General features: G+C 68.2%; 51 protein-coding genes and 3 pseudogenes. 29 read left to right on the top strand and 25 right to left on the bottom strand.

The annotated features are described in order from the left end of the window. The 5 genes and pseudogenes from FPV16_RS19530 to FPV16_RS19510 form a co-directional block, all read left to right on the top strand. A partial coding sequence (locus tag FPV16_RS19530) for a hypothetical protein (RefSeq protein ID WP_413629322.1) occupies nucleotides 1-210 on the top strand: 210 nt, incomplete at its 5' end. Between the two features lie 143 nt (nucleotides 211-353). Then, the gene (locus FPV16_RS19525; protein ID WP_227440029.1) at nucleotides 354-728 is read left to right on the top strand and encodes a PepSY domain-containing protein; all 375 of its coding nucleotides are present in this window, start codon (nucleotides 354-356) and stop codon (nucleotides 726-728) included. Nucleotides 729-796: 68 nt separating this feature from the next. Further along, on the top strand, nucleotides 797-1,474 hold the full coding sequence (locus FPV16_RS19520; RefSeq protein ID WP_027171532.1) for a response regulator transcription factor: 678 nt from the start codon (nucleotides 797-799) through the stop codon (nucleotides 1,472-1,474). 76 nt (nucleotides 1,475-1,550) lie between these two features. Next, nucleotides 1,551-2,003: an antitoxin Xre/MbcA/ParS toxin-binding domain-containing protein gene (locus FPV16_RS19515; RefSeq protein WP_227440028.1), complete on the top strand. Its 453-nt coding sequence runs from the start codon at nucleotides 1,551-1,553 to the stop codon at nucleotides 2,001-2,003. Next, nucleotides 2,000-2,473, top strand: a pseudogene (locus FPV16_RS19510) (RES family NAD+ phosphorylase); the annotation flags it as partial. The gene FPV16_RS19515 and the pseudogene FPV16_RS19510, both read left to right, overlap by 4 nt. A 36-nt stretch (nucleotides 2,474-2,509) precedes the next feature. Here FPV16_RS19510 and FPV16_RS26455 read toward each other — a convergent pair. After that, nucleotides 2,510-2,737: a type II toxin-antitoxin system VapB family antitoxin gene (locus FPV16_RS26455; protein WP_227440027.1), complete on the bottom strand. Its 228-nt coding sequence runs from the start codon at nucleotides 2,735-2,737 to the stop codon at nucleotides 2,510-2,512. 93 nt (nucleotides 2,738-2,830) lie between these two features. On the opposite strand from FPV16_RS26455, the gene FPV16_RS19500 reads away from it, so the two are divergent. The 10 genes from FPV16_RS19500 to FPV16_RS19455 all read left to right on the top strand — a co-directional run bounded on the left by FPV16_RS19500 (nucleotide 2,831) and on the right by FPV16_RS19455 (nucleotide 14,324). Beyond that, nucleotides 2,831-4,246 carry a sensor histidine kinase gene (locus FPV16_RS19500; protein WP_227440026.1) on the top strand — a complete coding sequence of 472 codons (1,416 nt, stop codon included), beginning with the start codon at nucleotides 2,831-2,833 and terminating at the stop codon, nucleotides 4,244-4,246. Between the two features lie 164 nt (nucleotides 4,247-4,410). Next, nucleotides 4,411-5,931, top strand: a complete 1,521-nt coding sequence (gene ccmI, locus FPV16_RS19495) for a c-type cytochrome biogenesis protein CcmI (protein ID WP_227440025.1) — start codon at nucleotides 4,411-4,413, stop codon at nucleotides 5,929-5,931. Nucleotides 5,932-6,116: 185 nt separating this feature from the next. Further along, the gene (gene ccmE, locus FPV16_RS19490; protein ID WP_227440024.1) at nucleotides 6,117-6,641 is read left to right on the top strand and encodes a cytochrome c maturation protein CcmE; all 525 of its coding nucleotides are present in this window, start codon (nucleotides 6,117-6,119) and stop codon (nucleotides 6,639-6,641) included. A 31-nt stretch (nucleotides 6,642-6,672) separates the two neighbouring features. Beyond that, nucleotides 6,673-8,682 carry a heme lyase CcmF/NrfE family subunit gene (locus tag FPV16_RS19485; protein ID WP_227440023.1) on the top strand — a complete coding sequence of 670 codons (2,010 nt, stop codon included), beginning with the start codon at nucleotides 6,673-6,675 and terminating at the stop codon, nucleotides 8,680-8,682. A 35-nt stretch (nucleotides 8,683-8,717) separates the two neighbouring features. Then, nucleotides 8,718-9,149, top strand: coding sequence for a cytochrome c-type biogenesis protein (locus tag FPV16_RS19480; protein ID WP_413629323.1), 432 nt, complete (start codon nucleotides 8,718-8,720; stop codon nucleotides 9,147-9,149). 302 nt (nucleotides 9,150-9,451) lie between these two features. Continuing rightward, nucleotides 9,452-9,811, top strand: a complete 360-nt coding sequence (locus FPV16_RS19475) for a hypothetical protein (RefSeq protein ID WP_227440021.1) — start codon at nucleotides 9,452-9,454, stop codon at nucleotides 9,809-9,811. Between the two features lie 172 nt (nucleotides 9,812-9,983). Further along, nucleotides 9,984-11,663: a methyl-accepting chemotaxis protein gene (locus tag FPV16_RS19470; protein ID WP_227440020.1), complete on the top strand. Its 1,680-nt coding sequence runs from the start codon at nucleotides 9,984-9,986 to the stop codon at nucleotides 11,661-11,663. Between the two features lie 123 nt (nucleotides 11,664-11,786). Next, nucleotides 11,787-12,506, top strand: a complete 720-nt coding sequence (locus FPV16_RS19465) for a DUF1007 family protein (RefSeq protein ID WP_227440019.1) — start codon at nucleotides 11,787-11,789, stop codon at nucleotides 12,504-12,506. Beyond that, nucleotides 12,497-13,513: a nickel/cobalt transporter gene (locus tag FPV16_RS19460; RefSeq protein ID WP_227440018.1), complete on the top strand. Its 1,017-nt coding sequence runs from the start codon at nucleotides 12,497-12,499 to the stop codon at nucleotides 13,511-13,513. Before FPV16_RS19465 ends, FPV16_RS19460 begins: the two co-directional genes overlap by 10 nt. Nucleotides 13,514-13,610: 97 nt before the next feature. Further along, on the top strand, nucleotides 13,611-14,324 hold the full coding sequence (locus FPV16_RS19455; RefSeq protein WP_227440017.1) for a hypothetical protein: 714 nt from the start codon (nucleotides 13,611-13,613) through the stop codon (nucleotides 14,322-14,324). A gap of 26 nt (nucleotides 14,325-14,350) precedes the next feature. Here FPV16_RS19455 and FPV16_RS19450 read toward each other — a convergent pair whose 3' ends face one another. Further along, nucleotides 14,351-14,935, bottom strand: coding sequence for a histidine phosphatase family protein (locus FPV16_RS19450; protein ID WP_227440016.1), 585 nt, complete (start codon nucleotides 14,933-14,935; stop codon nucleotides 14,351-14,353). Between the two features lie 171 nt (nucleotides 14,936-15,106). On the opposite strand from FPV16_RS19450, the gene FPV16_RS19445 reads away from it, so the two are divergent. Continuing rightward, nucleotides 15,107-16,132, top strand: coding sequence for a tyrosine recombinase XerC (locus FPV16_RS19445; protein WP_413629321.1), 1,026 nt, complete (start codon nucleotides 15,107-15,109; stop codon nucleotides 16,130-16,132). Here the strand turns inward: FPV16_RS19445 and FPV16_RS19440 are convergent. From FPV16_RS19440 to gloB, 11 genes and pseudogenes are all read right to left on the bottom strand, one after another. Next, nucleotides 16,086-16,809, bottom strand: a pseudogene (locus FPV16_RS19440) (glutathione S-transferase). The gene FPV16_RS19445 and the pseudogene FPV16_RS19440 sit on opposite strands and share 47 nt — an antisense overlap. Before the next feature lie 188 nt (nucleotides 16,810-16,997). Beyond that, nucleotides 16,998-18,398 (bottom strand): dihydrolipoyl dehydrogenase, encoded by a 1,401-nt coding sequence (gene lpdA, locus FPV16_RS19435; RefSeq protein WP_227440015.1) that lies wholly within the window; start codon nucleotides 18,396-18,398, stop codon nucleotides 16,998-17,000. Between the two features lie 17 nt (nucleotides 18,399-18,415). Beyond that, nucleotides 18,416-18,715 (bottom strand): DUF2442 domain-containing protein, encoded by a 300-nt coding sequence (locus FPV16_RS19430; RefSeq protein ID WP_227440014.1) that lies wholly within the window; start codon nucleotides 18,713-18,715, stop codon nucleotides 18,416-18,418. Further along, nucleotides 18,712-18,963: a DUF4160 domain-containing protein gene (locus FPV16_RS19425; RefSeq protein WP_227440013.1), complete on the bottom strand. Its 252-nt coding sequence runs from the start codon at nucleotides 18,961-18,963 to the stop codon at nucleotides 18,712-18,714. Before FPV16_RS19425 ends, FPV16_RS19430 begins: the two co-directional genes overlap by 4 nt. 67 nt (nucleotides 18,964-19,030) lie before the next feature. Next, entirely contained in the window at nucleotides 19,031-20,353 is a 1,323-nt protein-coding gene (gene odhB, locus FPV16_RS19420; RefSeq protein WP_227440012.1) for a 2-oxoglutarate dehydrogenase complex dihydrolipoyllysine-residue succinyltransferase, read from the bottom strand. Nucleotides 20,354-20,411: 58 nt separating this feature from the next. Further along, nucleotides 20,412-23,399: a 2-oxoglutarate dehydrogenase E1 component gene (locus FPV16_RS19415; RefSeq protein ID WP_227440011.1), complete on the bottom strand. Its 2,988-nt coding sequence runs from the start codon at nucleotides 23,397-23,399 to the stop codon at nucleotides 20,412-20,414. Between the two features lie 187 nt (nucleotides 23,400-23,586). After that, nucleotides 23,587-24,471, bottom strand: a complete 885-nt coding sequence (sucD, locus tag FPV16_RS19410; protein ID WP_227440010.1) for a succinate--CoA ligase subunit alpha — start codon at nucleotides 24,469-24,471, stop codon at nucleotides 23,587-23,589. Between the two features lie 8 nt (nucleotides 24,472-24,479). After that, nucleotides 24,480-25,676, bottom strand: coding sequence for an ADP-forming succinate--CoA ligase subunit beta (gene sucC, locus FPV16_RS19405; protein ID WP_227440009.1), 1,197 nt, complete (start codon nucleotides 25,674-25,676; stop codon nucleotides 24,480-24,482). Nucleotides 25,677-25,788: 112 nt separating this feature from the next. Beyond that, nucleotides 25,789-26,751 carry a malate dehydrogenase gene (gene mdh, locus FPV16_RS19400; protein ID WP_227440008.1) on the bottom strand — a complete coding sequence of 321 codons (963 nt, stop codon included), beginning with the start codon at nucleotides 26,749-26,751 and terminating at the stop codon, nucleotides 25,789-25,791. 290 nt (nucleotides 26,752-27,041) lie between these two features. Further along, a complete protein-coding gene (locus tag FPV16_RS19395) occupies nucleotides 27,042-27,692 on the bottom strand; it encodes a TetR family transcriptional regulator (RefSeq protein ID WP_227440007.1) in 651 nt (216 codons plus the stop codon). Nucleotides 27,693-27,861: 169 nt separating this feature from the next. Further along, complete coding sequence (gene gloB / locus FPV16_RS19390; protein ID WP_227440006.1) at nucleotides 27,862-28,641, bottom strand: hydroxyacylglutathione hydrolase; 780 nt, start codon at nucleotides 28,639-28,641, stop codon at nucleotides 27,862-27,864. A gap of 186 nt (nucleotides 28,642-28,827) precedes the next feature. On the opposite strand from gloB, the gene FPV16_RS19385 reads away from it, so the two are divergent. From FPV16_RS19385 to FPV16_RS19365, 5 genes are all read left to right on the top strand, one after another. Beyond that, nucleotides 28,828-29,562 carry a class I SAM-dependent methyltransferase gene (locus FPV16_RS19385; RefSeq protein WP_027171510.1) on the top strand — a complete coding sequence of 245 codons (735 nt, stop codon included), beginning with the start codon at nucleotides 28,828-28,830 and terminating at the stop codon, nucleotides 29,560-29,562. Between the two features lie 32 nt (nucleotides 29,563-29,594). Beyond that, nucleotides 29,595-30,281, top strand: coding sequence for a MarC family protein (locus FPV16_RS19380; RefSeq protein ID WP_227440005.1), 687 nt, complete (start codon nucleotides 29,595-29,597; stop codon nucleotides 30,279-30,281). 84 nt (nucleotides 30,282-30,365) lie between these two features. Beyond that, nucleotides 30,366-31,163: a 4-hydroxy-tetrahydrodipicolinate reductase gene (gene dapB, locus FPV16_RS19375; protein ID WP_227440004.1), complete on the top strand. Its 798-nt coding sequence runs from the start codon at nucleotides 30,366-30,368 to the stop codon at nucleotides 31,161-31,163. A 105-nt stretch (nucleotides 31,164-31,268) separates the two neighbouring features. Continuing rightward, nucleotides 31,269-31,907 carry a 2,3-bisphosphoglycerate-dependent phosphoglycerate mutase gene (locus tag FPV16_RS19370; protein ID WP_018045802.1) on the top strand — a complete coding sequence of 213 codons (639 nt, stop codon included), beginning with the start codon at nucleotides 31,269-31,271 and terminating at the stop codon, nucleotides 31,905-31,907. A gap of 306 nt (nucleotides 31,908-32,213) precedes the next feature. Continuing rightward, nucleotides 32,214-33,185: a hypothetical protein gene (locus tag FPV16_RS19365; protein ID WP_227440003.1), complete on the top strand. Its 972-nt coding sequence runs from the start codon at nucleotides 32,214-32,216 to the stop codon at nucleotides 33,183-33,185. A gap of 63 nt (nucleotides 33,186-33,248) precedes the next feature. Here FPV16_RS19365 and grpE read toward each other — a convergent pair whose 3' ends face one another. Together grpE and FPV16_RS19355 are read right to left on the bottom strand one after the other, a co-directional pair. After that, on the bottom strand, nucleotides 33,249-33,845 hold the full coding sequence (grpE, locus tag FPV16_RS19360; RefSeq protein WP_227440002.1) for a nucleotide exchange factor GrpE: 597 nt from the start codon (nucleotides 33,843-33,845) through the stop codon (nucleotides 33,249-33,251). Nucleotides 33,846-34,092: 247 nt separating this feature from the next. Then, entirely contained in the window at nucleotides 34,093-36,882 is a 2,790-nt protein-coding gene (locus FPV16_RS19355; RefSeq protein WP_227440001.1) for a [protein-PII] uridylyltransferase, read from the bottom strand. A gap of 182 nt (nucleotides 36,883-37,064) precedes the next feature. Between FPV16_RS19355 and FPV16_RS19350 the strand changes: the two genes are divergently transcribed. From FPV16_RS19350 to FPV16_RS19335, 4 genes are all read left to right on the top strand, one after another. Continuing rightward, a complete protein-coding gene (locus tag FPV16_RS19350; RefSeq protein ID WP_227440000.1) occupies nucleotides 37,065-38,039 on the top strand; it encodes an aliphatic sulfonate ABC transporter substrate-binding protein in 975 nt (324 codons plus the stop codon). A gap of 93 nt (nucleotides 38,040-38,132) precedes the next feature. After that, the gene (locus FPV16_RS19345) at nucleotides 38,133-38,873 is read left to right on the top strand and encodes an ABC transporter permease (RefSeq protein WP_227440031.1); all 741 of its coding nucleotides are present in this window, start codon (nucleotides 38,133-38,135) and stop codon (nucleotides 38,871-38,873) included. A 36-nt stretch (nucleotides 38,874-38,909) separates the two neighbouring features. Next, nucleotides 38,910-39,683 (top strand): ABC transporter ATP-binding protein, encoded by a 774-nt coding sequence (locus FPV16_RS19340; RefSeq protein ID WP_227439999.1) that lies wholly within the window; start codon nucleotides 38,910-38,912, stop codon nucleotides 39,681-39,683. 101 nt (nucleotides 39,684-39,784) lie between these two features. Continuing rightward, nucleotides 39,785-40,294, top strand: coding sequence for an OsmC family protein (locus tag FPV16_RS19335; protein ID WP_227439998.1), 510 nt, complete (start codon nucleotides 39,785-39,787; stop codon nucleotides 40,292-40,294). Between the two features lie 101 nt (nucleotides 40,295-40,395). Here FPV16_RS19335 and FPV16_RS19330 read toward each other — a convergent pair whose 3' ends face one another. The 4 genes from FPV16_RS19330 to FPV16_RS19315 form a co-directional block, all read right to left on the bottom strand. Then, nucleotides 40,396-41,856: a hypothetical protein gene (locus FPV16_RS19330; RefSeq protein ID WP_227439997.1), complete on the bottom strand. Its 1,461-nt coding sequence runs from the start codon at nucleotides 41,854-41,856 to the stop codon at nucleotides 40,396-40,398. 29 nt (nucleotides 41,857-41,885) lie between these two features. Further along, the gene (locus tag FPV16_RS19325; RefSeq protein WP_227439996.1) at nucleotides 41,886-42,311 is read right to left on the bottom strand and encodes a GtrA family protein; all 426 of its coding nucleotides are present in this window, start codon (nucleotides 42,309-42,311) and stop codon (nucleotides 41,886-41,888) included. Nucleotides 42,312-42,434: 123 nt separating this feature from the next. Then, a complete protein-coding gene (gene gshB / locus FPV16_RS19320) occupies nucleotides 42,435-43,385 on the bottom strand; it encodes a glutathione synthase (protein ID WP_227439995.1) in 951 nt (316 codons plus the stop codon). Between the two features lie 147 nt (nucleotides 43,386-43,532). Next, nucleotides 43,533-43,823, bottom strand: a complete 291-nt coding sequence (locus tag FPV16_RS19315) for a hypothetical protein (RefSeq protein WP_018045813.1) — start codon at nucleotides 43,821-43,823, stop codon at nucleotides 43,533-43,535. Nucleotides 43,824-44,328: 505 nt separating this feature from the next. Here FPV16_RS19315 and FPV16_RS19310 point away from each other — a divergent pair. Further along, complete coding sequence (locus FPV16_RS19310; protein WP_227439994.1) at nucleotides 44,329-44,580, top strand: hypothetical protein; 252 nt, start codon at nucleotides 44,329-44,331, stop codon at nucleotides 44,578-44,580. A 124-nt stretch (nucleotides 44,581-44,704) separates the two neighbouring features. After that, nucleotides 44,705-45,448: a hypothetical protein gene (locus FPV16_RS19305; protein ID WP_227440030.1), complete on the top strand. Its 744-nt coding sequence runs from the start codon at nucleotides 44,705-44,707 to the stop codon at nucleotides 45,446-45,448. Nucleotides 45,449-45,485: 37 nt separating this feature from the next. On the opposite strand, the gene FPV16_RS19300 is transcribed toward FPV16_RS19305, so the two are convergent. From FPV16_RS19300 to FPV16_RS19290, 3 genes are read right to left on the bottom strand one after another with little or no spacing between them, the layout of a single operon-like run. Further along, the gene (locus FPV16_RS19300; protein ID WP_026176270.1) at nucleotides 45,486-46,088 is read right to left on the bottom strand and encodes a hypothetical protein; all 603 of its coding nucleotides are present in this window, start codon (nucleotides 46,086-46,088) and stop codon (nucleotides 45,486-45,488) included. Further along, on the bottom strand, nucleotides 46,085-46,768 hold the full coding sequence (locus tag FPV16_RS19295; protein ID WP_227439993.1) for a DUF1214 domain-containing protein: 684 nt from the start codon (nucleotides 46,766-46,768) through the stop codon (nucleotides 46,085-46,087). The genes FPV16_RS19300 and FPV16_RS19295 overlap by 4 nt, the downstream gene beginning before the upstream one ends. Before the next feature lie 38 nt (nucleotides 46,769-46,806). Continuing rightward, nucleotides 46,807-49,035 carry a transglycosylase domain-containing protein gene (locus FPV16_RS19290; RefSeq protein WP_227439992.1) on the bottom strand — a complete coding sequence of 743 codons (2,229 nt, stop codon included), beginning with the start codon at nucleotides 49,033-49,035 and terminating at the stop codon, nucleotides 46,807-46,809. Nucleotides 49,036-49,348: 313 nt separating this feature from the next. On the opposite strand from FPV16_RS19290, the gene FPV16_RS19285 reads away from it, so the two are divergent. Further along, nucleotides 49,349-49,870, top strand: coding sequence for a YcgN family cysteine cluster protein (locus FPV16_RS19285; protein WP_227439991.1), 522 nt, complete (start codon nucleotides 49,349-49,351; stop codon nucleotides 49,868-49,870). A gap of 16 nt (nucleotides 49,871-49,886) precedes the next feature. Here FPV16_RS19285 and FPV16_RS19280 read toward each other — a convergent pair whose 3' ends face one another. From FPV16_RS19280 to FPV16_RS19270, 3 genes are all read right to left on the bottom strand, one after another. After that, a complete protein-coding gene (locus FPV16_RS19280; RefSeq protein WP_227439990.1) occupies nucleotides 49,887-50,663 on the bottom strand; it encodes a creatininase family protein in 777 nt (258 codons plus the stop codon). A gap of 87 nt (nucleotides 50,664-50,750) precedes the next feature. Next, nucleotides 50,751-51,191 carry a CsbD family protein gene (locus tag FPV16_RS19275; protein WP_227439989.1) on the bottom strand — a complete coding sequence of 147 codons (441 nt, stop codon included), beginning with the start codon at nucleotides 51,189-51,191 and terminating at the stop codon, nucleotides 50,751-50,753. A gap of 216 nt (nucleotides 51,192-51,407) precedes the next feature. After that, on the bottom strand, nucleotides 51,408-51,620 hold the full coding sequence (locus tag FPV16_RS19270) for a CsbD family protein (protein ID WP_018045822.1): 213 nt from the start codon (nucleotides 51,618-51,620) through the stop codon (nucleotides 51,408-51,410). Between the two features lie 329 nt (nucleotides 51,621-51,949). Here FPV16_RS19270 and FPV16_RS19265 point away from each other — a divergent pair. After that, nucleotides 51,950-52,157, top strand: a pseudogene (locus tag FPV16_RS19265) (oxalate/formate MFS antiporter); the annotation flags it as partial.

Genomic DNA, 52,157 nt, shown 5'->3' with positions numbered 1-52,157 from the left:
CCCCCTCTCTCGGAGACCGCCCCGATGCCCCGCCTCTTCCCGCTCTCCTCGCGTCTGCGCGCCGCGTCAGGCCGGCTCCGGGCCGCCGAGACCCGCTTCGAACGCTCGATGACCGACCTGTGCCGGGCGGCCCTCGACCATGTCGACCGCCAGCACCGCCTCGGCCTCGCCCTGCAGCGCCTCGTGGCGCAGCGCGCCGGCCCCTCGTGACGCCGCAATCCGGGAACCGGAAGGCGCGCCACCGGCTTGCCCGCTCACCGCCTGGCGCGCCACGATCCGATCGTTCGGACGCGAGGCCCGACAGGCCCCGCATTCAGGGCGCATTCAGTGCCCGAAGACCATTGACTCTCCTCATGCGCATCCTCCTCGCCCTGCTGTTCATCGGCCTGACCGTCGCGGCCTTCGCGACGGGGCCGATTCGCACGCTGGCGGAGGGGACGATGACGCCCGGAACGGCCGAGGTCTCGGCGCCGATGCACCCGGTCCCGCCGAGCGAGAGCTGTCTCAGCCCGGCGGACCTGCGCGAGGCGGTGGCGGACAAGCGGGTGATCGAGCCGGTGGCCGCGATCCGCGCCGCGCGGACGGTGATCTCCCGGGCCGAGATCCAGCGCGCCCGGCTCTGCCGGTACGAGGACGGCCTCGCCTATCTTCTCACGGCCTTGCGCCGGGACGGACAGTTCGTCCACGTGTTGGTGGATGCCACCACCGGGCGGGTTATCGGCAAATAAAGGTGGGGGCGCCTATCGTTCTCCGCGACGGGGGCCTCAGCGCCACCTCATCTTGGGAGTGAATCGCAGTGCGTCTGCTCGTCGTCGAGGATGACCGGGACATCAACCGGCAAGTGGTGAACGCGCTCGAGGAGGCCGGTTACGTCGCCGACAAGGCCTTCGACGGTGAAGAGGGCGCCTATCTCGGCGAGAGCGAACCCTACGACGCGATCATCCTCGACATGGGCCTGCCGAAGGCGGACGGCGTCACCGTGCTGCAGAAATGGCGCCGGGCCGGCATCAAGACGCCGGTCATCATCCTCACCGCCCGCGACCGCTGGTCGGACAAGGTCGACGGGTTCGATGCCGGAGCCGACGATTACGTGACCAAGCCCTTCCACATGGAGGAGCTGATGGCCCGCGTGCGCGCGCTTCTGCGCCGCGCCACCGGCCACGCCACCAGCCAGATCTCCTGCGGGCCCGTCGTGCTCGATACCCGCTCGGGCCGCGTCTACGTGGACGGCAACCCGATCAAGCTGACGAGCCACGAATACCGCCTGCTCGCCTACCTGATGCACCATACCGGCCGCGTGGTCTCACGCGCCGAGCTGACGGAGCATCTCTACGACCAGGATTTCGACAGGGATTCCAACACGATCGAAGTCTTCGTCGGGCGTCTGCGCAAGAAACTCGCGGTGGACCTGATCCAGACCGTGCGCGGTCTGGGCTACCTCGTCGACCCGAACCAGCCCGCGCCGCGGGTGTAGGGACCAGGGTTGCAACACCCCTTGCTCCCGTCTCATCTGAGCCTCATAATTGGCTCAGATGAGACGAGAGCACGACATGGCGAGCTACGACATGGCTAACGGCTTAGCCTTAGCCGACGTTCTCGGTTTCGAAGGGCCGAGGTCCGGCGAAAGCACGGACGCGAATGTCATCGCGCAGGTCACGGCGGGATTGCCGGTGACCTCCGTCGACCGGCTCGCTTCCGCCGTCGCTCCCGACGATCGGACATTCGCCTTCAACTTCGTGGCGCGGGCCACGCTCAACCGGCGCCGCACCGAGGCGAAGGCGAGGCTGACCCCGCACGAAAGCGCGAAGGTGGTGCGCCTTGCAAAGGTCTGGGCCATGGCCCGCGATGTCTGGAAATCGGATGACGCCGCCCGGGACTTCCTTCACCGCCCTCATCCCCTCCTCGAGAACCGGCCGCCCCTCGAGGTCGCACTGGAATCCGAGTTCGGCGGACCGCGCGTGGAGGCCGTCCTCGGCCAACTCAAGTATGGCTCCGCCGCGTGAGCGGTCAGACGCTCGCGCAGGCGCAGAAGGCCTATCGAATCGGAGACCCCGACGGCGAGTACGCAATCTTCGATCCGACGGGATCACGTCTCTTCCCCGGCCGCTGGAACACGCCGGCAAGCCCGATGATCTACGCGTCGGCCGACTACTCCACATCCATGCTCGAAAAGCTCGTCCATGGCAGTGGACGACTTCCGCCCAACCAGCACTACGTCGAGATCCTTCTGTCGGCCGGTCTTTCCTACGAGGTGCTGTCTTACCCTGCGGTGCCGGGATGGGATCATCCCGATTGCATCGCGTCCCGGACGTTCGGCGAGGCATGGCATCGCTCTCGCCGGTCGCTGCTTCTGTTCGTTCCGAGCGTCGTGGCGCGCGTCAGCACCAATATCCTCATCAACCCGGACCATCCGGATTTCGGCAGGATCACGGTGGGGCTTCATCAGCCGTGCTGGTGGGACGACCGCCTGTTTCAGGGGGCGGGCAACCCCGCACCGGCACCGACGGACTCATCCCCGCCGGTCCAGGCCGCCCGACCGCTCGACGCCCTCGCCCCTGTCGGCGAGGGGCCGAACCGGGATCCGTGACGTCTCTTGCGGTGACGTCTCTTGCCGTGACGTCTCTTGCAACTCGTTGGCGAGCGCACGCCTGATCGCCTCCTCCGGCGAAACGCGCCAGCGCTCCGCCAGGGATCTCACCAGCAGTTCGGTCTCGGGATCATCGATGTCGAAGGCCATCGCCGCATCTCCATTCGGATGATGGTACAGACGAAACGACACGTCTTTCAACCAGAGCGAGACCGCCTTCACCATCATGACGACGAGACGCGTGTGACCGCCTTCCCCTCCTGGCTGCCGTTCCGGCGGCGCTCCATCGCCGTGCGCCTGGCGGGCTCCGCCCTGATCGCGAGTTCGGCGATCCTGTTGATCGCGGCCTGGATCCTCACCACGCTCTACCGCGAGAACACCGAGCGCTCCTTCGACAGCCGGCTCCTCGTCTACGCCAACAACCTCGCCACCGATCTCGTCTCGCCCAACGATCCCGAGAGCCGCTCCTTCAACCTGAGCGACCCGCGCTTCGACCTGCCGCTCTCGGGCTGGTACTGGCAGGTAGGGCGGCCGGATGCGCGCCCGCGCGACCTGCGCACCTCGCGCTCCCTCGTGGGCGTGCCCCTGAAGCCGGCGGGCACCCCGGACAACAATGCCGGGATCGGCCAGATCCGCCAGGGCTACGGCAAGGCCCAGGACGACCGGCCCCTGCGCATCATCGAGCGCGACGTCGATCTCGGCGAGGAGGGACGCTACACCGTGCGCGTCGCCGGCCCGGCCGACGAGATCGAGAACGATGTCGGCCGCTTCCGTTTCTCGCTGATGGTGACGTTCGGCCTGCTCGGCCTGTTCCTGGCGCTGACGACCCTGCTGCAGATCCGCTTCGGTCTGGCGCCCCTGGCCAAGCTCCGCACGGCGCTCGGCGCGATCCGCCGGGGCGAGGCCGACCGCATCGGCGGCGAGTATCCGCGCGACATCGCGCCACTCGCCGGCGAGGTGAACCTGCTGATCGAGACCAACCGCGAGATCCTGGAGCGGGCACGCACGCAGGTGGGCAACCTCGCCCACGCCCTGAAGACGCCGCTGTCGATCATCGTCAACGAAGTCGGCGCCAGCGACGCCCAGGAAGACCTCGCCTTCAAGATCCGCGAGCAGGCGGCGGTGATGCGCGACCAGGTGAACTATCACCTCGACCGGGCGCGGGCGGCGGCTTTGGCCGGCACCCTCGGCACCTCCACCGAGGTGGAGCCGGCCCTCGCGGGCCTGGTGCGCACCTTCGGCAAGATCTACCGCGACAAGGACATCGCCTACGAGGTCCATGTCCCGCCGGGCCTGCGCTTTCGCGGCGAGCGCCAGGATTTCGAGGAGATGATCGGCAACCTCGTCGACAACGCCTCGAAATGGGCGCGCAGCCGCGTCTCGATCCGGGCCGAGACGGTGAGCGAGCACCATTATCCCCACCTTCTCGTGTCCATTGAGGATGACGGGCCGGGCCTGCAGCCGGAAGACCGTGCGGCGGTGCTCGGCCGCGGCCGGAGGCTCGACGAGACCAAGCCGGGCTCAGGCCTCGGCCTCTCCATCGTCGCCGATCTGGCCACCCTCTATCGCGGCCGCTTCCGCTTGGAGGAAGCGGCTCTCGGCGGCGTCCGGGCCATCATCGAGGTGCCCGGAGACGCGCCGAATGCCAGCGCGGGATGAGCGCCGGGCTATGCGAAACGTCCCGAATGGTGTTTCAGGCGGGGATGCCGCCGAGGCCCGCCCGTCTGAAACGGCACAGGTTCGCGTGACACCGTGTCGCCGGACCGGTCCCTGCGCTCGGGCGCGTCCGGCGCTTACATGGTGTGGCATGAGTTCGGGGTGAGATGACGGCGATCTGGTTCATACTGGCGGTGATGACGGGGGGCACCGTGCTCGCCCTGCTCTGGCCGATGTCATTGTGGTCCAGGGCACGGCGGGCGGATGCCGTTCCCCAGCCGCCGGCCGGGGCGCTCGCCACCGAGACCGGTTTCTACGAGGATCAGCTCCGCGAGATCGAGCGCGACCTGACGCGGGGGCTGATCGCCCCCGGAGAGGCCGAGGCCGCCCGCACCGAGGCGGCCCGCCGCCTGCTTCGCGCCAGCCGCGAGAACCCCGAAGCCGTCTCCGACGGGATCGCCGAGCCGGCCCTGCGCCAGCGTCGGGCGGCCTCGGCCTTCGCGCTCTCGACGATCCCCCTCGTGGCGCTCATCGCCTACGGGCTCTACGGTTCACCGCACATGCCGTCCCAGACGGCCTCCGACCGGCAGGCGGTGCAGTCCGGCGGACAGGACATGCTCAAGGCCATCGGCCAGATCGAGGCGCGGCTCGCCAGCGACCCGAGCGACGGTCGCGGCTGGTCGGTCCTCGCGCCGGTCTATGTCCGGCTCGGGCGCTTCGACGACGCGGCCCATGCCTACGAGGCCGCGACCCGCGTACTCGGCGAGTCGCCGCAGCGCCTCTCCGATTGGGGCGAGGCCCTGGTCGCCGGTGCCAACGGAACCGTGACGCCCCGCGCCAAGGAGATCTTCGAGCGCGCGGCGAGCCTCGATGCCGGCGCCGCCAAGCCGCGCTTCTACCTCGCGCGCGCCGCCGAACTCGAAGGCGACATCCCCGGCGCGATCCGGCGGCTGACCGCTCTGACGGAGAATGCTCCGGCCGATGCGCCCTGGCTGCCCCTGGTGCGCGAGACCCTGACCCGCCTGCAAGGCGAGGCGCCGGCCGCGACGGCCAAGCCCGGTGTGGAAGCCTCCCAGGCCAAGCCGCCCGAGGCCGGCGCCGCGGCCGCGCTGCAGGCGATGCCGGCTGCCAATCGCGACGCCGCAATCCGCGGCATGGTGGAGGGTCTCGACCGTCGCCTGTCCGAGAAGGGCGGCACCGCCGACGAATGGGTGCGGCTCGTCCGGTCCTACGGCGTACTCGGCGATCGCGAGACAATGAAGACGACCCTCGACCGGGCCCGGAATGCGATCGGAACCGATGCGGAGGCCGGGGCCAAGCTCGACGAACTCGCCCGCGAGTTCGGCCTTGCCTCGGCGCCCGCACCGGCTGTGACCGCCGCGGATGCGGCCGAGCGCGCCGGGACGGATGCCGCCGTCGCCGCCGTGAAGGCGATGCCGGCGCCCGAGCGGGACGCGGCCATCCGCGGCATGGTCGCCGGCCTCGACCGGCGCCTCGCCTCGAAGGGCGGCACGGTGGATGATTGGCTGCGCCTCGTGCGTTCGTACAGCGTATTGGGCGAGCGCCAGCAGGCGAGCCATGCCCTCGACCGCGGCCGCATGGCCCTCAGCCCGGACGCCCGCGCCATGGAGAAGCTCGACATCCTCGCCCAGGAACTCGGCCTGCGCGGCGGCAACGACAAGCCGTGAGGCGGGCCGCGTCGCAGGACGGCCCCTGACAATCCGCCCCGGCCACGGCCCTTGACCCGGGCTGCCATGGGGCCGAAACCCAAGATACGCCAGAACCTAAGAGACGACAGGACAGCCGGATCCGCCATTCCGGGCCCCCAAAGCGCCCATTCCAGCGGCGCAGGAACAGAAACGGGACGAAACTCGTGACTCGCAAGAGCCGCCGCCTGATCCTGATCGCCGCCTGCGGTGCCGTGCTCGCCCTGGCGCTCGGCCTGATCCTATCCGCCATGAGCGGGTCGATCGTGTTCTTCCGGTCCCCGACCGAAGTGACGGCGCAGGGCGTGGCACCGGGCACCCGCTTCCGCCTCGGCGGGCTGGTCAAGGAAGGCTCGCTGCAGCGCGGCCCGGACCAGAACATCGATTTTGCCGTGACCGATACCAACGCCACGGTCCAGGTTCAGTATCGCGGCCTGCTGCCGGACCTGTTCCGCGAAGGCCAGGGCATCGTCGCCGAGGGGCGGCTCGAACCGGGCGGCATCTTCCGCGCCGACACCGTGCTGGCCAAGCACGACGAATCCTACATGCCCCGCGAGGTCGCCGATGCGCTCAAGGCGCAGGGACGGTGGCAGGAGGGCGGCTCCAAGGGAGCCTCCGCCGGGAAAGGCGCCGCCGAGGGCGTGAAGACCGCCGACGGCGAGCCGAATCTCGGACGGCGCAGCGAACGATGACCGGTGTGACCGTGAGGAAGGACAATCCGACGTGCTGATCGAGGTCGGACATTTCGCGCTGGCGCTGGCGCTGGCACTTTCCCTCGTCCAGGCGGTGATGCCGGTCTGGGCCGCCCGCTCGGGCGACGCGGCCCTGCGCGCCGTGGCGACGCCGGCCGCGCTCGGCACCTTCGCCTGCATTCTGTTCTCGTTCGGTGCCCTCACCTACGCCCACGCCACCTCGGACTTCTCGGTCCAGAACGTGATCGAGAACTCGCATACGGCCAAACCCTTCCTCTACAAGCTCTCGGGCGTGTGGGGGAACCATGAGGGCTCGATGCTGCTCTGGGTCCTCATCCTGGCCCTGTTCGGCGCCCTGGTCGCCGTGGCGCGCAACTCGGTCCCGCCGGTCCTGCGGGCCAACACCCTGGCGGTCCAGGGCCTCATCACCTTCGTCTTCGTGCTGTTCATCATCACGACCTCGAACCCGTTCATGCGGGTGAGCCCGGCCCCGGTGGAGGGCAACGACCTCAATCCGCTGCTGCAGGATTTCGGCCTCGCGATCCATCCGCCCCTCCTCTACGTCGGCTATGTCGGCTTCTCGATCACCTTCGCCTTCGCCATCGCGGCGCTCATCGACGGCCGCATCGATGCGGTCTGGGCGCGCGCCGTGCGCCCCTGGACGCTGATCGCCTGGAGCTTCCTGACGCTGGGCATCGCGATGGGCTCGTACTGGGCCTATTACGAGCTCGGCTGGGGCGGTTGGTGGTTCTGGGATCCCGTCGAGAACGCCTCGCTGATGCCGTGGCTCGCGGGCACGGCGCTGCTCCATTCCACCGTGGTCATGGAGAAGCGCGACGCGCTCAAGGTTTGGACGGTGCTGCTGGCCATCCTCACCTTCTCGCTGTCGCTGCTCGGCACCTTCATCGTCCGCTCGGGCGTCCTCACCTCGGTGCATTCCTTCGCCACCGACCCGACGCGCGGCGTCTTCATCCTCGCCATCCTGATCCTGTTCATCGGCGGCTCGCTCAGCCTCTTCGCCTGGCGCGCGCCGATGCTGCGGCAGGGCGGCCTGTTCGCGCCGATCTCGCGGGAGGGCGCCCTGGTGATGAACAACCTGTTCCTCGCCGCCGCCTGCGCCACGGTCTTCGTCGGCACGCTCTACCCGCTGCTCCTCGAATCCCTGACCTCCGAGAAGATCTCGGTGGGACCGCCCTTCTTCAACTACACCTTCATTCCCTTGGCGATCCCGCTCCTTCTCATCGTCCCCTTCGGCCAGACCCTGGCCTGGAAGCGCGGCGACGTGCACGCGGCCTCCCAGCGCCTGTTCGCCGCCATGGGCGTCGCCCTCGCCGTGGGCCTCGCGGTTCTCGCCTGGACCTGGGGCGGCCCGATGATGGCGCCCATCGGCATCGGCCTCGGCGCCTATCTCGTCGTCGGCTCGGCCATGGAGATCGTGTCGCGGGCCCGCGGCTACGGCAACAGCCGGGCGCGGACAGTCGGTGCCGTGATGCGCCGGGCCCTCGGCCTGCCGCGTTCGGCCTGGGGCACGGCGCTGGCCCATGCGGGCGTCGGAATCGTGGTCCTCGGCATCGCCGCCCAGGGCTGGGCCACGGAAGCCCTGGGCACGGTGAAGCCGGGCGAATCCCTCACCTCCGGCCCCTACGTGGCGACCCTCGACCGAGTCGGCCCGCGCACGGGGGAGAATTACGAGGAGACGACGGCCTTCCTCACCATCCGCAACACGGCCGGCGATTTCATCGGCACCGTGGAGACGGGCAAGCGGTTCTATCCGAGCCGCAAGATGAACGTCACGGAATCCGGTCTGCTCACCATCGGCGTCAGTCAGGTCTATGCCAGCCTCGGCGAGATGGTCCCCGGCGGGGCGATCGGCCTGCGGCTCTACTACAAGCCCCTGGTGCTGCTGATCTGGCTCGGCTCCGTCGTCATGGCGCTGGGCGGGGCGGTGTCCCTCACCGACCGCAGGATGCGGGTGGGCGCGCCCGCGCGGGCGAAGGAGAAGGCCAAGGCGCTCCCCGGCACCATGGCGCCCGCCGAATGAGTGCGGCTCGCCTCCCTCGTGTGGTCGTCGCCCTGATGCTCCTCGCCGGCTCGTCGGGGACCGTCCTGGCCGTCCAGCCGGACGAGGTCCTGCCGGACGCCAAGCTCGAAGCGCGGGCGCGCGACATCTCCTCCGGCCTGCGCTGCCTCGTCTGCCAGAACCAGTCCATCGACGATTCCGATGCGCCCCTCGCGCGCGATCTCCGGCTGATCGTGCGCGAGCGCCTGAAGGCGGGGGACGACGACCGGCAGGTTCAGGATTACGTGGTCGGCCGCTACGGGGAATACGTCCTGCTGCGCCCGGTCCTCGCCCTCCACACGCTGCTGCTCTGGCTGACGCCCCTCATGGCCCTCGGCCTCGGAATCTTCGGGCTCTGGCGGCTGTCGCGCCGGCGTGCGGATCACGAGACCAAGCTGAGCCCGGCGGAAGAAGCCGAGATCGCCGCACTGACCCGGCGCGACCGATAGGGCACGCATGCTGCACCGCAGCATGCGTGCCCTATCGACCCCTGTCCCGGATGTTATCCGAACCCGACTGAGGGACCCGTTCGGTCTCGGGAGAGGGAGCTTTGGTCCTGCGAGCCGTTAAGCCGTGCGCCGCAAGCATGCCATAAGCTACTATTTGCCGAGTTATGCATTTTGAGCATTGACGCGTTGCAACATTACACTCTTCGCAACGCAGCATGAATTGCGCATATGTCGGTCTCCCGGTGCAACCGGCTCTCCGAACGGGCACTCCCGGCGGACAGTAACCGCACAGGTTCCTCATCATGCGCAACTCATCCAAAGCCCTCCTCGCCGTAGCACTGACCGTCGCCTCCGCCACGGCCTCCATGGCGACCGAGCTTTCTCCCGCGAGCGCCCAGAGCGTCGATCTCGGCGCCTATCGCGGCTCGGCCTATTACACCATCGAGAACGGCCGCTACCGCGTCGTCGCCACCCTCGCCAGCGTCAATTCCGGCCACGACCAGCCGCAGGTGATCCGTCTCGTGACGATCCTCAACTCCGAGCAGACGGTGCATCTCTCGGTGCCCGGCACCCTCGGCTCCGACGGACGCGAGACCACCATCGCCTTCTCGCGCAGCGGCGACCGGGTCGATGTCGCCTCGGCCGATTCCACGGCCTACTGAGCCACGCTGTTCAGCATCCTCGCCAGGCATCGACACCGGAGGCCGCCCCGACACGGGCGGCCTCACCCATTTTTGTGAGGTATTCCAACTCGTTAGCCGCCTCGATTTAAACTCCCGGCAAGGTTCGTGACGTCATCAGCTTCGGGGAAGCCCTCGATGACGGAACGAGTCCATGCGCCTCTCCCTCGGCAACAAACTCGCGGCTGTGATGGGGCTTCTGGCGCTCGGTGCCTGCGCCCTGTCCCTGTTCAACGATCGGATGGTGCTGCTTCAGCAGGCGCGGGCGGCCGAGATGGATTCGGTCTGGGAACGCGCCCTGTCGGCCCAGGGCCTCGCCCTCGCGATCGAACGGACCGTGGTCGCGGCGACGACGGTCTACACGGCGGACGATACCGAGGACGCCAAGGCCAAGTTCGGCGCCCTGAAGGCCGCCCTCGCCGAGGTCGCCCAACTGAAAGACGTGTTGCTGGGCCGGATCACCGGGCATGTCTCCGATACGGACCGCCTCAAGCTCGATCTGATGCTGAAGGAGTTCCTGGCCTATCAGACCGATACGGCCGATCTCGGCCTCACCATCTCCCCGAAGGCCGCGCTCATCCAGGGCACCGACGAGGCGACCGTGGCGAGCCGCGCCAGGATGGTCTCCGCGATTACGCGCATCGGCAAGGACACCCTGGCGCATCTCGCCGACGAGCGCGCGGACGCCACGGCGGATATCGAGCGCAGCCGCATGATCAGTCTCGCGGCCTCCGTGGTGGTGATCCTCTCCAGTCTCGGCCTCGCCCTCTGGCTGGTGCGCAAGGAGATCCGCCAGCCGCTGGCCCGGCTGGGATCGGCCATCGACGCCCTCGCGGCCATGGATCTGGCGCGGACCATCCCCCTGACGGAACGCCGCGACGAGATCGGCGCCATGGCCCGCTCCATTGCCGTGCTGCGGACGGTCATCGTCGAGAAGGTCGAGGGGGATGCAAGAGCCCTCGCCCGTTCCGCCGTGGAAGCCGAACGGGCGGCCCGCCTGGAGACGGCCGCCCAGGCTTTCGAGCAGGAGGCTCAACTGGTGGCGCAGGACCTGTCGAGCGCCGCGCGAGCCATGGCGGGTGCGGCGGAGGCGGTGCCGGACGCCGTGCGGCTGACGCGGGACCAGACCACCATCGTTTCGCAGGGCGCAGCCGGTGCGGGGCAGCAGGTGCGCAGGGCGGCGGCGGCCAGTGCGGACGTGGCCGGCAGCAGCGAGGCGATCGACCGGCAGTCGCGCATCCGCGACGGTTTGGGCGCCCTGGCGCACCGGGAGGTCACCGCGACGCGCCGCGCCGCCGCGTTGCTCACCGAGGCGGGACGCGAGATCGGCACGGTGGTCGAGACCATCGCCACCGTCGCCGCGCAGACGAATCTCCTCGCCCTCAATGCCACGATCGAGGCGGCGCGGGCGGGCGAAGCCGGGCGCGGCTTCGCGGTGGTGGCCGGTGAGGTGAAGGCGCTCGCCGCCCAGACGGCCGGCGCCACCGAGGCGATCAAGGGACAGATCGAGGCCATGAGGGGCGCCGCACAGGACACCCTGCGGGCGGTGGAGGCCATCGGCGGAACGATGGATCAGATGGCGGGCGCGGATGCGGCCGTGGCCCTCGCCCTCGAGGCTCAGCGGCTCGCGGGCACGCGCGTCACCGACAGTGTCGCCGATGCCGAAGCCAGCGCGGACGCCGTGTCCGGCGGCATCGCCACCGTCGAGGAGGCGGCCGCCTCCAGCGCCCAGGCCGCCGAATCGGTGAGGATCGTCGCGGGGCGCGTGGCGGCGGCGAGTCTTGCTCTCGACGAGCGGATCGCCGGCTTCCTCGCCAGCGTCAGGGCCGCCTGACCGAGAGCCACGCCTCGCTTTCGCCCCACTGAGATCGGAGGAGTTCGGCCCGGCAGGGCCCTCACCTGTCGGCTCCGCACCGCGCGTTTAGATTTTCTTTACCTTGAATCGCGAGCGTCCAGCATGGCTTCGCCGATCGCTCACCCCCGTTCCCGTTCTTTCAGCCGCCCCTGGGCGGCGGCGCTCGCCCTCGGCCTCGGCTTTGCCGCGCCGGCCTCGGCCCATCCCCATGTCTGGGTGACGTCGAAGGCGGAGATCGATTACGGCGAGGGCGGCAAGGTCACCGGCATCCGCCATGCCTGGACCTTCGATGCCAGCTACTCGGCCTCGGCGATACAAGGCCTCGACGCGAACGGCGACGGGACGGTCTCCCCCGACGAACTCGCCGGACTCGCCACCGACAACACCGCCGGCCTCGCGGAATTCGCCTATTTCACCAAGCTCAAGATCGGCGGCAAGGAGCAGGTCTTCGCCGACCCGGTCGAGCCGCGCATGCGGCTCGACGGCGACAAGCTGATCCTCAGTTTCCTCCTTCCGTTGAAGGCTCCGGTGGCGCAGGGACGCGCGGTCGCGGCCTTGGAGGTTGCCGATCCGACCTACTTCGTCTCGTTCAGCCTCTCCGAGGATGCGGACACGGCTCGCCTCGTCGGATCTCCCGCCGGTTGCGCGGCCACGATCACCCGGCCCAAACCGGCGGAGGCCAAGACTGCCGACATCAAGGCCGCCGGCGCCAAGACCGCCGACGCAAAGCCGGGCCTGTCGGAAGCGTTCTTCGAAGCCCTCACCAGCGCGTCGAATTACGGCGCCCAGTTCGCCAACCGGATCATCGTCGCATGTCCGTAGGCGCAGCCGTCGCCGCGACCGGCCACAGCCGTGGCCGGCTCGTGTGGCAGATCGCGCTGGCGCTGACGGCCATCGCCGTCATCGCCCTGGTCCTCGCGGCCCTGTCGCTGCTCTTCGGCTCCACCGTGGCTGCCCTGCCGCCGCGCTCGCCCTTCGGCATCGGCTTTCGCGAGGCAGCTCCGTCGGCCACCGGGATCGGCGGCTGGCTGCTCGCCATGCAATCGAGCTTCTCGCGCAGCCTGCAGGCCACCGTCGCCGCGATCAAGCAGGGCGGGAGCTGGGGACCGATGGTCCTCATCGGTTTCAGCTACGGCGTGTTCCACGCGGCCGGACCGGGCCATGGCAAGGCGGTGATCGCCGGTTACATCGTGGCCGGAGAGCGGGCGCTGGCGCGCGGCTTCTCGCTCAGCGCCGCCGCCGCTTTGCTGCAGGCCCTCGTCGCCATCACCATCGTCGTCATCGGCAACCTCGTCCTCAACGCCACCGCCGCCGGCATGGCGCGGGCCGGCACGGTGATCGAGACGGCGAGCTTCGCCCTCGTCGCCATCCTCGGTCTCACGGTGACGTGGCGGAAGGCCGGCCGGTTGGCCACCCTCGTTCATGGCGGTTCCTCGGCCGCCTGCGCTCCCGGTTGCGGCCATGTCCACCTCACCGACGCCACCGCCATCGGCCGTCTCGATTCCTGGCGCGAGCGAGCGGGCGTGGTGCTCGCAGCCGGCTCGCGCCCCTGTGCCGGCGCGATCCTCATCCTCGTCTTCTCCGCCTCGCAGGGCATCCTCGCCGCGGGCATCGCGGCGACCTTCGCCATGGCTCTGGGCACGGCCCTCACGACGGGAGTGCTCGCCAGTCTCGCGGTCTTCGCCAAGGCCCTGGCCCTGCGCCTCGCGGGCGGCCGGGGCTCGGCCGGTGCCATCGCGGTGGGCGGGCTCGAACTTCTGGCCGGGGCCTTCGTCCTGGTGCTGGGCATCGCCATGCTGACGGGGCTCGCCGTGGGCGTGGGCGGCTGAGATTTTCCTCGTCACGGCCCGCGATCCCGTGGCAGGCTTCACGAGCCCCGTCGGTTCGAGCGGGGTTTTCCCGTGAAACCAGAGGGAGCCGGCACGCATGGCAACGGGTTTCGAGCATATCCTCCATTGGCGCCTGCTGGCCGGCTCGCACCCGTTCCCCGGACCCGACGGCGGCACCTGCATCAACGAGGCGGCGATCGTCGCCGCAGGCCTGCCCTACCGGACGATCCGCTCCTCCTCGGACTGCCCGCCCTGTTTCTCGAAGCCCCTCGCCGCCTACGCTCTCGGCCTGAACGACGCGATGCCGGACGACCAGCGCCCCCGATTGATGGCCTTCGTCCTGCGACTGTCCGGCTCCGCCGATGCCGGGCACGTCGAGGAGCGGCGCATGCGCTTTCTCGCCCTGGAGAACATCCGCCGCATCCTGCCGCCCCTCCTCGACCGGGCGGGTTTCGCGGATCTCGCCGCCCGTTGCGACGACGCACGAGATCTCGCTGCGGGGGTCTCGGCGGCCCAGGACGCCGCGTGGCGGGGAAGCGCGGTTGCGCAGGCCGCGTCCCGGCAGAGGGATTGGCGACGCGGCGCCCTTGCCTCGGCCATCGCTCGCAGCGCGGCGGCCGCGGTGAAATCGGCCGACGATGCCCGCTGCGCGGCCGAAATCGCGGAGGGTGCGGCCCCCTTCGCCGAGGGCGTCTGGGACAGCGCCGCGACGATCCTCGGCGAGGCCCTCGCCATCGGGCGACAGGCCCCCGACATCGATCTCGTTCAGGCGCGGGAACGACTGGATGCCGCGCGGGCGGGCGCGGTGTAAGCGCTTGTCGACCCCAACAGCGCGGTTCAGCCCGCCACCGGCCCCGATGCCAGATCGAGTTCGGTGGTCTCGCAGTTGTCGAGCCAAATGCCGGTGAGGTGGAAGAAGAACGTGCCATGGCCGACGACGGCGATGGTGCGCTCGCGCCGCTCCGTCAGCCAGTCGCGGAACGTGTCCACCCGCCGATCGAAGAGGTGGCGCGGCTCCACATGCACGCCTTCCGCGATCGGCTCGCCCTCGGCATGCCACCAGATCTCCGGCAGGTGATCGACGTCGAGATGCGGGAATTCCGCCTTCAGCACGGAGGCGGCGCGGCCGACGTCGCAGCTGCTCTCCTGACATTCGCGATGGAGCACTTCCACCAGGATCTCGGGCTTGGCCGGGTGATCGCCGAAGATGCCGGCGGTGGTCTGGATGGCGCGGGTGAGCGGGGAGGTCACCACCAGATCGAACGGGATGTCCCGCAGCCTCTCGCGCGCCGCCGCGACCTGGGTGAGGCCCCGGTCCGTCAGCCGGGCGTCGATATGGCCGGGATCGCGCCCGGTGAGGCGATGGGCAGCATTGAAGGTGGATTCGCCATGGCGGATGCAGACGATGCGTGTCTCGGGCATGCGGGCTCGGATCGGGAGGAGCGACGGGGGTCGGGTGCGTTGGACAAGCGCCTAGCCTGCCTGCCGTTCCGCGAAAAGGCCGGTCATCGCCGCGACGGACTCGCCCCGTCGGCAACGCTCCGTCAACCTCAGTGGCGTTGAGTGGGCTTTTCGCCCCCGGATCACCGCGCGATGCTCCATGTTCCTCCCCCCATTCCGGAAGCCTGCGCCGTCGCCTTCCCCGGCGACGATGCGGTCCGGTCCGTCGCCATGGCGTGGCAGGACTCTCTGCTGCGCGAGCGCCGGATGGCCGCCAACACGGTGGAGGCCTATGCCCGCGACCTGAGGCAGTTCCTCTGCCATCTGCAGAGCCGCACCGGCGCCGTGCGCATCGCCGGGCTCGTCGCCCTCAAGCCGCGCGACATCCGCGGGTTCATGGCCGCGCGAAGAGCGGAGGGCGTGAGCGGTCGATCGCTGATGCGAGCGCTTGCGGGCCTGCGCTCCTTCGCGCGCCACCTCGAACGCGAAGGCCACGGCAGCGTGTCCGCCCTCGGCGCGATCCGCTCGCCCAAGGTCGAGCGGCGCCTGCCGCGACCGATCCCCATCGTCGCCGCCCGTGCCTTGACCGACATCGACATCCGCGCCGGGGAGACGCGCGAGCCCTGGGTTCTGGCGCGGGACGCCGCCGTCCTCGCCCTGCTCTACGGCTCCGGCCTGCGCATTTCCGAAGCCCTCGGCCTCACCCGGCGCGATGCCCCCGTGCCCGGCGTGGATTCGGTGACGGTGATGGGCAAGGGCGGCAAGGAGCGGATGGTGCCGATCCTCCCCGTGGTGGCCGAGGCGGTGGCCGCCTATCTCGCGGCGTGCCCCCATGCGCTCGACCCCGAGGGTCCCCTCTTCGTGGGCGTGAAGGGCGGCAAGCTCTCGCCACGGATCATCCAGTATGCGGTGGCCTCCCTGCGCGGTGCCCTCGGCCTGCCGGACAGCGCCACTCCCCATGCCTTGCGGCATTCCTTCGCCACACACCTCCTGGCCCGCCAGGGAGAGTTACGCGCGATCCAGGAACTGCTCGGCCATGCCTCCCTCTCGACGACGCAGCTCTACACCAAGGTCGACGCCGCCCGCCTGATGGATGCGTTCGATCAGGCCCATCCCCGTGCGGGCACGCGCGCTACGGATCGAGTTCTGGATAGCGCCGGAAGATCCCCTGCTCGTTGAAGGGAATGCGGCGCGGGCTCGCCAGATAGGCGGCGATCCTCGGCCGCTGCCGAACGGCGTCGTGCAGGGCGGCGACCCGGGGATTGTCCCTCAAGGAAAGCTCCATCGTCCTCGGAAAGGCGTAGCGCAGCCCGGCCACGAGCTGGAACAGGGATAGGTCGGCATAGGTGGCGGTCTCGCCGACGAGGTACCGGCCGCCGCTGCGGCCGATCACATGATCGAACCAGGCGAAGTATTCCGGGATTCGGTTCGCCCGAAAATCCCCGGCGCGGCGCGCCGCCTCGGGCTTCTGCTCCTCATAGGTGAGGCTCACCGCAATGGGGTGGTGGGTATCGTGCGCCTCGGCCACGACATCGGCGATGGTCAACTGGATCTGGTGGATCCAGAGGCGGTCGGCTTCGCTGGCGGGCGCGAGGCCTAGCCGGGGACCGAGATAGAGCAGGATCGCCGCGGTCTGGCCGATGACGAGAGCGCCGTCCCGCAGGAAGGGCGGCGCGTAAGCCGGGCCGGGCGATCGACGGATCTTCCAGAAGGGCGGTCAGGGCACCGAGGCCCTGCCCGTCCTCGTCCCGCCCCCGAGCGACGTCCACATACTCGGCGCCGGCATCCTCCAGGGCGAGGCGGACGAACTCGCCGCGTCCCTGGATCGTCGGCCAGTAATAGAGCTCGTAGGCCATCTGGCCGCTCCGCTTTGGCGGTGGGTGGATACCCATTCCGACCCGGCCACCTCATCCCGAGGTGCCGGAGCGAAGCGGAGGCCTCGAAGGACAATTCCAGTTCGCGCGGCGATTCCTGGAAGCCTCCTTCGAGGCCGCTTCGCGGTACCTCAGGACGAGGCGAGCGGGAGGGACAGTACCTTAATCCCTCAGATATGGATCGCCCGCTTCCCGACGGCGAGGGCGGCTTCCTTGACCGCCTCGGTGAGGGTCGGATGGGCGTGGCAGGTCCGGGCCACGTCTTCGGCACTGGCACCGAATTCCATGGCGACGGCCAATTCGGCGATGAGGTTGCCCGCATCCGCGCCGACGATATGGACGCCGAGCACCCGGTCGGTCTTGGCATCCGCCAGGATCTTCACGAAGCCATCGGTGGTGTGGTTCACCTTGGCGCGGCCATTGGCGGTGAAGGGGAACTTGCCCGCATTGTAGGCGATGCCGTCCTTCTTCAGTTCCTCCTCGGTCTTCCCCACCGAGGCGACCTCCGGATAGGTATAGACCACGTTCGGGATGACGCCGTAATTCACGTGGCCCGACTGACCGGCCAGCAACTCGGCGACGGCGACGCCCTCGTCCTCGGCCTTGTGCGCGAGCATCGGCCCGGCGATCACGTCACCGATGGCGTAGATGCCGGTGACGTTGGTGGCGTAGTGGCTGTCGGTCTGGATGCGGCCCTTGTTGTCGAGCTGCACACCCACGGTCTCGAGACCCAGCTTCTCGGTGTAGGGAACGCGGCCGATGGCCACGAGCACCACGTCGGCTTCGAGCTTCTCGGCCTCGCCGCCGGCGGCCGGCTCCACCGAGACCGTGGCGGCGCCATCCTTCACCTCGACGCCGGTGACCTTCGACGACAGCTTGAAGACGATGCCCTGCTTGCCGAGGATGCGCTGGAACTGCTTGCCGACCTCGCCGTCCATGCCCGGAAGGACGCGGTCGAGATATTCCACCACGGTGACCTCGGAGCCGAGGCGGCGCCAGACCGAGCCGAGTTCGAGGCCGATCACACCCGCGCCGATGATGAGGAGCTTCTTCGGCACGGCCTGGAGCTCCAGGGCGCCGGTGGAGGAGACGACGATCGTCTCGTCGATGGTCACGCCGGGCAGCTTCGTCACGTCGGAGCCCGTGGCGATGACGATGTTCTTCGTCTCCAGCATCTGGTTGCCGCCATCATCCGACAGCACCTCGACACGGCCGGCACCGGCGACACGGCCGAGGCCGTGATAGGCGTCGATTCCGTTCTTCTTCAGCAGGAACTCGACGCCCTTGGTGTTACCGTCAACGCCGTCCTGCTTGAACGACATCATCTTCTTGAGATCGAGCTCCGGCGCGCTGACGATGACGCCCATATCGGCGAAATGCTTCGAGGCCTCCTCGAACGCCTCCGAGGCATGGAGCAGCGCCTTCGACGGGATGCAGCCGACATTGAGGCAGGTGCCGCCATGGGTCGCCCGCTTCTCCACCACGGCGGTCTTGAGCCCGAGCTGGGCGGCGCGGATGGCGCAGACATAGCCGCCGGGGCCGGTGCCGATGACGACGAGATCGTAGGACATGCGAATATGGTCCGATTCTAGTAGTGCATGGTGGCGACCAGCTTTTGAAGCTTGGCCTGATTCTCAGATTTCGTGCGCAGATTGTGCGCATCGAGATCGATTTCTTCACCGGCATGGCCGACCCAGCCGATCGAATGGCCGTATTCTGCGATCGTGAAGTTGCGGAAGTTCTCGGGGGTCTGCAGGTACGTGAAGATCTTGCCGCGATCGATCGTCGGGCGAAGATCCACGATACCTTCGTAACCGTCGTCCCAGACGATCTTGAGGACGCCGTGAATGACGTATTCGGCCTCTCTGATGCGGGCGAGACGTTTCATGGGATCTTCCCAGGATTGATGTCGGACTGAGCGGTGATCCACGCGATCCGGAGCGCTGGTTTGCGCGTCTCAGCCCAGGCCACCACCTTTTGGTACTGCGCTCTCGGCAGGAAGCCGACGATGATCTTCAGGGTGTCGAGGTCGATCAGGGCCTCGTGCTCGGCGTACTCTGCATGGAAGTGAGGTGGCGGATGATCATCGTTGTAGAACCAAATCTTGATTCCATCGATGATCGCGACGACCGGCATTGTTTCAGGCGATCACCCGGACGGAAACGATGCCGGTCGGCTCAGACATGGCGATGACTGGCTCCCGTCACAGGTCCAGCACGAGGCGTGCCGGATCCTCCAGGGCCTCCTTCACACGGACCAGGAAGGTCACCGCCTCCTTCCCGTCGACGATGCGGTGATCGTAGGAAAGCGCGAGATACATCATCGGCCGCGCCTCGATTTTTCCGCCACGCACGACAGGCCGTTCTTCGATCCGGTGCATGCCGAGGATGCCCGATTGCGGCGCGTTGAGGATCGGGGTCGACATCAGCGAACCGTAGATGCCGCCGTTGGTGATGGTGAAGGTGCCACCCTGCATCTCCTCAATGGAGAGCTTGCCGTCCCGCGCCTTCTTGCCGAAACCGGAGATCGTCTTTTCGATGCCGGCGATGGAGAGGTCGTCGGCATTGCGCACCACCGGCACGACGAGGCCCTTATCGGTGCCGACGGCGATGCCGATATGGTAGTAGTTCTTGTAGACGAGATCGGTGCCGTCGATCTCGGCATTGACCGCCGGTACGTCCTTCAGGGCGCCGATCACCGCTTTGGTGAAGAAGCCCATGAAGCCGAGCTTGGTGCCGTGCTTCTTCTCGAAGATGTCCTTGTACTGCGAGCGAAGGGCCATGACGGCGGACATGTCGACGTCGTTGAACGTCGTGAGCATCGCCGCCGTGTCCTGGGCGTCCTTCAGGCGGCGCGCGATGGTCTGGCGCAGCTTCGTCATCTTCACGCGCTCTTCGCGCGCGGCATCGTCGGGCTTCGAGGCCGGGCGCGGCGGCGAGGGCGCCTTGGCCTGACGGGCCGGCGCCTCAGCCGGGGCGGACGGCGCCCGGGAGGTCGCCTCGATCATGTCCCCCTTGGTGACGCGACCGTCCTTGCCGGTGCCGTTCACCGTCGAGGGGTCGATGCCGGATTCCCGCGCCATTTTGGCGACGGCCGGACCATTGTCCCCGGCGGGGCGATCGGATGTCGGCGCGGCGGCATCGCCGTGGTTGCCGTAAGCGGCAGAGGATTCTTCCGCCGGCGCCTTCGCCGCCCCTTCGGCTTGCGGCTTTGCCGGTTCCTCGGTGCGGGTCTCGGTCTTGGACTCTGTCTTCTTCGGAGCGGCGGCCTTCGCGCCACCGCCGGCACCGGCCTCGACGATGGACCCGAGCAGGGCACCCGGCTCCACGGTCTCGCCGTCCTTCGCCAGGATCTCGCCGAGTTCGCCGGCGGCGGGGGCGTTGACCTCGAGGGTGACCTTGTCGGTCTCGAGCTCCACCAGGGGCTCGTCCGCCGCCACCGCGTCGCCCGGCTTCTTGAACCAGCGGCCGATGGTGGCCTCGCTCACGGATTCGCCAAGCGTGGGGACGATGATGTCGGTTGCCATGGTGTGGAGTCCGCCCGAAATGATTGGTCGCGTCGGATGAAAGGGAGTGCCGGAGGCGTCAGGCCGCCAGCGCTTCGTTGAGGAAGGCCTGGAGCTGGGCCTGATGCTTGGAGAGAAGGCCGACCGCTGTCGAAGCCGAAGCCGGGCGGCCGACATAGCGGGCCCGCTTCACCTGGGACTGGGCCTGGCCGAGCACCCATTCGAGATACGGATCGACGAAGGACCAGGCGCCCATGTTCTTGGGCTCCTCCTGGCACCACACCACCTCGGCGTTGCGGAACCGCGCCATTTCGTTGGCCAGCGCCTTGAGCGGGAACGGATAGAGCTGCTCCACGCGCATCAGGTAGACATCGTTGACGCCGCGCTTCTCGCGCTCGTCGTAGAGGTCGTAATAGACCTTGCCCGAGCACAGCACGACGCGGCGGACCTTGTCGTCCTTCACCAGCCGGACGCCGTCCTCCTCGTGTTCGGCATCGTCCCAGAGCACGCGGTGGAAGGTCGATCCCTCGGCCAGCATGTCGAGGTTCGACACCGCACGCTTGTGGCGCAGGAGCGATTTCGGGGTCATCAGCACCAGCGGTTTACGGAACTCGCGGTTCAGCTGCCGGCGCAGGATGTGGAAGTAGTTCGAGGGCGTGGTGCAGTTGGCGACCTGCATATTGTCCTCGGCGCACATCTGCAGGAAGCGCTCGAGGCGCGCGGAGGAATGCTCCGGCCCCTGGCCCTCGTAGCCGTGCGGCAGCAGCAGCGTCAGGCCGGACATGCGCAGCCACTTGCGCTCGCCGGACGAGATGAACTGGTCGATGACCACCTGCGCGCCGTTGGCGAAGTCGCCGAACTGCGCCTCCCACAGCACCAGGGCGTTGGGCTCGGCCAGGGAGTAGCCGTATTCGAAGCCGAGCACGGCCTCCTCGGAGAGCATCGAATTGATGACCTCGAGATTCGCCTGCCCGTCGCGGATGGAGTTCAGCGAGGTGTAGCGCTGCTCGTTCTCCTGATCGATCACCACGGCGTGGCGCTGGGAGAAGGTTCCGCGCTCCACGTCCTGGCCGGACAAGCGGACCCGGTGACCGTCGACGAGGAGCGATCCGATGGCCAGGGCCTCGGCGGTCGCCCAATCGATGCCCTTGCCCGTCTCGACGGCCTTGGCGCGGTTGTCGAAGAAGCGCTGGATGGTGCGGTGGAGATGGAAGCCCGGCGGCGGCGTGGTGATGCGCTGGGCGATCTCACGCAGGGTATCGGCGGGCACGCCGGTTTTGCCGCGGCGCGGATCGTCGACATCCTCCCGCACGGCCTTGAAGCCGGACCAGCGGCCGTCGAGCCAATCGGCCTTGTTGGCCTTGTAGTTACCGGCGACCTCCAGCTCCCCATCGAGCATGGCGCGGAACTCGGCCTTGCGCGCGTCGAACTGTTCCTGCGTCAGCACGCCCTCGGCAACGAGCTTCTTCCCGTAGGTCTCCAGCGCTGTGGGATGCTTGCGAATGCGCTGATACATCTTCGGCTGGGTGAAGGCCGGCTCGTCGCCCTCGTTATGGCCGAAGCGCCGGTAGCACAGCATGTCGATGACGACGGGCTTGCCGAACTTCTGCCGGTACTCGATGGCGATCTTGGCCGCGAAGGTCACGGCCTCCGGGTCGTCGCCGTTACAGTGGAAGATCGGCGCCTCCACCATCTTGGCGACGTCCGACGGATAGGGCGACGAGCGCGAGAACCGCGGATCGGTGGTAAAGCCGATCTGGTTGTTGATGATGAAGTGGATCGAGCCGCCGGTACGGTGCCCCTTCAGGCCCGACAGGCCGAGGCACTCCGCCACCACGCCCTGGCCGGCGAAGGCCGCATCGCCGTGGATGAGAAGCGGCACGACGCTGGTGCGCTGCACGTTCGGCTTGGCCCGCTGGTCCTGCTTGGCGCGGACCTTACCCAGCACCACCGGATCGACGATCTCGAGATGGGACGGGTTGGCTGTGAGCGAGAGGTGGACGTTGTTGTCGTCGAAGGTGCGGTCCGACGAGGCACCGAGATGGTACTTCACGTCGCCCGAGCCCTCGACCTCCGCGGGAGACGCGGAGCCGCCCTTGAACTCGTTGAAGATCGCGCGGAAAGGCTTGGCCATCACGTTGGAGAGCACGTTCAGGCGGCCGCGATGGGCCATGCCGAGAACGATCTCCTTGGCGCCCAGTGCCCCGCCGCGCTTGATGATCTGCTCCAGCGCCGGGATCATCGATTCCGATCCATCGAGACCGAAGCGCTTGGTGCCGGTGTATTTGAGGTCGAGGAACTTCTCGAAGCCCTCGGCTTCCACCAGCTTGTTCAGGATCGCGCGCCGGCCTTCGGGCGTGAAGGAAATCTCCTTGCCCTTGCCTTCGATGCGCTCCTGAATCCACGCCTTCTCCTCCGGGTTGGAGATGTGCATGAATTCGACGCCGAGGGTCTGGCAGTAGGTGCGCTCCAGGATCTCGACGATCTCGCGGATGGTCGAATATTGCAGGCCGAGCACGTTATCGAGGAAGATCGGACGGTCCCAGTCCTTCTCCTCGAACCCATAATGCTGGGGATGCAGCTCCTCGTGATCGCCGCGTGGGGCGAGCCCGAGGGGATCGAGCTTGGCGTGGAGATGGCCGCGCATGCGATAGGCGCGGATCAGCATGATCGCGCGGACGGAATCCTTGGTGGCCTGCTCCACCGATACGCCGCTGGCGGCGACCACGGCGGCGCCGTTGGCGACCTTGGCGCCATCGAGCTTGGCGGTGTCCGACTTCGCACGGATCTTGTCGCCCACCGCCTTCTCGACCGTCGCCCAATTGCCGTCGAGGGCCGAGACCATCTCGCCATTGGCATGAACCGGCCAGTTCGGCTTCTGCCAGGAGGCGCCCGCGGCATTCTTCTCGGCAAGGCCGCTCTCGTCACCGAGGGATTTGAAGAAATCCTGCCACTGCTGATCGACCGAATGCGGATCGCGGGCATAGGCCGCCTGCAATTCCTCGAGATAGGCGGCATTGCCGCCGGTGAGGAACGAGGTTTCGAGAAGCGCGTCCTGGCGAGCCATCGTCGATCATCCTACCGCTTTTGGCGGGGAAGCCGCCCCTGCGGCGGGCCCCTGCTCCCCTCGCGGCGCCGATGGGCGCTCCGACGGGGATGTCCGTGTCGACGCGGCGATCAGGCCGCGTCGCTTCCTAGATAGAGGCTGCGGGACGATTTTGCACCGCAACACAGGTGACAGATTCTCGCGAGCCTCAACCCTTGAGGACGTCGACGAGGGTGCTGCCGAGGCGCGCCGGCGAGGGTGAGACCCGGATTCCGGCGGCTTCCATCGCCGCGATCTTGTCCTCGGCGCCGCCCTTGCCACCGGAGATGATGGCGCCGGCATGGCCCATGCGGCGACCCGGAGGCGCCGTGCGACCGGCGATGAAGCCGACCATGGGTTTCTTGCGCCCGCGCCTCGCCTCGTCGGCGATGAACTGCGCCGCCTCCTCCTCGGCGGAGCCGCCGATCTCGCCGATCATCACGATCGATTCGGTCTTGTCGTCGGCCAGGAACAGTTCGAGCATGGAGATGAACTCGGTGCCCTTCACCGGGTCGCCGCCGATCCCCACCGCCGTGGTCTGGCCGAGGCCGGCATTCGAGGTCTGGAACACCGCCTCGTAGGTCAGCGTGCCGGAGCGCGAGACGATGCCCACCGAGCCGCGCTTGAAGATGTTGGCCGGCATGATGCCGATCTTGCACTCGCCGGCGGTGACGACGCCGGGGCAGTTCGGCCCGATGAGGCGCGACTTCGAGCCTTCCAGCGCCCGCTTCACCCGCACCATGTCGAGGACGGGAATCCCCTCGGTGATGCAGACGATGAGAGGGATCTCGGCGGCGATCGCCTCGCAGATGGCATCGGCCGCACCGGGCGGCGGCACGTAGACCACGGAAGCGTCGGCGCCGGTGGCCTCGCGGGCCTCCGCCACGGTGTCGAAGACCGGCAGGCCGAGATGGCTCGCGCCGCCCTTACCCGGGCTGGTGCCGCCGACCATCTTGGTGCCGTAGGCGATGGCCTGCTCGGAATGGAAGGTCCCGTTCTTGCCGGTGAAGCCCTGGCAGATGACCTTGGTGTTCGCGTCGATCAGGATGGACATGGGTACTCTCAGCCCTTCTTCACGGCGGCGACGATCTTCTGCGCGGCATCGTCGAGGTCGTCGGCGGGGATCACGTTGAGGCCGGAATTCCGGATGATCTCCTTGCCCTTCTCGACGTTGGTGCCCTCCAGACGCACCACCAGCGGCACTTCGAGGCCAACCGTCTTCACCGCCGCGATCACGCCGTTGGCGATCACGTCGCATTTCATGATCCCGCCGAAGATGTTGACGAGGATGCCCTTCACCTGCGGATCGGCGGTGATGATCTTGAAGGCCGCCGTCACCTTTTCCTCGGACGCGCCGCCGCCGACATCGAGGAAGTTCGCCGGCTCCTCGCCGTAGAGCTTGATGATGTCCAGCGTCGCCATGGCGAGGCCGGCGCCGTTGACCATGCAGCCGATGGTGCCATCGAGCGCGATATAGGCGAGGTCGTATTTCGAGGCCTCGATCTCCTTGGCGTCCTCCTCGGTCTCGTCGCGGAGCGCCACGATGTCCGGATGGCGGTAGAGCGCGTTCGAATCGAACGAGATCTTGGCGTCGAGGCATTTGAGATGGCCGTCACCGGTGAGTACCAGCGGGTTGATCTCCAGCATGCTCATGTCCTTGGCGGTGAACGCCGCGTAGAGCTTGGTGGTGAGGTCGCCCGCTTCCTTGGCCTGCGCGCCGGTGAGGCCGAGAGCCTTGGCGACGGCACGGCCGTGATGCGGCATGATCCCGGTGGCCGGATCGACGGAGAAGGTGATGATCTTCTCGGGCGTATCGTGGGCCACGGTCTCGATATCCATGCCGCCCTCCGTCGAGACGACGAAGGCGACCTGTCCGGTCTCGCGGTCGACGAGCATCGACAGGTAGAACTCGGCGGCGATCTGCGCGCCTTCCTCGATATAGAGGCGGTTGACCTGCTTGCCGGCCTCACCGGTCTGGATCGTAACGAGCGTCTGACCCAGCATTTCGCCGGCAAACTGCTTGACCTCGTCGATGGACTTGGTGACGCGCACGCCGCCCTTGGCGCCGGCGGGAGCGCCCTTGAAGGTGCCCTTGCCGCGACCGCCCGCATGGATCTGCGACTTCACCACCCAGACCGGGCCGCCGAGTTCCCTGGCGGCCGCTTCGGCCTCCTCGGGCTTGAAGATCGGCACGCCGCGGGAGACGGGCAGGCCGAACTCCTTGAGCACCGCCTTCGCCTGATATTCATGGATGTTCATTCGGACATTTCCTCGTCTCGTCCCGCGGCAGCGCGCGGGATTGGAAGACACGACACCGGCATCGTTCACGCCGGCCGCGATGCGGCCGGCGTGCGATGCTTCTTGTCAGGTTTCAGGCCAGAGCCGGGTTCACGGTCTTGCAGGCTTCGATCAGCGTCTTCACGGCGCCCACCGACTTGTCGAACATGGCCTTCTCGTCGGCGTTGAATTCCACCTCGAGGACGCGCTCGACACCGCCGGCACCGATGACGATCGGGACGCCGACATACATGCCGTCGATGCCGTACTCGCCGCTGAGATAGGCGGCGCAGGGCAGCACCCGACGCTTGTCGCGCAGGTAGCTCTCGGCCATGGCGATGGCCGAGGCGGCCGGGGCGTAGAAGGCCGAGCCGGTCTTGAGCAAGTTCACGATCTCGCCGCCGCCCTTGCGAGTCCGCTCGACCATGGCGTCGAGTTTCTCCTGGGTCGTCCAGCCGAGCTTGACGAGATCGGGCAGGGGCACACCGGCCACGGTGGAGTAGCGCACCAGCGGCACCATGTCGTCGCCGTGGCCGCCGAGCACGAAGGCGGTGACATCCTCCACCGAGACCTTGAACTCGTCGGCCAGGAAGTGGCGGAAGCGGGCCGAATCGAGCACGCCGGCCATCCCGACGACCTTGTTGGTGGGGAGGCCCGAGAACTTCTGCAGGGCCCAGACCATGGCGTCGAGCGGGTTGGTGATACAGATCACGAAGGCGCCCGGAGCGTGCTCCTTGATGCCGGTGCCGACGGCCTCCATGACCTTGAGGTTGATGCCGATCAGGTCGTCGCGGCTCATGCCGGGCTTACGCGGCACGCCGGCGGTAACGATCACCACGTCGGCTCCGGCGATGGCCGAATAATCGCTGGCGCCCGTATAGGTGGCATCGAACCCGTCGACCGGAGCCGATTCCGCGATATCGAGGGATTTGCCCTGGGGAACGCCGTCGACGATGTCGAACAGGACGACGTCGCCGAGCTCTTTCAGGCCGGCCAGATGCGCGAGGGTTCCGCCGATCTGTCCGGCGCCGATGAGCGCGATCTTGCTGCGTGCCATGGAAAACGAACCTCCAGTATCAGTGCCGATCCGCGATGCTCCGTCCGAACGGACGGGCTGCTTGCCGGGGTCGCGATCGCACGTTGATTTCGCCGCGACGGTGTGGCGGAAAAGTCCCCATGCTTCAACCCGACGTGGTCGGCGCCAAGCAGAGTTCGGGCCAGAGGCGGATCGGGCCGAAAGAATGCGCTTGGGATAAAATCCTATCGTCCGAAGGATTTAGGTGGCCGAAGCTTGCGCCGGTTCGACGGCAAAGCTTCGGTGACAGGCTGTGATAATTGTCACTTTGCCTAAAGTGCGCCCATTCGCAGCACTTTCTGGATGGCCAGGATCACGGCTCCGAAGCGTGCCTGGATCAGGTCGACGGGCAGGTCGGAATCGTGCTGCATCGCCAGCGGATGGGTGAACCGGTAGCTCGCATCGAAGATGTAGGCGATCGCCCGCTCGCGGTCCCGCGCCACGAAGGCGCCCGCCGCGATCCCCTCTTCCACCACCCGTTCGACCAGGCTGCGCAGGCGCACCCGGTGACGCCGGGCGATGGGCCGTGCGGCCACGGTCGCGTCGAGATGGACCGCGAACAGGTGCGGCTCCCGCGCCAGCACCTCGCGCTGGGCGCTCGCCAGGGCCATCAGCAGGCGTTCGATCTTGTCGTCGGCGGGGTCGGGCGCATCGGCGATGCGGGCGAGTTCCGCCTCCACATCCCGGAGCCAGCGCCCTGCGACGGCATCGAGCAGGGCGTCCTTGGAAGGAAAATATCGGTAGACGTTGGCATGGGTCATACCGGCTTCGGCGGCCACGGCCACGACCGTCACCCGTTTGTGCCCGAGGCGCGCCAGATGTTCCGTCGCGATCGCGAGGAGGCGCGCATCCACCGAGAGCGGTGCGGGGCTGGTCCGGCCGATTCGAGCCTTGGACCTGTCGGGCGGACGAAGCCCCATCATGGGTGAAGCATCATCGCTGCCGGCCGAATCATAGCCGACCACAAAGGACGTACCTGCCGTCTCCATCGATACTCCAGCCGGCGCTGATAAGGAGGGCGGGCCGTATCCGGAGTCGGCGTCGCCCCCGCTTGTCTCGCTGAGTCCGAGACAGCCAGACGGCCATAGCTGGTCAGAAGCTGTTCTTCCAGGCCCTTAATGCAGTGAACACTACCTCTGCGGGTGAATTAGGCGCGAGATTCACTGCTTTAGCCAAAGCGGGCTCCGTGGAACGGAGGAATGGATTGGTCGCCCGCTCGTGTTTCATCGTCGTCGGGATCAAGAAACGGCCCGCGGCCTTGGCCTCCTCCGCCTGCGCCATGCGATCCCTCAACAACAGGTTGTCGGGATCGGCAGCGACAGCGAAACGGGCGTTGGCAAGTACGTAATCGTGGCCGCTGAAGACCTGGGTGTCGTCGGGCAGGGGGAGAAACCGCTCCAGCGACCGCCACAGCGATTCGGGCTGGCCCTCCACCACGCGTCCGCAGCCAAGGGTGAACAGGGTATCGCCGGCGCAGACGATCCCCGCCTCCGCGAACCAGTAGGTGACGTGGTCGCGGCAATGGCCGGGCATCTCCCAGACCTCGGCTTCGAGATCGCCCACCCGGACGAGATCCCCCTCGGCGACGGTGACGTCCACCTCCGGCACGTCCGGGCCGGCCTTGCGCGGGGCGGTCACCTTTGCGCCCGTGCGCCGCTTCACCTCCGGGATCCCCTCCACATGATCGAGATGCCGGTGCGTCACGAGGATGTCCGTGAGCGTCCAGCCCGTCTCGTCGAGGGCCTTCAGCACGGGAGCCGCCTCGGGCACGTCGATGGCGGCGCAGGCGCCCGTCGCGGGGTCGCGGATCAGAACGCCGATATTATCGCTGCGGCAGAGGAAGGTGCGGATCTCGGGGCGGGAGACGGTCACGAGGCGTTCCTGTCTGTGGCGCTGTTGTCCTGAGGCAGAACCCGACGCGTCAGGGCCGAGTTCCCCCCTGACGCGGCATGCCGGCTTGTGGGCGAGCGGTCTCGTCCCCATTGATCCGATTCCGACCCTGCGTCAAAGAACCCTGTAACCTCGACAACGTCCGGCCGCGCCGGAGCAAGCCGCCCCATGCGCCTCGACGTGACCGATCTGCGCGCCTTCTATGCCAGCCCGCTGGGCGGCGTGACCCATCGCATCGTCGGGCGGGCGATCCATGGGTTCCTCGGCTCGGTCTCGGGCCTGAGGGTTCTCGGCCTCGGCTATGCGACGCCCTATCTCGGGCCGGTCCACGTCATCGCCGAGCGCACCCTCGCCTTCATGCCGGCGACCCAGGGCGTCGTGAACTGGCCCGGGGGCGGACGATCCTGCTCGGCCCTCGCCGACCCGACCATGATGCCCCTGCCGGAGGCGGCGGTGGACAGGGTGATCCTCGTCCACGCTCTCGAATCGGTGGAGAGCCCCACCGAATTGCTCCAGGACGTCTGGCGCGTGCTGACGCCCGGCGGGCGGATGATCCTCGTCGTGCCCAATCGGCGCGGCGTCTGGGCCCGCCGCGATGCGACGCCGTTCGGCCACGGCCAGCCCTACAGCCGCTCGCAGCTCGGTCGGCTGATGCGGACCACCCAGTTCTCGCCGGAAGGATGGGCCGAGGCCCTTTACATGCCTCCGGTGAACAGTCGGCTCTGGCTGAGGACGGCCGGCGCCTGGGAGAAGGTCGGCACCGGCCTCTCCCTCCCCTTCGCGGGCCTGCACGTCATCGATGCCACGAAGCAGCTCTACCGTCCGGTGGCGGTCCGTCAGGTGCAACGGGCCGCCCGCTTCGCTCCAGCGCGGGTCCTCGTCCCCACCCCGTCCCCGGGTTGAACCCGAACACCCGCTCCAAGGCATTCGCTTCCATGTTCAGCCTGATCGACCCGGAGGCGGCGCTCCACAGCTTCGTCTTCGCCTTCTCCAGCCTGTTCTCGATCGTCAATCCGGTGGGCTCGGCGCTGATCTTCTCGCAGATCACCGCGCAGAACTCGCATCCGGAGCGGGTGGAGATCGCCAAGCGCATCGGCTTCTACTCCGCGCTGATCATGCTCGCGGCTCTATGGGCCGGGGCGCCGATCCTCAATTTCTTCGGGGTCTCGCTGGGCGCGCTGCGGATCGCCGGCGGCCTCGTGGTCGCGGCCTCCGCCTGGACCCTGCTCAGCGCGCCCGAGATCCGCGAGGCCCGGAAACAGGCCGAGGCGACCCATGACACGAGCGACAGCGTCGCCGACGTGGCGTTCTTCCCCCTGACCCTGCCCTTCACCACCGGCCCCGGCACCATCGCCGTGGCGATCGCCCTGGGCTCGAACCGGCCGGCCGCCGGCCCCGACCGCATCGGCTTCTATCTCGGCATGTCGCTGGCGGCCCTCGCCATCGCGATCCTGGTGAGATTCACCTACGGCTCGGCCGACAGGGTGGTGACGGCCATCGGCCCGGTGGGAGCGCGGGTCCTCGGCCGGCTCTTCGCCTTCCTGCTGCTGTGCATCGGCACCCAAATCACCGTGAACGGCGTCGGCGACGTGCTCGGACCGATCCTCGCCACGCGACACTGAGCTTTCACCTCTCCTCCCCCTCGCCTTGGCATCGGGTGGCCGAGGCTGTACCGCAGGCGCGACGTTTCGAGGAAGGGCGACAGGATGCGGCTCGCAGTGGTCGGCGCCGAGGGGCGCATGGGGCGGATGCTGATCCGGGCGGTGGCGGAGGCCGAGGGATGCACCTTGAGCGGCGCCGTCGAGCGCGAGGGCTCGCCCGCCCTCGGCCAGGATGCGGGGGCGCTGGCCGGCCTGCCGCCCCTCGGTGTCACCGTTTCCGACGATCCGCTCACCGTCTTCGCCGCCACCGACGGCGTCCTCGACTTCACCGCCCCGGCGGCGACGACCTTCTTTGCCGAACTCGCCGCCCAGGCCCGCATCGTCCACGTCGTCGGCACGACCGGCCTCGCCGAAGCGGACATCGCCAAGCTCACTGCGGCGGCGCACCATGCCCGCATCGTGCGTTCGGGCAACATGTCGCTGGGCGTGAACCTGCTCGCCGGCCTCGTGCGCAAGGTCGCCGCCGCGCTCGGCGAGGATTTCGACATCGAGATCGTCGAGATGCATCACCGCATGAAGGTGGATGCTCCCTCCGGCACGGCACTCCTCCTCGGCGAGGCGGCCGCGGAAGGGCGCGGCGTCAGCCTCGCCGAGACCCGCGTCTCGACCCGTGACGGCCATACCGGCGTGCGCCGCCCCGGCGATATCGGCTTTGCCACCCTGCGCGGCGGCACGGTGGTGGGCGACCACAGCGTGACCTTCGCCGGCCCCGGCGAGCGCATCACCATCAGCCATCACGCCGAAGATCGCGCGATCTTCGCCCGTGGCGCCGTAAGGGCGGCGTTGTGGGCCTACGCCAAGCCGCCCGGCCTCTACGGCATGGCCGACGTCCTCGGCCTCTGATACGAGCGCCCGGTCATTGACTGTTCAGGTTGGCCGGTACACCAGCCCCGCAGGCGCAGATTCTGTTGCGTCGCACCATTCACCGAGACATAGGATGGACGTCTGATGGAGCGCCTGCTCGTCCTCGCTCGCCACGGCCAGAGCGAATGGAACCTCAAGAAGCTTTTCACCGGCTGGCGCGATCCGCAACTCACCGAGCTCGGCATCACCGAGGCCAGGACCGCCGGCCGCTGGCTGAAGCAGCAGGGCTATGCGTTCGATGTGGCCTTCACCTCCAACCTGCAGCGGGCGCAGCATACCTGCGCGCTGATCCTGGAGGAGATGGGCCAGGGCGGCATCGAGACGGTCCGGTCCGAGGCGCTCAACGAGCGCGATTACGGCGACCTGTCGGGCCTCAACAAGGATGATGCCCGCGAGCGCTGGGGCGACGCCCAGGTTCACCAATGGCGCCGGTCCTACGACATTCCGCCCCCCGGCGGGGAGAGCCTGAAGGACACCGCGGCGCGCGTGCTGCCCTATTACATCCAGACCATCCTGCCGCGCGTCATGGCGGGAGAGCGCGTCCTGGTGGCCGCCCATGGCAACTCCCTGCGGGCGCTGGTGATGGTGCTCGACGGCATGACCACGAAGACCATCGCCAGTCTCGAGATCGCCACCGGCATCCCCCTGGTCTACCAGCTCAAGGCCGACACCACGGTGGAGAGCAAGGCCGTGCTCGAGCGGGACATCGACCACGACGCCTGACGGCGTATCGAAGGTCGAAAGGATGTGCCGGGCACCGACTTGCGATTCCGGATCCGACCTTCGGAACGCCCCTTGTTCCCCAGAGGGCGGCTCCGTGCGGGCGGCTCGCGGCCAGCGGCGTGGAGCCACGGCCCCGCCGCAGGGCGACCGGGGCGCTTGACAGCGGGAAGGCGTGAGCCGACCCATCGTCGGCGAGCCTTCTTCAGGAAGGCCGCGCGAGCCCTTCGCCTTGACCGGAGACGTCTCGCGTCCGAACACCCTGACCCGGAGCCACGATCATCGGCTCCGCCCCGGAGAATCCATCCGATGCGTCTGCGCAACCTCGTCCGTCCGGTCGTGGCACTGGCCCTGATCGCCGGGCTCTCGTCAGGCGCCGTCTCCGTGGCTTGGGCCGCCGATGCGATCTTCCCGCCAAGCTCGCGCTTTGGCTTCACGCCGGCCTCGGACATGGCGCTGTCCAAGCGGTTCTCCGGCTTCGAGCGCCTGGAAGGCGGTGCGACGCTCTCCATCGTCGAGCTGCCGTCGACGGCCTTCGTCGATCTGGAGAAGAGCTTCACCGACGAGAACCTGCGCACGCAGGGGTTCGTCGTCGCGACGCGGGAGGCCATCAAGGTCGCGGGCGACGTGGACGCCGTGCTCTTCACCGGGGAGCAGCCAGCGCCGGAGGGCGCGGCCACCCCGGCGATCAAGAAATGGCTCCTGCTCGTCGGCGACACCACGGTCACGGGCATCATCATCGCCCAGACCGTACCCGATGCCGAGACGCCGGAAACCATGCGGAGCATGCTGACCAGCGTGAAGATCCGGCCGGAACTGACCCTGGACGAGCAGGTCGCGGCCCTTCCGTTCCGCATCCGCGAATCGGCCGGGTTCCGTCCCGTCCGGGTGCTCGCGGGCAATTCGGTGCTGATGACGCAAGGACCGAAGGACCAGATGCTGAATCTCGAACAGCCCATCCTGGTCCTGGCCCAGGCCGTCCAGCAGCCGCCGCAGCCGGAGCAGCGCGATGCCTTCGCCCGCGCGGCGCTCTATTCGAACCAGACGATGAAGGATTTCGCGGTCGAGCGTTCGCAGACCTACCGCCAGAACGGCGTCGACTGGCACGAGATCGTTGCCCGCGCCGTCGACGGCCCTTCGAACACGCCGGTGGTGGTGTCCCAGACCATCCGCTTCGCGCCGGACGGCTATCTCCGCGCGCTCGGCGTGGTCCGGGCCGACCAGCGCAGCGCCATGCTGTCCCAGTTCCGCGCGGTCATCGACAGCGTCGAGGTAAAGTAGCGGCCTCGTCGCCTCGTCGCGGACGCATCATCCGGGACGAGGCCATTGGTTCGGGCGGATGCCTCAGGCGGCATCCGCGGGATTGGTCGCCGCCTTGGGGCCGCCCTTGGCGACACCCACCAGGGCCGGGCGCAGGACCCGGTCGCCGATGACGTAGCCGGACTGCATCACCTGCACCACGGTCCCGTTCGGGACCTCGGCATTGGGGACTTCGAACATCGCCTGGTGGCGGTTGGGATCGAAGCGCTGGCCCTGGGGCTCGATGAGCTTCACCCCGTGCCGCTCCAGGGTCTTGGCGAGATCGCGCTCGGTGAGTTCGATCCCGTCGATCAGCGCCTTGAGCGGTCCCTCGGCGGTGGAGGCGGCCTCCGCCGGCACGCTCTCCAGCGCACGGCGGATGTTGTCGGCCGCGTTCAGCATGTCGCGCGCGAAATTCGTCACCGCATAGGTCCGCGCATCGGCGACCTCGCGCTCGGTGCGCCGGCGCAGGTTCTCCATCTCGGCCAAGGTGCGCAGGACGCGATCCTTCAGCTCGTCGCGCTCGGTGATCAGGCTCGCCAAGGCGACGGCGTTGTCCTCCACGCGCGCCTCGGGTTTCACGTCGGTCTCCGTCGCCGTCTCGGCGCGCTGCCCGTCATGCTCCATGTCGTTCGCCATCATCGCTCTTCGTCGATCGCAAGGTTGCTCGCCCCGCGCCAGTCGCCGGTCTCGTTCGCCGGAGACCGTCGGCACGCGGTCGATCGGAATGGGGTCGGGCCACGGCGCCGAGAACCCGCTCGACGGGGTTCGGCACCATGCTCCGGGATCGCAGCTGATATCAGACGCGCGCGGGATGAAATCAAGCCGAGCGCCGTCCCGCCCCTCTCTTCCGCCTCAGCCCCCCGCGAGATTCAGGCTTGCAGGGGGCTCAGGCTTCCCGCGGAGGCGGGGACTCCACGAGGGCTTCGAGCCCCTCCGCCCTCAAGGCGGCGACGTCGCTGGCGAAGATCTCCATCACCGCGTTGCGGATCGCCGCCTGCCGGTCGGGCTGGGTGACGCGGGTCCCGGTGAGGTCGGTGACGTAGAAGACGTCCACCGCCCGCTCGCCGAAGGTCGCCACATGGGCCGACGTGATGTTGAGGCTGAGGCGCCCGAGGGCGGTGGTCAGCTCGTAGAGCAGGCCCGGCCGGTCGAGGCCGGTGACCTCGACGACGGTCTCCCGGCTCGACAGGGCGTTGTCGATCGCCATGTCCGGGGGGATCAGGAAGGTGTTGGAGCGGTTGCTCGGCGGGTGCCGGTCCGCCACGAGATCGGCGATGCGGATCTCGCCCCTCAGCGCGCGCTCGATCGCCGTGGTGATGCGCTTGGCGCGGCGCAGTTCGTCGTCGTCCCGTTCGAAGGCGCGGGAGATGAAGATCGAATCGAGGGCGAAGCCGTCGGTGGTGGTGAAGATCTGCGCATCGACGATGTTGCCGCCCAAAGCCGCGCAGGCCCCGGTGACGATGGCGAGAAGGCGCGGGTGATCGGGCGAGTAGATCGTGAGCTCGGTCACGCCCCGGGTCGGATCGGTCTCGTAGACGGTGGCGACGGTGCGCCCATCCTCCATGACACCGCGCACGAACCCCGCATTCTTGAACTGGCGGACGGCATCGACCTTCAGCCAGTATGCCTGGTTGTGCCGGGCGGAATAGGCGTCGAAGAAGGCCGGATCCCAATCCGCCAGCTGCTCCCGCAGGCCCATCTGGATGAGACGGACCCGGTCGGTCCGGGCGATCTCGGAATGGCCGCCGGAAAGGAGCACCTCGGTCTCGTCGTAGAGGGTACGCAACAGCGTCCCCTTCCAGGCGGTCCACACGCCCGGTCCCACCGCCTTGATGTCCGATACGGTGAGGATCATTAGGAGCTTCAGCCGCTCCATGGTCTGCACCACAGAGGCGAATTTCTGAATCGTCTTCGGGTCGGAGAGATCGCGGCTCTGCGCCGTCATCGACATCAGCAGGTGGTGTTCCACCAGCCAGGCCACGATCTCGGTCTCGGCCTGGGTGAGGCCGAAGCGCGGGCCGATCTTCTCGGCGATGGCCGCGCCCGCGATGGAATGGTCTTCCGGGCGCCCCTTGGCGATGTCGTGCAGGAGCACCGCGACGTAGAGGGCGCGCCGGTGACTGATCGTGTCGATGAGCCGCGTGGCGATGGGGTGGTCTTCGGCCCCCTGGCCGGAATCGATGGCCGCCAGCACGCCGACGGACCGCAGCAGGTGCTCGTCCACCGTGTAGTGGTGGTACATGTTGAACTGCATCAGCGCGACGATGCGGCCGAAATCCGGGATGAACCGGCCGAGCACGCCGACCTCGTTCATCAGCCGAAGGATCGTCTCCGGCGAGTTCTTCGACGTCAGCACGTCGAGGAAGAGCGCGTTGGCCTCCGTGTCCGAGCGCAGGGAATGCCCGATGAGCCGAAGCGAGCGGGTGGCGGCCCGCGTCGCATCCGGATGGATCGGCAGGTTATGGCGGTCGGCAAGCCAGAACAGGCGGATCAGGTTCACGGGATCGCGCGAGAACGCGTCCGCGGTGCGCAGGTTGATCCGGCCGTGATCGTCGATGAAATCCTCCGCCTCGATGGCGGTGGCGCGGAAGCGATCGCGGAAGCGGCCGATCCAGCGGTCGAGGACCGGTGTGCGCTTGGCATGGCGCGCTTCGAGGGCGGCGCAGACGATGGCGGTGAGATCGCCGACTTCCTTCGCGATCAGGAAATACGCCTTCATGAAGCGCTCGACGCCCGACAGGCCGCCGCGCGGCTCGTAGCCGAAGCGCTCGGCGATCCTCGGCTGCAGGCCGAAGGACAGGCGCTCCTCGGACCGGCCGGTGACGAAATGCATGTGGCAGCGGACGCGCCAGAGCAGCTCCTCGCAGCGCTCGAACACCCGGTACTCCTCCGGCGTGAACAGGCCGGCGGGGACGAGTTCGCTCTGGTCGCGGACGCGGTAGGTGTATTTCGCGATCCAGAACAGGGTGTTGAGGTCGCGCAGGCCGCCCTTGCCGTCCTTGACGTTGGGCTCGACGAGGTAGCGCGAGGCGCCCGCCTTCGAGACGCGGGTGTCGCGCTCACGCAGCTTGGCCTCTACGAATTCCGGCGCCGTCCACATGACGAGTTCGGTGTCGAACCGGGTCACCAGTTCCTCGTACAGCGCCCTCGCGCCGAAGAGGTAGCGCGCCTCGAGGAGGGAGGTGCGGATCGTCATGTCGGCCCGCCCCTCGCGCAGGCATTCCTCCACGGAGCGCGTGGCGTGGCCGACCTTCAGCTTGAGGTCCCACAGCACGTAGAGCATCGCCTCGACGACGCTCTCGGACCAGGCGGTCTGCTTGTAGGGCAGCAGGAACAGGAGATCGATGTCCGACCCCGGCGCCATCGTGCCGCGACCGTAGCCGCCGGTGGCCACCACGGCGAGCTGTTCGCCGGTGGAGGGATTGTCGTTGGGGTAGAGCCGCCACACCACCGCATCGTGGATCGTGCGGATCACCGCATCAGTGAGGTTGCTGATCCGCTGGGCGCAAGCGGTGCCGTCGCGCTCCTCCATCAGCCGGGCTTCGGCATCGGCATGGCCGAGCTCGATGATGCGCCGAAGCTCGGGGACGAGAAGCGCGCGCAGCTGCGTCGCCTCGCGCACGTCGCGGTCGAGAGTGGTGAGGACCGTTTTGAGGGCGGCGCCAGCATCGAACATGCGCAAACCCGTTATCATGTTCCCGGAGGGACACCAGAGACAACGCTAGGCAGCTGCGTAGATGTGATAGGCAATCCCTAGGATATCGTTCTCTCTGCCGGAAAAATCGTTTGACGAAACGAACGGTCCTGGCTACCTCGGATGCCCCGCGTGACTGCCGGGACCATGGAGACGATTGACCGATGACTCTGTCCCGTCGCGCCGCCCTGAGTGCCATCTGCGGCGCCGCGTCGCTTCTGCTGATGCCGCGCCCCGGTGAGGCGGCGGAAGTCAAGGAGATCCGCCTCGATTGGGCGACCTACAACCCGGTGAGCCTGATCCTCAAGGAGAAGGGTTTCCTGGAGGAGGCCCTGAAGGAGAAGGGCATCACGGTGCGCTGGACCCAATCCCTCGGCTCCAACAAGGCGCTGGAATTCCTCAATGGCGGCGCCATCGATTTTGGGTCCTCGGCCGGGGCCGCGGCCTTGCTCGCCCGGATCAACGGCAACCCGATCAAGGCGGTCTACGTCTTCTCGCGGCCGGAATGGACGGCGCTGGTCACCCGCAAGGACAGCGGCATCACCAAGCCCGCCGACCTCAAGGGCAAGCGCATCGCGGTGACCCGCGGCACCGACCCGCACATCTTCCTCATCCGCGCGCTCCAGGGCGCCGGTCTGACCGAGAAGGACGCCAAGCTCGTCCTGCTCCAGCATGCCGATGGGCGCACCGCCCTCGACCGGGGCGACGTCGATGCCTGGGCCGGCCTCGACCCGATGATGGCGGCCTCCGAGATCGAGAACGACGCCGTGCTGTTCTACCGGGACGCCGCCGCCAACACCTGGGGCGTCCTCGACGTGCGCGAGGATTTCGCGAAGGCCAACCCGGACCTCGTCCGCACCGTGATCGCCGCCTACGAGACCGCCCGGAACTACGCGATCAAGAATCCCGACGCCCTGAAGAACGCCCTCGTGGCCGTGACGAAGCTGCCCGAACCGGTGATCGCCCGGCAGATCGAGCGCACCGATCTCACCCAGCCCGCCATCGGCAAGGCCCAGGCCGAGTCGATCGGCGCCGCCGGCATCGCCCTGCAGCAGGCGGGGGTGATCCCGGCCGGCACCGATGTGAAGGCGGCGGTGGACGGGCTGATCGATCCGCAATACGCGCCCGCCGCCCGTTGAGCCGTGGCTGAACCCGGAGCGGACGACGCGAAGTCGGCGCCGAAGCCTCGGCGAGAGACGGTATGGGACCAGGGCGGCCGCGTCGCCCTCGGCCTGATCCTGCCCCTCGCCCTGGTGATCGGCTGGGAATCCGCCGTCCATACCGGTCTCGCCCAGGGGCGGCTGATGCCCCCGCCGAGCCGGATCGCGGTGACCCTCTACGATCTCGCCGCCTCCGGCGATCTCTGGATGCACGTTCAGGCGACGCTGGTGCGCGTCGCCCTCGGCTTCGCCTTCGGCGCGGTGGCCGGCATCGCGGCGGGCGCCCTCACCGGGGCGCTTCCCACCGCCCGCCATATCCTCGATCCGACGCTTCAGGCGTTGCGCGCCGTGCCGTCGCTGGCCTGGGTGCCGCTGTTCATCCTCTGGCTCGGCATCCTCGAGACGCCGAAGGTGGCGCTCATCGCCGTGGGCGTCTTCTTCCCGGTCTATATCGGCGTGGCGGGGGCCATCGCCTCCGTGGACCGCAAGCTGATCGAGGTCGGCCGGATCTTCCGGCTCTCGACCCTGCAGCTCGCCCGGCGCATCCTGCTCCCCGCCGTCCTGCCGGCGACCCTGACCGCGCTCCGCACCGGCCTCGGCCTCGGCTTCCTGTTCGTGGTCGCCGCCGAACTGATGGGCGCTTCGGAGGGGCTCGGCTACCTCCTCATCGACGGGCAGCAATTCAGCAAAGCCGACCAGATCCTCGCTGCGATCATCGCTTTCGCCATCCTCGGCAAGCTCGCCGATACCGTCCTCGTCGCCGTGACCCGGCCTCTCACGCGCTGGCAGGACACGGCGCGGGAGACGTTGTAGGCCCTCCCCCGGTTCGAAGAAGGCTGGCGCCCCGCGATGCTCACCCTCGATAGCCTGTCCAAGACCTATTCCGACGGCACGCGGGCGCTGGAGCGCATCGATCTCACCGTGCCGCAGGGCGAGATCGTGGCGCTGATCGGCGGCTCGGGCTGTGGCAAGACCACGTTGCTGCGGCTCGTCGCCGGGCTCGACCGGGCGAGCGAGGGCAGCATCGTCCTCGACGGGGAGACCATCGCGCAGCCGCATCCGGGCGTCGGCCTCGTCTTCCAAGAGCCGCGCCTGCTGCCCTGGCTCGATGTGGCCGACAATGTGGGCTTCGGACTGAGCCACCTCGCCAAAACCGAGCGCAAGGCCCGCATCGCCCATGCCCTGGAGATGGTCGGACTCGGCGAACATGCCCGCCGCTGGCCGAGGGAACTCTCGGGCGGGCAGCAGCAGCGCGTGTCCATCGCCCGCGCCTTCGTAGCGAACCCCCGCGTGCTCCTCCTCGACGAGCCGTTCTCGGCCCTGGACGCCTTCACCCGCAAGGACCTGCACGGCCACCTTCTCGCCCTCTGGCAGGAGACGAAGCCGACGATCCTCATCGTCACCCACGATGTGGGAGAGGCGGTGGCGCTGGCCGACCGGGCGGTGGTGATGCGCCCCAAGCCAGGCCGCCTCGACGATGCGATCCCCCTGGCGCTGGCCCGCCCGCGCGATCCGGCCTCGCCGCATAGCGAGGCCGCCACCCGCCGCATCCTGGCCGCCCTGGACCGTTCGCTCAAGCCCGCCCAGGCGGCAGCGCCCACCGAGGCAGCGCAATGGTGGTGAGGCCTTCCCTGGCGTCCGGGCGCATCCCAGGTTAGACGCCGAGGCAACGATTAAGCCTACATAAGCCGACAATCGCACCAGGACGATCGAGGACACACCCGATGGACGCCACCACCCTGCGCTCGCTCCAGGCCCCGCTGAAGGACCAGTACCGCAACGCCCCGGAATCGGCCGTCATCACCCTGAAGGCCAAGGGCACCCTCGACGACACGTCCATCGCCTGCAAGGTCGAGACCGGACGGGCGATTGCCGTCGCCGGACTTCACCCCGCCACCGGCGGGTCGGGCCTCGAACTCTGCTCGGGCGACATGCTGCTCGAGGCGCTGGTCGCCTGTGCGGGCGTCACCATCAAGGCCGTGGCGACCGCCCTCGAAATCGAGCTTCGCGCCGGCACCGTCTCCGCCGAGGGCGACCTCGACTTCCGCGGCACGCTGGGCGTCGACAAGGAAGCGCCGGTGGGCTTCCGCGCCATCCGCCTGAACTTCGCCCTCGACACCGATGCGCCGCAGGAAAAGCTCGACCAGCTCCTCAAGCTGACCGAGCGCTATTGCGTCGTGTTCCAGACCCTGAACCACAAGCCGGAACTGGCGGTCCACGCCTCGAAGGGCTGAGGGAACGAGGCCACTCCGTCCGAGGGCGGGCGGAGTGGCGCAGGAACCGGTATTGGGCGGATTCTAGCCGGCATCCGCTTCGGTCGCGGACATACGGGCTTCTACCGCGCGGCGGGCGCGCTGCCGGCCACATGAAACACCGAGGCGGTCTCGTCCTCATGGAGGAGGCGCCAGCCCTCCAGGCGGCGCAGATGATCGGCGCTTCGCCCCTCCCTCCGCACGAGGGCCCAGGTGACACGGTGATGCGCCAGCAGGTCGGCGAAGCGGTCGGGCTCCGATGCGGCCAGCACCCGGTCGAGGCCGTTCATGAAACCGCCGAGGAAGAGCTGGTCGCTGCGCCCGTCGATGAAAGTCGGCACGCCGGACCGGATCAGGAATCCACCGAAATCGTAGTCGTTGTAGACCGGGCCGGTGAGGCCCCGTGCGCGTGCCGCGTCGAGTGCGGCCTGTGGCGTCATCGCTTCGCTGGGACGCGGCGAGACCACGGCCGCCGTCGCGATCGCCGCGACGGCACAGGCCAGGACGGCGAGGCCGAGACGATGCGAGGCGGCGACCGCCGTCCCGGCACGCAGCGTCGGAAATCGCGCCATGGCAGGCCCCGCCACGAGGATTGGTGCTGCCAGGACGAACAGGTCCGCGAACCGCGCGTGGCGGATCATCGTCACCCCGAGGAGCGTGACCACGCCGAGCCGGAACAGGGTTTTTCTGGGCTTGGCCAGCAGGAGCGCGATGCTGCCGATGAGCAGGGCCAGGGCGACGACGCCCGCCCCATCGAGGTCGAGGGGCTGCCATTCCTTGATGAAGGGCAGGGATTCACCGCTGTTGAACAGGCCGAGATTCACGAGAAACGGCGCATAGCCATAAGGCGTCAGACAGGAGGCGACCGTGGCGAGGGCGAGGAAGCGCGCCCATCGTGAAGCCCTGCCGATCCATTCGGAGCGGGGGCCGGAGAACACGCCCTCCCCCGCCAGAATGCCGGCGATGACGAGGCCGATCGGGTAGCTGCCGTGCAGATTGGCCCAGGCCACCATCACCGGGATCAGCCAGAACGATGGAGCCCTCCCCCGCTCCAGCGCCGCCACGAGGCCCGTCATCCAGACGAGGAGGATCGGCACCGTGAGGATGTGCGGGCGTGCGAGCAGATGCGGCGCGAGGACCACGAACACGGCGGTGACCGTCGTCAGTGCCGCGATGGGGGAGACATGGCGCTGCAGCCACAGGTGCAGGCCGGCCAGCGAGCCGGCAACGACCAGAATGGTGAGCATGCAGACGCCCCACCAGCCGGCGAGCGCGTAGGCCCCATAAAACAGCACCTGAGAGGCCCATTCCTTCGCGATCCAGGGCGATCCAGCGAAGGTGTGGGAGAACAGGTCCGTCCAGGGCACGGCGCCGTGAGTGACGATCCAGCGGCCGATCGCCAAGTGCCACTGGCTGTCAGGGTCATTGAGGAGCTGGCCGGCGCGGATGGACAGCGTGAGAACCACCACCAGGAACACGAGGATCGACGAGGCTTCCCTCGACCACCGCGCGGACGGTCGGGACGCCGCGCCGAGCGCCTGCATTGGCGCCGGGGGGTAAGCCGGATCGGATCTCATCCCGTATGCCCCACCCGGTGTCGGGAACCCTGCAGCGCCTCGGAAAAGATGTGCCGGCTCAGGACCACGTAATTCACGGCCGGTATCCCGATGCAGACGACGAGGATCGAGAGCCAGGAAGGCCCCTCAAATATCCCACCGACGATGGCGGGGATCGCTGCGGCCGCGCCGTAGCCGGCCATCGTCAGAAGGGAAAACCGCAACGCCGCGCGAGGCGCCGGCTGCCGGTCGCCGAAGGTCAGCCAGCGATGACCGGCATAGGACCAGAGCGAGGCGAGGCCGTAGGAGAGGGCTGAGACCAGCGGAAGCGGAAGCCCGGCGACCGCCGTCCCCGCCAGGCTCAGGCAGGCATAGAGTAGGGTCGCGATGCCGCCGACCAGAATCATCCGGGCGAGCCGTATCGGCAGGGCGCGGCCGCTCACTGGCCGGTGCCGGAGATCCAGCCGGAAGAAAGGCTTTGCGTGATGAGGTGCATCGACCGGGCCGGAGGGGGTGATACCGGCCCCGAGCGTTAGGCTGCCGCGCTTAAAGGCGGCTTAATCCCGTCAGACCGAAGCGGACAGGCGCCCTTCGATCGCATCCCAGACCGAGACCGCGAGGTCCGGTCCACCGAGCCGCTTGATGGCGCGGATGCCGGTGGGAGAGGTGACGTTGATCTCGGTGAGGTTGCCGTCGATCACATCGATGCCGACGAGGATGAGGCCGCGCCGGCGGAGCTCAGGGCCGATCGTGGCGCAGATTTCCCGCTCGCGCTCGGTGAGGTCGGAGGCGGCGGCCGCCCCGCCGCGCACCATGTTGGAGCGGATGTCGTTGAGCGCCGGAACGCGGTTGATGGCGCCCAGAGGCTCACCGTCCACCAGGATGATGCGCTTGTCGCCCTCGGTGATCTTCGGCAGGAAGCGCTGGACCACCCAGGGCTCGCGGAACGTCACCGAGAACAGATCGAACATCGAGCCGAAATTGGCGTCCTCCGGCAACACCCGGAACACCGCCGCGCCGCCATGCCCGTGCAGGGGCTTCATGACGATGGCGCCGTGCTCGGCCCGGAACGCCTCGATCTCCGCCTTGTCGCGGGTGATCAGGGTCGGCGGCATGAGTTGCGGGAAATCCAGGACGAACAGCTTCTCGGGCGCGTTGCGCACCTCGGCCGGGTTGTTGACGACCAGCGTCCGCGGGTGAATCCGCTCCAGCATATGGGTCGCGGTGATGTAGGCCATGTCGAAGGGCGGGTCCTGGCGCATCAGGACCACATCCACATCGGCGAGATCGACCCGCTCCACGGCGCCAAGGGTCGCATGGGCGCCCTCCACGTCCTGGACCCGGAGGGGCTCGACCCGTGCCGTCACCACCTGACCCTGCATGGAGAGCCGGTCCGGCGTGTAGAATAGGAGATCGTGCCCCCGCGCCTGCGCTTCCAAGAGCAGGGCGAAGGTGGTGTCACCGGCGATCCTGATCGCCTGGATCGGGTCCATCTGAACCGCGACGGTCAGGGCCATGGCGCACGAGCCTCATTCACGTTCGAGCACGGTCGAAGGTCGGGGGAGCCGCCGCCGGTCTTCGATCGAAACCGCAGGCCTATTCGATGACCTGGCTTCCGTCGACAGGCTTCTTACTGGGAGATGCCCCTTAGCACGACCTCCCCCTCAGCGGGACTTGCCACCGCTGCGGCGGTCGTAATCGCCGATGGCGTTGCGGCATTCGGCCGAGAGGCGGGGACGGTTGCGCTCCATGCACTTCTCGGCCTCGTTGCTGTTGGGATCGACGCCGGCACAGAGGCGGAAATAGTCGTTGGCGCAGCCGAGTTGCAGGCCTTGGTCTTCGCGCTGGGCCTGGGCCGGGCCGGCGGCCAGAAGCAGAAGGGCAAAGGGTGCGGCCTTCAGGGCCAGGGACCGGCCCTTCGAGGGGCTGGAGGATCGTGTGGTCGCCACGCGCATTCTGCGTTGTCCTTCGCTCGGATCGGAGTGTGGCGGCATATCGGGCGCAGCCATGGCTTAGCAAGCGCGCGGGACACCGTCCCGGTTCCGAGCGGGTAGGGTCGGACAGATGGGCGTGTCGCCCCGGTCACAGTTTTTCGAGATCCCCAAACAAAAAGGCCCCGCTCACCGGGGGAGCGGGGCCGAGTGCAAGGGAGGAAACGCCCGCCATGGGCAGTAAAATTCAAAGCAAGTTGCAAGCCAGAGTGGATTCAGGGACTTCAGTTCCGACAGGCTTCGCGGCTGCGGCGAAATTACCACGTGGATCCAATCCCCGCCGCCGCCTCCCGGTGCTCTCCCGCGATTCGATCAAGGGCGGAAACTTTTCATTAACTACCCCGTGATGATCTCCGCTCTGCATCACGATGGATTGAGAATTCGACGGGGCTCGGCTCCGAGAGGGTTCGAGAGGACGTTTCCGACGGGTTCGGGTGGTGCGGATCGAGGATCGATGGGATCGCCAGCGATGACGCCTGACCGCAAGTCCCAGAGTGCCAAATCACACCCCGGTGAGCCCTCGGGCGGTCAGGGGGACCGGGCGATGCCGCTGCCGACGGCCAGCGTCGTGGCGTTCCGCCAGGCCTCCGGCCGCCGCTTCCGCCGGGACGACGAGAGCGACGACGCCCCACGCGGCGAGATCCTGCTGTTCACCGGCGTCCGCTACGAGCGCATGCCTGAACCGGCGATGCCCGCTCCGCGCCAGCGCCGGCGCTCCTGAGATCCCACGCCTCCGGTCCACCGTGAGGCTCGATGAGGCACCGTGAACCCGAGGAAGCGCGATGCCGGCGTCCCATTCCGTCAGCCCCACCGGGCGCCTGATCCGGACCGCGTCCGCCGCCGCGATGCTGCTGGTGGGAGGCTGCGCCCAGAAGGGCGATTTCGGCCGCCCGGCCCCGAGCGCCTGGAACAGTCTCGTGGCGAGCACCGGCACCGTGGCCGCGCAGTACCGCAACGAGCCGGCCTCGCATTTTCCCCTCACCGACGACGAGCGCACCCTGCGTGACCGGGCCTGGCGCTTCCTGATGCCGGCGGCCGAGAGCGAGACCTTCACCGACGCCCTGGCCAACCTCACCCGCACCCGCGTGCTGCCGCCGAGCTGGCGCGACGACGACGTCGCCAGCTACCATGCGGCCCTGATCGCGGAGCCCTTCCGCTCGCCCGTCTCGCGCTATCGCCGCGTGTCGGACGACATCACCGCGGATGCGCGCCTGATCCCGCTCTTCGCGGCGACCGCGGCGCGGGTGGCGAATGCCGATACCCTCCGCCTGCGCAGCCTGCCCTTCGTGAAGAGCCTCGATGACGAGAGCATCCGCCAAGCCGCCATGCGGGTGGCCGAGAACCGCTGCCTCGTGGCCTGGGTCCGCCTGGAGACGGGGGTTCGGTCAGAGCGCTACCGCTACGCCCTGCAACACCTCCTCGTGGAGGTTCCCTCGGTCGAAGCCGTGTCGGTTGAGCGCAGTCTCGCCGGCCTCGACGGACGCCGGGTGATGCTCGACCCGCTGCTTCCGGCGGAGGCCGAGGCGCGCTGCGGATTGGTGGAGGCGCCCGCCCCTCAGGCCGCCAGTCCCATCGTCGCGAAATACTGAACCGGGCCGCCCGTCCGGACAGGGCGTGGGTCGGCCATCAGCCCCCGGATTTCGCGGCGTCCTCGGTCGGGCTGTCGATGGTGCAGGAGACGGCCTGGACCGCCTCGTTCGCCGCTTGGCGCTGGCTCGGAAGGGCGGCCACCACACGCACCACCACGAAGCCCTCCCGCTCGGTGGCGACGATTCGCACGTCGCGGCTGACGTCGTTTTCGTCCTCGTTGGCCAGGGCTTCGTCGTATTGGGCGCGGGTGAGGATCACGAGGTCGAGGGCGCCGCGCACCGCCGCCTGATCGGTGACCGCATAGAAGGCTCCCCGCCGCCCATGGACGGCCAGGGACAGCATCAGCGCGCCGGTGCGGGCCGAGACCCGCATCGGGCCATCGGCGAGGTTGTAGGCGCAGATGCCCACGGCGACGGAAGGATCGGGGATCGGCAGCCACGCCTCGGTGGGGGCCGGGTTGATGCCGGTGGAGAGCGTATAGACCGGCATTGCGTGGTCCAGGGCCTCGCTGGTGCGCGCCTTCGTCAGAGCGTCGGATTCCGACAGGCTCGGGATCGCTAGAACCACGGCGATATGGACCAGTCCCGCCAGGACAAGGCCGGCGAGGGTCGCGAGGAGGAAACGCCCGGTCGGGTTCATTCCGCGCATTCCGTGCGGGAGATCGTGGGAACCGCGGAGCGCTCCACCGTGCCGGCACTGGCCGCCACCGGCGTGTCGTAGAGACGGAGCGCAAGCCGCACCGGCCCTGTCGCACGCGGCATGGGCAGCCAATTGCCGGGCTGGACGTCCGAGGCGAGGACGATGGAGAAGCGCCCGTCGACGTCGCGCAGCACCTCCGTCGAGGTGAAGCCCTCGCGCAGCACCGGCCGCTCGGGGTCGCGCTTGCCGCGCCCGGCGACGGTGAGGGTCCAGGCTCTGGCCGGGGGCGTCGCGCCGGCGATCACATAGGTGCAGCCGGCATTGAGGGTGCGGCCCTGATCGTCCTGGGAGGCGGTGAGAAGCAACCCCTCTCCCACCGCCAGGGGAATCTCCCCGCGTCGGGCATTCACCGCGCGGGCATAGGGATCGGCGCCGAGCGAGCCCGTGCGCGGCCATGCGATCCAGCTCCCCACTGCAACGCCTCCGAACGGATAGCCCCCCCGCGTGGCGTAATCCGCCGTCGCCAACCCTAAGCCCGCACCGAGCACGAGCGTGTAGAACACGAGCCCGACGCGGGAGGTCCGGCGCAGCACGGCGCGAAACGCGCGGCCTCCCCGGCCGGCGACGCCCGCGATGTCCGGCCTCGCGCCGGACCGGGCAGGGTGATCTGTGGTGCTCATGCGGCGGCTGACATCCTGGGGCCGTGGGGACACCGTCGCTACGGAATGCCGATGCGGCCGCCGACCGGGCGGGCGCCATCGGCGACGGCGCCCGTGGTCTCCCCCGCGGCGGCACGGGCGCCGGCGGGGGGCCCCGCCTCCACGGTGCGGAACAGGCCGTTCATGCTGCCGATGACCTCGAACGAGCGCCGCGAGAGCTTGCCGGCCGCGCTGGCGGCGGCGTTGGGCGGCGAGGACGACCCGGCCTGCGCGATCGGACGGGTGTTCTCCTTGAGGCCCGGCATCGCCTTCAACTCGATGCCCTGGTGGGCCGTTTCCATCACGTCGTGCCAGGCCATGGCGGGAAGCGAGCCGCCGGTCATCTTGTTGGTGGAGGTGGAATCGTCGTTGCCGAACCAGACGGCGCCTACGTAATTGCCGGTATAGGCCACGAACCAGGCATCCTTGTAGGCGTTGGTCGTGCCCGATTTGCCCGCGACCTTGATGCCGTCGAGCTGCGCGCGACGGCCGGTCCCCTCCTCCACCACCTTGTTCAACATGAAGTTCATGTCGGCCACGACCTGGGGCGAGAGGATCTGCTCGGGCTTCTCGTCGGCATGGCGGTAGATCACCTCGCCCGAGGAGTTCTTCACCTCCATGGCCGCGTAGGGCTTGGCCTTGCGGCCGCCATTGGCGAACACCGCATAGGCCGCCGCCTGATCGATGACGTTCACCTCCGCCGAGCCGATGGGTAGGGAGACGGAGTCGGTGAGCGGGGTGGTGATGCCCATGCGATGGGCCATGTCGATGATCTTGGCGCGCCCGGCCTTGGCGGCGGGGTAATCGCCCTTGATGCCGATGGCCTTGCCCAACGCGACCGAGATCTGGATCGGGATCGTGTTGATGGATTTCGCCACCGCCACGGTGAGGTTGGTGGCGCCGGAGAACGAGCGGCCGTAATTCTGCGGGCACCAATTGCCGAGGCAGATCGGCCGGTCCACGACCCGGGTATCCGGCCGGTAGAGGCCGGCGGCGAGACCCGCCGCATAGACGTAGGGTTTGAACGAGGAGCCCGGCTGGCGCAGGGAATCCGTGGCCCGGTTGAACTGGCTCTCGCCGTAATCGGCCCCACCGACCATGGCGCGCAGGGCCCCGTCCGGATCGAGGATGACCATGGCGGCCTCGTCCACGTCGTACTGGTCGCCATACTGGCGCAGGATGTTCTCCACCGCCTGGTCGGCACGCTTCTGGATGCCGATGTCGAGGGGAGTCTTCACGATCAGCACGCGGTCGCCGCGCAGCTTGCCGGAATCCGCCATGCCCTTGATCTCGCCGAAGGCCCAGTCGAGGTAGTAATCGGCGGTGATGTCGCGGGTGCGGGTCACCGGCGTCGCCGGGTTGCGCAACGCCGTCTGAATCTGGCCTTCGGTGACGAAGCCGGCTTCCACCATGTTGTGGAGCACGTCCACGGCGCGGGCGCGAGCCGCCGGCAGGTTCACATGCGGCGCGTATTTCGTCGGCGCCTTGAACAGGCCGGCCAGCATCGCGGCCTCGGCGAGGCTCACATCCTTCAGGGGCTTGCCGAAATAATAATCGGCCGCGGCCACCGCGCCGAAGGTGCCGCCGCCCATATAGGCGCGGTCGAGATAGAGCTTGAGAATCTCGTTCTTGCTGAGATGGCTCTCGAGCCAGAGCGCCAGGAACGCCTCGTTGACCTTGCGCTCCAGGGAGCGCTCGTTGGTGAGGAACAGGTTCTTGGCGAGCTGCTGGGTGATCGACGAGCCGCCCTGCGTGTTGCCGCCGCCTCGCGAGTTCGAGACGAGGGCGCGCGCCGTGCCGATCGGGTCGATGCCCCAATGCTCGTAGAAGCGCCGGTCCTCGGTGGAGACCAGGGCCTTGATCATGCTGTCGGGAAAGTCGTCGAGCTTGAGCGAATCGTCGTGCTTGATTCCGCGCCGGCCCACCTCGACGCCGTAGCGGTCGAGGAAGGTGACGGCGAGATCCTGCTGCTTCAGCCAGTTGTCGCTGGTGAGGTTGAAGGCGGGCTGCGCAAGGGCCAGCATCAGCACGGCGCCGCCGGTGCCGAGCGTCACCCCCTCGCTGGTGAGATCGAGGGCGACGCGCTTCCAGCCGCGCACCGAGAAGACCTGCATGCGCTGCTGGAAACGCTCGTAGGTCTCGGCGGTGGAGCGGCCGCTATCGTACAGGCTCGCATTCACCCAGGCGTCGAAGCCGAGGGCGGCGCGTTTCAGGCGCGTCAGGATCGAGGTGGCTTTGGGCAGGCGCACGACGTGTTCTCTGTCCCTCACCGCACGGCCGGCATCGCTCGCCGATGCCGCCGGTCAAGCACTACCAAGCTCCGCGCATCTTCGCGAGGCCCCGCGATCCACATCGCCCGCCCTTGCGCAGGGGGCAGCATGGATGGCTCCCCACCATAATGCGTCCGGTGACGAAAACGTCGCGGCGCCGGCAAGAATAACCTTTCGTCAACCCTGGCTCGGGATTGGGGCGCCGAGGTGGCGCGGCTTGCCGATCACGCCCACATGCGTCAAGGAGCCTGCGCGCTCCGCCCTCCCGTTCCGAAACCCGAAGGTGCTCCCGATGAGGGACCGCACATCCACCCTCCTTGCCCCGGATCCCTCGGCCCGTCGGGCCACGAGCCCGTTCTGGCGGGAGAAGACCCTCGACGAGATGTCGTCGTCCGAATGGGAGAGCCTGTGCGACGGCTGCGGCCGCTGCTGCCTGCTCAAGCTCGAGGATGACGATACCGGTGAGGTCTACCACACCGATGTCGGCTGCACCCTCCTCGACGGGCTCGCCTGCAACTGCCGCGACTACGTCAACCGCCAGAGGCGGGTGCCCGATTGCGTCCGCCTGACGCCGGAGGCGGTCCGGACCATTCCCTGGCTGCCGCCGACCTGCGCCTATCGCCTCGTGCGCGACGGGCAGGATCTCTACCCGTGGCATCCCCTCGTCTCCGGCCGACAGGCCAGCGTCCACGAAGCCGGCATCTCGGTGCGCGGCCGGATATCGGGCAACGAGGAGGAGTTCACAACCGACGAACTCCTCGACCAGATCGTCACCTGGCCCGGCCGCACCCCGGACACCGAGGACGAGGATTAGACGCCGCAAAGGCCCCTCACGGATCGAGGCGGAAGCGGTCCACGTCGCGCAGGAGGTCGAGGAAGGCTCTTGCACCGTGGTCGAGGGCCGCGAGGCCGGCCTCCCGCGTGCCGAGCGTCGCGTTGCCGATGGCGCCCGAGGAGTGAAGGTCCTGTGCCTTCCAGGCGAAGGCCGCCGGGCGGCCGGCGCGCAGGTGGACGAAGTCGCGCTCCATCGCCACCGAGCGGGGCTTGAAATCGGCGACGGCCCGGCTCCGCACCGCATCGGGCTTCAGTGCCAGCATCAGCGCCGTCTCGATGGCACCGGCATGGATGCCGTGTCTGATCTCGTCCTCAGGAAACAGACCCGGCGGATAACCGAACCGGCTCCAGGCCGTGGTGACGGCGAGCATGCCGATTCCGCGCAGGTCGCTCGCCACGAGGTCGATCAGGCCGCTGTTGCCGCCATGTGAGGTGACGATGACGAGCTTGCCGCATCCGGCCCGATTCAGGCTGAGGCCGATCTCGCCCCAGGCGCGCAGGGCCGTCTCGGCGGTCAGGGTCAGGGTGCCGGGGAAGGCGTCGTGCTCATCCGACTTGCCGATGCTCTGGACGGGCAGGACGAGGATATCGAGGTCGACCGCGTCGAGTTCGGCCAGCCGGGCAAGGTAGCCCTCGGCGATGGTGACGTCGGTGGAGAGCGGCAGATGGGGCCCGTGCTGCTCCACCGCCGCCACGGGGAGGATAGCGATGGAGCGGCCGATCACGGACGCGATTTCCCCGCTCGTGAGATCGAACCAGTTCCGAACCGCCATGTCCGCCGTATCCCTCGCGGCCCGATGCCGCGAGACATGTGTCTATGCCGGATGGACCTTCACAAGAAGGCCCATCCGAGGGTCGGCTCAGCGGCGCGAAGGGCGCAGCAGCCATCCGAGGCCGAAGGCGGCAGCTGCCACGATGGCGAGCGTGACGGCCTTGTTCTCGTCGGCACGGGCGGCGACGGCCCGCCCCTGCCGCACGGCTTCGCCCCGGTAATGGCGGCCGCGGCGCTGGGCCTCGTCGGCCAGGGCATAGCCACGGTCGGCGATGGCATGGCCGCGCTGTTGCGCTTCGTCGGCCAGGGAGTGGGCGCGGGCGCTGGCCTCATCGATGAAGCGCTCGCCGTCGCGGCGCAAATCGTTCACCCTGTCGCGGGCTTCGCCATAGGCATACTGGGCCGCACCGGCGGCCTGATCGTAGGCGCCCTCGACCTGCTGGCGCGCACGGCCCGTCACGGCGCCGAGCGCCGTCTTGCCCCGGCCCTGCAGATTGCGGACGCCGCCGTCAAAATGATCTCTGTTCATGGATCTATCTCCCATTCGCGAGGGGAAGACGGGGGGGGAGCCCGATCCGCCCTGTCGGAGCACCGTCCCGGATACGCATCCGCGACGATGCTCGAAGCGATTGTTCGTCGTCGAATTTCAAGGAAGGAGCCGTCAGTCTCCCGTCGGGGCAAGCCCGGACATCGGGAGACGGTGGAGAGGACCTGCATCGCCCCCGCGACGGCTCCGACCGGAGGGTCAGATCTTCTTGACGGCGTCGGCGGCGCTCTGAGCCGCGCCCTTGATCCCGTCCTTGGCATCACCCACGGTCTTCTGGGCCTCACCCTTCAGCTCCTGCGCCTTGCCTTCGGCCTGCAACTTCTCGTTGCCCGTGACCGAGCCGACGCCCTGCTTGATGTTGCCGACGGCTTCGTTGGCGAGACCCTTGATCTTGTCGGTGGTGCTGCTCATCGAAATGGTCCTCATCATCGATCGGGGAGGCCGGGACGCGACATGCGTCGGGCACCGCGAAGTCGGAAGCCGAACGATAACAATTGCTGAAATGTTCCGGTTCGCCCCTGCGGAAGTGTATGATTTCCTACCGATCTGAGCGAGGAGTGCTGCGTCGCAGCACTGGTCCGAAGTTAAAGACCGCCACGGCAAGAGTTTGAATTTTTTATACGCGTGATCCAAATTTTTTGTTTCGCTTTGCGACGTTCTTGCCAGCAAAGTTTCTTGAATTCAAAATATTCCCGGCTAGAACTCGGCAAACAACTGACGAGACACCGAGGAAGACGGTCATGACCGTTCGCGCCGCCACACCGGGTTCGGGTGGGACCACCCAGCCGACCCTGGATACGGCGTCCGCGCCGCCGTTCGGGCGCTGGGGTCAGCTGGTGATCGGCGTGATCTGCATGGTGATGATCGCCAACCTGCAATACGGCTGGACGTTCTTCGTCCCCGACATCCAGAAGAAGTTCGGCTTCGACCGGGCGGCGATCCAGTGGG

It is taken from the genome of Methylobacterium sp. W2, assembly GCF_020662345.1.
Classification (GTDB): domain Bacteria; phylum Pseudomonadota; class Alphaproteobacteria; order Rhizobiales; family Beijerinckiaceae; genus Methylobacterium.
The sequence above is the reverse complement of the archived record's forward strand: the minus strand, read 5'-3'. Positions and strand labels throughout refer to the sequence as shown.

What these genes read in the sequence shown, in the direction of transcription:
- FPV16_RS19525 (WP_227440029.1), top strand. Translation starts at nt 354, where the DNA reads ATGCGCATCCTCCTCGCCCTGCTGTTCATCGGCCTGACCGTCGCGGCC.
- FPV16_RS19515 (WP_227440028.1), top strand. Translation starts at nt 1,551, where the DNA reads ATGGCGAGCTACGACATGGCTAACGGCTTAGCCTTAGCCGACGTTCTC.
- FPV16_RS26455 (WP_227440027.1), bottom strand. Translation starts at nt 2,737, where the DNA reads ATGGCCTTCGACATCGATGATCCCGAGACCGAACTGCTGGTGAGATCC.
- ccmI (WP_227440025.1), top strand. Translation starts at nt 4,411, where the DNA reads ATGACGGCGATCTGGTTCATACTGGCGGTGATGACGGGGGGCACCGTG.
- FPV16_RS19480 (WP_413629323.1), top strand. Translation starts at nt 8,718, where the DNA reads ATGCTCCTCGCCGGCTCGTCGGGGACCGTCCTGGCCGTCCAGCCGGAC.
- FPV16_RS19475 (WP_227440021.1), top strand. Translation starts at nt 9,452, where the DNA reads ATGCGCAACTCATCCAAAGCCCTCCTCGCCGTAGCACTGACCGTCGCC.
- FPV16_RS19470 (WP_227440020.1), top strand. Translation starts at nt 9,984, where the DNA reads ATGCGCCTCTCCCTCGGCAACAAACTCGCGGCTGTGATGGGGCTTCTG.
- FPV16_RS19465 (WP_227440019.1), top strand. Translation starts at nt 11,787, where the DNA reads ATGGCTTCGCCGATCGCTCACCCCCGTTCCCGTTCTTTCAGCCGCCCC.
- FPV16_RS19460 (WP_227440018.1), top strand. Translation starts at nt 12,497, where the DNA reads ATGTCCGTAGGCGCAGCCGTCGCCGCGACCGGCCACAGCCGTGGCCGG.
- FPV16_RS19455 (WP_227440017.1), top strand. Translation starts at nt 13,611, where the DNA reads ATGGCAACGGGTTTCGAGCATATCCTCCATTGGCGCCTGCTGGCCGGC.
- FPV16_RS19450 (WP_227440016.1), bottom strand. Translation starts at nt 14,935, where the DNA reads ATGCCCGAGACACGCATCGTCTGCATCCGCCATGGCGAATCCACCTTC.
- FPV16_RS19445 (WP_413629321.1), top strand. Translation starts at nt 15,107, where the DNA reads ATGCTCCATGTTCCTCCCCCCATTCCGGAAGCCTGCGCCGTCGCCTTC.
- lpdA (WP_227440015.1), bottom strand. Translation starts at nt 18,398, where the DNA reads ATGTCCTACGATCTCGTCGTCATCGGCACCGGCCCCGGCGGCTATGTC.
- FPV16_RS19430 (WP_227440014.1), bottom strand. Translation starts at nt 18,715, where the DNA reads ATGAAACGTCTCGCCCGCATCAGAGAGGCCGAATACGTCATTCACGGC.
- FPV16_RS19425 (WP_227440013.1), bottom strand. Translation starts at nt 18,963, where the DNA reads ATGCCGGTCGTCGCGATCATCGATGGAATCAAGATTTGGTTCTACAAC.
- odhB (WP_227440012.1), bottom strand. Translation starts at nt 20,353, where the DNA reads ATGGCAACCGACATCATCGTCCCCACGCTTGGCGAATCCGTGAGCGAG.
- FPV16_RS19415 (WP_227440011.1), bottom strand. Translation starts at nt 23,399, where the DNA reads ATGGCTCGCCAGGACGCGCTTCTCGAAACCTCGTTCCTCACCGGCGGC.
- sucD (WP_227440010.1), bottom strand. Translation starts at nt 24,471, where the DNA reads ATGTCCATCCTGATCGACGCGAACACCAAGGTCATCTGCCAGGGCTTC.
- sucC (WP_227440009.1), bottom strand. Translation starts at nt 25,676, where the DNA reads ATGAACATCCATGAATATCAGGCGAAGGCGGTGCTCAAGGAGTTCGGC.
- mdh (WP_227440008.1), bottom strand. Translation starts at nt 26,751, where the DNA reads ATGGCACGCAGCAAGATCGCGCTCATCGGCGCCGGACAGATCGGCGGA.
- FPV16_RS19395 (WP_227440007.1), bottom strand. Translation starts at nt 27,692, where the DNA reads ATGATGGGGCTTCGTCCGCCCGACAGGTCCAAGGCTCGAATCGGCCGG.
- FPV16_RS19385 (WP_027171510.1), top strand. Translation starts at nt 28,828, where the DNA reads ATGCGCCTCGACGTGACCGATCTGCGCGCCTTCTATGCCAGCCCGCTG.
- FPV16_RS19380 (WP_227440005.1), top strand. Translation starts at nt 29,595, where the DNA reads ATGTTCAGCCTGATCGACCCGGAGGCGGCGCTCCACAGCTTCGTCTTC.
- dapB (WP_227440004.1), top strand. Translation starts at nt 30,366, where the DNA reads ATGCGGCTCGCAGTGGTCGGCGCCGAGGGGCGCATGGGGCGGATGCTG.
- FPV16_RS19370 (WP_018045802.1), top strand. Translation starts at nt 31,269, where the DNA reads ATGGAGCGCCTGCTCGTCCTCGCTCGCCACGGCCAGAGCGAATGGAAC.
- FPV16_RS19365 (WP_227440003.1), top strand. Translation starts at nt 32,214, where the DNA reads ATGCGTCTGCGCAACCTCGTCCGTCCGGTCGTGGCACTGGCCCTGATC.
- grpE (WP_227440002.1), bottom strand. Translation starts at nt 33,845, where the DNA reads ATGATGGCGAACGACATGGAGCATGACGGGCAGCGCGCCGAGACGGCG.
- FPV16_RS19355 (WP_227440001.1), bottom strand. Translation starts at nt 36,882, where the DNA reads ATGTTCGATGCTGGCGCCGCCCTCAAAACGGTCCTCACCACTCTCGAC.
- FPV16_RS19350 (WP_227440000.1), top strand. Translation starts at nt 37,065, where the DNA reads ATGACTCTGTCCCGTCGCGCCGCCCTGAGTGCCATCTGCGGCGCCGCG.
- FPV16_RS19340 (WP_227439999.1), top strand. Translation starts at nt 38,910, where the DNA reads ATGCTCACCCTCGATAGCCTGTCCAAGACCTATTCCGACGGCACGCGG.
- FPV16_RS19335 (WP_227439998.1), top strand. Translation starts at nt 39,785, where the DNA reads ATGGACGCCACCACCCTGCGCTCGCTCCAGGCCCCGCTGAAGGACCAG.
- FPV16_RS19330 (WP_227439997.1), bottom strand. Translation starts at nt 41,856, where the DNA reads ATGCAGGCGCTCGGCGCGGCGTCCCGACCGTCCGCGCGGTGGTCGAGG.
- gshB (WP_227439995.1), bottom strand. Translation starts at nt 43,385, where the DNA reads ATGGCCCTGACCGTCGCGGTTCAGATGGACCCGATCCAGGCGATCAGG.
- FPV16_RS19315 (WP_018045813.1), bottom strand. Translation starts at nt 43,823, where the DNA reads ATGCGCGTGGCGACCACACGATCCTCCAGCCCCTCGAAGGGCCGGTCC.
- FPV16_RS19310 (WP_227439994.1), top strand. Translation starts at nt 44,329, where the DNA reads ATGACGCCTGACCGCAAGTCCCAGAGTGCCAAATCACACCCCGGTGAG.
- FPV16_RS19305 (WP_227440030.1), top strand. Translation starts at nt 44,705, where the DNA reads ATGCTGCTGGTGGGAGGCTGCGCCCAGAAGGGCGATTTCGGCCGCCCG.
- FPV16_RS19300 (WP_026176270.1), bottom strand. Translation starts at nt 46,088, where the DNA reads ATGAACCCGACCGGGCGTTTCCTCCTCGCGACCCTCGCCGGCCTTGTC.
- FPV16_RS19295 (WP_227439993.1), bottom strand. Translation starts at nt 46,768, where the DNA reads ATGAGCACCACAGATCACCCTGCCCGGTCCGGCGCGAGGCCGGACATC.
- FPV16_RS19285 (WP_227439991.1), top strand. Translation starts at nt 49,349, where the DNA reads ATGAGGGACCGCACATCCACCCTCCTTGCCCCGGATCCCTCGGCCCGT.
- FPV16_RS19280 (WP_227439990.1), bottom strand. Translation starts at nt 50,663, where the DNA reads ATGGCGGTTCGGAACTGGTTCGATCTCACGAGCGGGGAAATCGCGTCC.
- FPV16_RS19275 (WP_227439989.1), bottom strand. Translation starts at nt 51,191, where the DNA reads ATGAACAGAGATCATTTTGACGGCGGCGTCCGCAATCTGCAGGGCCGG.
- FPV16_RS19270 (WP_018045822.1), bottom strand. Translation starts at nt 51,620, where the DNA reads ATGAGCAGCACCACCGACAAGATCAAGGGTCTCGCCAACGAAGCCGTC.